General features: G+C 65.7%; 47 protein-coding genes and 1 pseudogene (2 of these 48 running past the window's edge). 31 read left to right on the top strand and 17 right to left on the bottom strand.

Annotated features, from left to right (window positions below):
* The 4 genes from DR039_RS05150 to DR039_RS05135 form a co-directional block, all read right to left on the bottom strand.
* On the bottom strand, positions 1 to 623 hold the 5' portion of the coding sequence (locus DR039_RS05150) for a glycerophosphodiester phosphodiesterase (protein ID WP_111836318.1). 166 nt of this gene lie to the left of the window's left edge; the window shows 623 of its 789 coding nt (coding positions 1-623); its start codon is at positions 621 to 623; its stop codon lies beyond the left edge, outside the window.
* A gap of 15 nt (positions 624 to 638) precedes the next feature.
* Complete coding sequence (locus tag DR039_RS05145; RefSeq protein WP_126622193.1) at positions 639 to 2435, bottom strand: M23 family metallopeptidase; 1797 nt, start codon at positions 2433 to 2435, stop codon at positions 639 to 641.
* Positions 2436 to 2592: 157 nt separating this feature from the next.
* Complete coding sequence (locus tag DR039_RS05140) at positions 2593 to 3654, bottom strand: hemolysin family protein (protein WP_111836316.1); 1062 nt, start codon at positions 3652 to 3654, stop codon at positions 2593 to 2595.
* The gene (locus DR039_RS05135) at positions 3651 to 5042 is read right to left on the bottom strand and encodes a hemolysin family protein (RefSeq protein ID WP_111836315.1); all 1392 of its coding nucleotides are present in this window, start codon (positions 5040 to 5042) and stop codon (positions 3651 to 3653) included. Before DR039_RS05135 ends, DR039_RS05140 begins: the two co-directional genes overlap by 4 nt.
* Before the next feature lie 492 nt (positions 5043 to 5534).
* Between DR039_RS05135 and DR039_RS05130 the strand changes: the two genes are divergently transcribed.
* The 3 genes from DR039_RS05130 to DR039_RS05120 all read left to right on the top strand — a co-directional run bounded on the left by DR039_RS05130 (position 5535) and on the right by DR039_RS05120 (position 11242).
* On the top strand, positions 5535 to 6590 hold the full coding sequence (locus DR039_RS05130; RefSeq protein WP_170166854.1) for an acyltransferase family protein: 1056 nt from the start codon (positions 5535 to 5537) through the stop codon (positions 6588 to 6590).
* Between the two features lie 151 nt (positions 6591 to 6741).
* Positions 6742 to 10530, top strand: a complete 3789-nt coding sequence (locus DR039_RS05125; protein WP_407641277.1) for a multifunctional oxoglutarate decarboxylase/oxoglutarate dehydrogenase thiamine pyrophosphate-binding subunit/dihydrolipoyllysine-residue succinyltransferase subunit — start codon at positions 6742 to 6744, stop codon at positions 10528 to 10530.
* Between the two features lie 112 nt (positions 10531 to 10642).
* A complete protein-coding gene (locus DR039_RS05120) occupies positions 10643 to 11242 on the top strand; it encodes a GDSL-type esterase/lipase family protein (protein WP_111836312.1) in 600 nt (199 codons plus the stop codon).
* 107 nt (positions 11243 to 11349) lie between these two features.
* Here the strand turns inward: DR039_RS05120 and DR039_RS05115 are convergent, their stop codons facing one another.
* On the bottom strand, positions 11350 to 12042 hold the full coding sequence (locus DR039_RS05115; protein ID WP_229116818.1) for a TetR/AcrR family transcriptional regulator: 693 nt from the start codon (positions 12040 to 12042) through the stop codon (positions 11350 to 11352).
* A gap of 68 nt (positions 12043 to 12110) precedes the next feature.
* On the opposite strand from DR039_RS05115, the gene DR039_RS05110 reads away from it, so the two are divergent.
* Both DR039_RS05110 and DR039_RS05105 read left to right on the top strand, forming a co-directional pair.
* A complete protein-coding gene (locus DR039_RS05110; protein WP_111836311.1) occupies positions 12111 to 13034 on the top strand; it encodes an ABC transporter ATP-binding protein in 924 nt (307 codons plus the stop codon).
* Positions 13034 to 14620 (top strand): ABC transporter permease, encoded by a 1587-nt coding sequence (locus DR039_RS05105; RefSeq protein ID WP_229116817.1) that lies wholly within the window; start codon positions 13034 to 13036, stop codon positions 14618 to 14620. The genes DR039_RS05110 and DR039_RS05105 overlap by 1 nt, the downstream gene beginning before the upstream one ends.
* 182 nt (positions 14621 to 14802) lie before the next feature.
* Here DR039_RS05105 and DR039_RS11765 read toward each other — a convergent pair whose 3' ends face one another.
* The 3 genes from DR039_RS11765 to DR039_RS05095 form a co-directional block, all read right to left on the bottom strand.
* Positions 14803 to 14877, bottom strand: coding sequence for a 50S ribosomal protein bL37 (locus tag DR039_RS11765; RefSeq protein WP_370427841.1), 75 nt, complete (start codon positions 14875 to 14877; stop codon positions 14803 to 14805).
* 155 nt (positions 14878 to 15032) lie between these two features.
* The gene (gene rsrA, locus DR039_RS05100) at positions 15033 to 15380 is read right to left on the bottom strand and encodes a mycothiol system anti-sigma-R factor (RefSeq protein ID WP_111836310.1); all 348 of its coding nucleotides are present in this window, start codon (positions 15378 to 15380) and stop codon (positions 15033 to 15035) included.
* Positions 15380 to 16153, bottom strand: coding sequence for a sigma-70 family RNA polymerase sigma factor (locus DR039_RS05095; RefSeq protein ID WP_111836309.1), 774 nt, complete (start codon positions 16151 to 16153; stop codon positions 15380 to 15382). Before DR039_RS05095 ends, rsrA begins: the two co-directional genes overlap by 1 nt.
* Positions 16154 to 16428: 275 nt before the next feature.
* On the opposite strand from DR039_RS05095, the gene DR039_RS05090 reads away from it, so the two are divergent.
* From DR039_RS05090 to DR039_RS05055, 8 genes are all read left to right on the top strand, one after another.
* The gene (locus DR039_RS05090; RefSeq protein WP_111836308.1) at positions 16429 to 16953 is read left to right on the top strand and encodes a DoxX family protein; all 525 of its coding nucleotides are present in this window, start codon (positions 16429 to 16431) and stop codon (positions 16951 to 16953) included.
* A 114-nt stretch (positions 16954 to 17067) separates the two neighbouring features.
* Positions 17068 to 19287, top strand: a complete 2220-nt coding sequence (locus DR039_RS05085) for an NADP-dependent isocitrate dehydrogenase (RefSeq protein ID WP_111836307.1) — start codon at positions 17068 to 17070, stop codon at positions 19285 to 19287.
* 227 nt (positions 19288 to 19514) lie between these two features.
* Positions 19515 to 20966, top strand: coding sequence for a 3-phosphoshikimate 1-carboxyvinyltransferase (gene aroA / locus DR039_RS05080; RefSeq protein ID WP_229116816.1), 1452 nt, complete (start codon positions 19515 to 19517; stop codon positions 20964 to 20966).
* Positions 20966 to 22114, top strand: coding sequence for a ribosome small subunit-dependent GTPase A (gene rsgA, locus DR039_RS05075; RefSeq protein WP_111836306.1), 1149 nt, complete (start codon positions 20966 to 20968; stop codon positions 22112 to 22114). The genes aroA and rsgA overlap by 1 nt, the downstream gene beginning before the upstream one ends.
* Positions 22115 to 22164: 50 nt before the next feature.
* Positions 22165 to 22821: a GNAT family N-acetyltransferase gene (locus DR039_RS05070; RefSeq protein WP_229116815.1), complete on the top strand. Its 657-nt coding sequence runs from the start codon at positions 22165 to 22167 to the stop codon at positions 22819 to 22821.
* Between the two features lie 8 nt (positions 22822 to 22829).
* Positions 22830 to 23486 (top strand): hypothetical protein, encoded by a 657-nt coding sequence (locus DR039_RS05065; protein ID WP_111836305.1) that lies wholly within the window; start codon positions 22830 to 22832, stop codon positions 23484 to 23486.
* A 139-nt stretch (positions 23487 to 23625) separates the two neighbouring features.
* A complete protein-coding gene (gene moaA / locus DR039_RS05060) occupies positions 23626 to 24708 on the top strand; it encodes a GTP 3',8-cyclase MoaA (RefSeq protein WP_111836304.1) in 1083 nt (360 codons plus the stop codon).
* Between the two features lie 100 nt (positions 24709 to 24808).
* The gene (locus DR039_RS05055) at positions 24809 to 25132 is read left to right on the top strand and encodes a MoaD/ThiS family protein (protein ID WP_111836303.1); all 324 of its coding nucleotides are present in this window, start codon (positions 24809 to 24811) and stop codon (positions 25130 to 25132) included.
* A gap of 35 nt (positions 25133 to 25167) precedes the next feature.
* Here the strand turns inward: DR039_RS05055 and DR039_RS05050 are convergent, their stop codons facing one another.
* A complete protein-coding gene (locus DR039_RS05050) occupies positions 25168 to 25662 on the bottom strand; it encodes a molybdenum cofactor biosynthesis protein MoaE (RefSeq protein WP_111836302.1) in 495 nt (164 codons plus the stop codon).
* A 118-nt stretch (positions 25663 to 25780) separates the two neighbouring features.
* On the opposite strand from DR039_RS05050, the gene DR039_RS05045 reads away from it, so the two are divergent.
* From DR039_RS05045 to mobA, 3 genes are read left to right on the top strand one after another with little or no spacing between them, the layout of a single operon-like run.
* Positions 25781 to 27115 carry a molybdopterin molybdotransferase MoeA gene (locus tag DR039_RS05045; protein WP_318268908.1) on the top strand — a complete coding sequence of 445 codons (1335 nt, stop codon included), beginning with the start codon at positions 25781 to 25783 and terminating at the stop codon, positions 27113 to 27115.
* A 55-nt stretch (positions 27116 to 27170) separates the two neighbouring features.
* A complete protein-coding gene (gene moaC, locus DR039_RS05040) occupies positions 27171 to 27662 on the top strand; it encodes a cyclic pyranopterin monophosphate synthase MoaC (protein ID WP_111836301.1) in 492 nt (163 codons plus the stop codon).
* Entirely contained in the window at positions 27655 to 28311 is a 657-nt protein-coding gene (gene mobA, locus DR039_RS05035) for a molybdenum cofactor guanylyltransferase (RefSeq protein WP_229116814.1), read from the top strand. Before moaC ends, mobA begins: the two co-directional genes overlap by 8 nt.
* Before the next feature lie 80 nt (positions 28312 to 28391).
* On the opposite strand, the gene DR039_RS05030 is transcribed toward mobA, so the two are convergent.
* Complete coding sequence (locus DR039_RS05030) at positions 28392 to 28931, bottom strand: MogA/MoaB family molybdenum cofactor biosynthesis protein (protein WP_111836299.1); 540 nt, start codon at positions 28929 to 28931, stop codon at positions 28392 to 28394.
* 174 nt (positions 28932 to 29105) lie between these two features.
* On the opposite strand from DR039_RS05030, the gene modA reads away from it, so the two are divergent.
* The 10 genes and pseudogenes from modA (at position 29106) to DR039_RS04980 (ending at position 41401) form a co-directional block, all read left to right on the top strand.
* Positions 29106 to 29966 (top strand): molybdate ABC transporter substrate-binding protein, encoded by an 861-nt coding sequence (gene modA, locus DR039_RS05025; RefSeq protein WP_111836298.1) that lies wholly within the window; start codon positions 29106 to 29108, stop codon positions 29964 to 29966.
* A gap of 44 nt (positions 29967 to 30010) precedes the next feature.
* The gene (gene modB, locus DR039_RS05020) at positions 30011 to 32056 is read left to right on the top strand and encodes a molybdate ABC transporter permease subunit (protein WP_111836416.1); all 2046 of its coding nucleotides are present in this window, start codon (positions 30011 to 30013) and stop codon (positions 32054 to 32056) included.
* Entirely contained in the window at positions 32053 to 32907 is an 855-nt protein-coding gene (locus DR039_RS05015; RefSeq protein ID WP_111836297.1) for a HesA/MoeB/ThiF family protein, read from the top strand. The genes modB and DR039_RS05015 overlap by 4 nt, the downstream gene beginning before the upstream one ends.
* Before the next feature lie 60 nt (positions 32908 to 32967).
* Positions 32968 to 34545: a proteasome ATPase gene (arc, locus tag DR039_RS05010; RefSeq protein WP_229116813.1), complete on the top strand. Its 1578-nt coding sequence runs from the start codon at positions 32968 to 32970 to the stop codon at positions 34543 to 34545.
* Positions 34542 to 36302 carry a proteasome accessory factor PafA2 family protein gene (locus tag DR039_RS05005; RefSeq protein WP_111836295.1) on the top strand — a complete coding sequence of 587 codons (1761 nt, stop codon included), beginning with the start codon at positions 34542 to 34544 and terminating at the stop codon, positions 36300 to 36302. The genes arc and DR039_RS05005 overlap by 4 nt, the downstream gene beginning before the upstream one ends.
* A gap of 46 nt (positions 36303 to 36348) precedes the next feature.
* A complete protein-coding gene (locus DR039_RS05000) occupies positions 36349 to 36534 on the top strand; it encodes a ubiquitin-like protein Pup (RefSeq protein WP_111836294.1) in 186 nt (61 codons plus the stop codon).
* On the top strand, positions 36531 to 38006 hold the full coding sequence (locus DR039_RS04995) for a proteasome accessory factor PafA2 family protein (RefSeq protein ID WP_111836293.1): 1476 nt from the start codon (positions 36531 to 36533) through the stop codon (positions 38004 to 38006). Before DR039_RS05000 ends, DR039_RS04995 begins: the two co-directional genes overlap by 4 nt.
* Before the next feature lie 192 nt (positions 38007 to 38198).
* Positions 38199 to 39500, top strand: a pseudogene (locus DR039_RS04990) (cytochrome c biogenesis protein/redoxin); the annotation flags it as partial.
* 153 nt (positions 39501 to 39653) lie between these two features.
* Positions 39654 to 40472 (top strand): histidinol-phosphatase, encoded by an 819-nt coding sequence (gene hisN / locus DR039_RS04985; RefSeq protein WP_111836291.1) that lies wholly within the window; start codon positions 39654 to 39656, stop codon positions 40470 to 40472.
* Positions 40473 to 40561: 89 nt separating this feature from the next.
* Positions 40562 to 41401 carry an undecaprenyl-diphosphate phosphatase gene (locus DR039_RS04980; RefSeq protein ID WP_111836290.1) on the top strand — a complete coding sequence of 280 codons (840 nt, stop codon included), beginning with the start codon at positions 40562 to 40564 and terminating at the stop codon, positions 41399 to 41401.
* 96 nt (positions 41402 to 41497) lie between these two features.
* Here DR039_RS04980 and DR039_RS04975 read toward each other — a convergent pair whose 3' ends face one another.
* Positions 41498 to 43135 (bottom strand): OmpA family protein, encoded by a 1638-nt coding sequence (locus DR039_RS04975; RefSeq protein ID WP_111836289.1) that lies wholly within the window; start codon positions 43133 to 43135, stop codon positions 41498 to 41500.
* A gap of 219 nt (positions 43136 to 43354) precedes the next feature.
* Positions 43355 to 44986, bottom strand: a complete 1632-nt coding sequence (locus tag DR039_RS04970; RefSeq protein ID WP_170166853.1) for an OmpA family protein — start codon at positions 44984 to 44986, stop codon at positions 43355 to 43357.
* Between the two features lie 150 nt (positions 44987 to 45136).
* Here DR039_RS04970 and DR039_RS04965 point away from each other — a divergent pair, with 150 nt between their 5' ends.
* Together DR039_RS04965 and DR039_RS04960 are read left to right on the top strand one after the other, a co-directional pair.
* Complete coding sequence (locus DR039_RS04965; protein ID WP_111836287.1) at positions 45137 to 46489, top strand: exonuclease SbcCD subunit D; 1353 nt, start codon at positions 45137 to 45139, stop codon at positions 46487 to 46489.
* Positions 46489 to 49677: an AAA family ATPase gene (locus DR039_RS04960; protein ID WP_111836286.1), complete on the top strand. Its 3189-nt coding sequence runs from the start codon at positions 46489 to 46491 to the stop codon at positions 49675 to 49677. Before DR039_RS04965 ends, DR039_RS04960 begins: the two co-directional genes overlap by 1 nt.
* Before the next feature lie 47 nt (positions 49678 to 49724).
* On the opposite strand, the gene DR039_RS04955 is transcribed toward DR039_RS04960, so the two are convergent.
* From DR039_RS04955 to DR039_RS04945, 3 genes are read right to left on the bottom strand one after another with little or no spacing between them, the layout of a single operon-like run.
* Positions 49725 to 50195, bottom strand: a complete 471-nt coding sequence (locus tag DR039_RS04955) for a DUF6912 family protein (RefSeq protein WP_111836415.1) — start codon at positions 50193 to 50195, stop codon at positions 49725 to 49727.
* A gap of 16 nt (positions 50196 to 50211) precedes the next feature.
* Positions 50212 to 52248 (bottom strand): AAA family ATPase, encoded by a 2037-nt coding sequence (locus tag DR039_RS04950; RefSeq protein ID WP_229116812.1) that lies wholly within the window; start codon positions 52246 to 52248, stop codon positions 50212 to 50214.
* On the bottom strand, positions 52245 to 52811 hold the full coding sequence (locus DR039_RS04945) for a hypothetical protein (RefSeq protein ID WP_229116811.1): 567 nt from the start codon (positions 52809 to 52811) through the stop codon (positions 52245 to 52247). Before DR039_RS04945 ends, DR039_RS04950 begins: the two co-directional genes overlap by 4 nt.
* 245 nt (positions 52812 to 53056) lie before the next feature.
* On the opposite strand from DR039_RS04945, the gene DR039_RS04940 reads away from it, so the two are divergent.
* Positions 53057 to 53278, top strand: a complete 222-nt coding sequence (locus DR039_RS04940) for a helix-turn-helix domain-containing protein (protein ID WP_111836285.1) — start codon at positions 53057 to 53059, stop codon at positions 53276 to 53278.
* A gap of 22 nt (positions 53279 to 53300) precedes the next feature.
* On the opposite strand, the gene DR039_RS04935 is transcribed toward DR039_RS04940, so the two are convergent.
* On the bottom strand, positions 53301 to 53837 hold the full coding sequence (locus DR039_RS04935) for a Fis family transcriptional regulator (protein WP_111836284.1): 537 nt from the start codon (positions 53835 to 53837) through the stop codon (positions 53301 to 53303).
* A 118-nt stretch (positions 53838 to 53955) separates the two neighbouring features.
* On the opposite strand from DR039_RS04935, the gene DR039_RS04930 reads away from it, so the two are divergent.
* Together DR039_RS04930 and DR039_RS11505 are read left to right on the top strand one after the other, a co-directional pair.
* Positions 53956 to 54789, top strand: a complete 834-nt coding sequence (locus tag DR039_RS04930) for a LysM peptidoglycan-binding domain-containing protein (RefSeq protein WP_111836283.1) — start codon at positions 53956 to 53958, stop codon at positions 54787 to 54789.
* A gap of 37 nt (positions 54790 to 54826) precedes the next feature.
* Entirely contained in the window at positions 54827 to 55585 is a 759-nt protein-coding gene (locus DR039_RS11505) for an Rv3235 family protein (RefSeq protein ID WP_229116810.1), read from the top strand.
* A gap of 121 nt (positions 55586 to 55706) precedes the next feature.
* Here DR039_RS11505 and secA read toward each other — a convergent pair whose 3' ends face one another.
* Positions 55707 to 57415, bottom strand: the 3' portion of a protein-coding gene (secA, locus tag DR039_RS04920) for a preprotein translocase subunit SecA (protein WP_111836282.1). 1078 nt of this gene lie beyond the right edge of the window; only the last 1709 of its 2787 coding nucleotides appear in the window; its start codon lies beyond the right edge, outside the window — the gene reads right to left on this strand; the stop codon is at positions 55707 to 55709.

Here is a 57415-nt window from a genome sequence, read left to right as displayed (position 1 = left end):
GTCACCACCGGAATGCCCTTATGGGCGGTCGGCACCTGCACACAGTCCACCTTGGAGCGGCCCTGCACCCAACTCCAACGGGTCCGCGGCAACGGCAGCCCCGACTCAGCACGCAGCAGCAAACCTGCAACGTCACTAGTACCCACCGACGTCGTCGCCCGCGGCTCCTGACGCCGCAGCACCGCCAAGCGCCGCGCAGAGAAGGAAGCAAAACGCACCCGCTCCAGGGCATCTGCCGCCCGCGCCACCTGCAGAGCTGGCTGCACCACCTCGGGGACTTTCAGGTCCATATTCAGGTGCAGTTCCGGGAAGGCGTGCAGCACATCGTCCAGACGCACGGGCGGTCGCCCATCACCCACGTCCTGACCAGAAATCTCCTGCCAAGTCTGCTGACTGATCGGCACGGTCTGGTTGGCCACACGCTGGAAGCTCGGGTCATGCCACAGGATCACGACGCCGTCGCCGGTGACATGCAGATCCGTCTCCATCCACCGCAGCCCCAAACCAACGGTGTGCTCCACGGCTGCCCAAGTGTTCTCAGGCACCTCCCTGCCGCCACCCCGGTGGGCAACAACCTCAGGCACTCTGAACTCGCGCCCCCGTGGGCGCTCCTGCTGCAGCATCTCTGGCTCCTGGCGTCACTTACAGTCAGAAGACAACTCTACGGCGCTGTGGTCCTTAAGCCACTGCGCGGGCTCAACCGCAGAAGAGTCTTCCCAGTTGTCCGCCGTGCGCACCTCAAAGTGCAGGTGTGGTCCGGTGGACTGCCCCGTAGAGCCCACACCCGCGATCAGCTGACCCGCCTGCACCTGGTCACCCGTCTTGACGTAAATGCCGTCCTGGTACATGTGCAAGTAGCGGGTGAACCACACCTGACCGCCCAACTCATGGCGGATAGTCACCACACCCAGGCCCCCATCCATGCCAGCCATCGTCACGGTGCCAGCGGCGGCCGCATAAATCGGGGTACCAACACCAGCCGACCAGTCCTGCCCAGCGTGCAGGCGGACATAACCAAGCGTGGGGTGCAGGCGATACCCGAAGGGCGAAGACACCACGTAGCTGCCCGCAATCATCGGCATGTACAGCTCAGGGGGCTTAATGAAAGCCGCCGCCTCACCGGAAGCCCCCAGTTTGACCGCACAGCTCTGTGAGGCATTGGCGTAAGCCTGCTTAATGCGGGCCAGGGTGGCGGCGTCGGGCACATTGTTTAAAGCACCGTTAGTGCTGGTGTCAACATCCGCATCAGAGCCAACGATCGGGGCGGCCAGAGACGAACCCGTCGCCTGCTGGGAAGCTTGCAACGCCGCTGAATTAGCTGGGTGTGGGGCCGCAAAGCTAGTGAGTTGCGGCACCTTGCCGGTCAGCGGAATCACAATGGTCAGCACAGCCAGAACGGCCAACACGGAAGCTCTCCCCAGCGTGCCGATACTGGTGCGGTGAGAGCCATTAGCGGCGGTGTTGCGGCGAGCGGCCTGGTCAGCGCCACGGCGCGGACGGTAGCTGCGTGGCAGCGAGTCCTCGTCTTCGCTGGTGGCCTCCTGCATGGCACCAGAGAGGTCGATCTCCTCAGTGCTGGCCTCACTACGGGCCCAATCCGCGCCTGCCCCAGGCTTCGCAGCGGCGCGAGCGGGCGATGCCGCCACCAGATCGCGCGAGTTAATGATGGTGATGGTGGAGTCCGTGTTGCCATCCTCGGGCAGCCTGGCGGCGATCCTGGAAGCAATTTCGGGGCTGAGCGCATTGGGTTTGCGCACGGAGCGGCGTACAGCGGCCAAACGCCTCCCGGACCATTGCCGTTCAGGGGCGGGCTTAGTGGAGGGCTCGGTTTTAGCTTTCTGGGCGGCGTCAGCCGGTGCTTTTGGCTTGGCCGGAGCGGCTTTGGTTACAGGAGCAGCCTGCGCGGGCGCGGACTGCGTGGGAGCTACCGGGTCCACGGGAGCAGCCTTGGAAGCCGACCCCGCTGCCATCCCTGGGCTCGCAGGCCTCAGTTTGGCGGCTCGCCGCGTCGATGCTGGCCTCGCAGGCTTGCGGGAACCGGCTGGCGTGGTGGCGGCCTCAGGCACCACAAAGCGGCTCGGCTCGGTGACTCGCGGGGTGGTGACGGTTTCTGCATTGGCGACGGCGTCGCGCCGCGTGGCCTCCTGCTCCAACTCCTTAGCGGCTGCGGCAGCACCGGCACGCGCAATGGCGGCAGTAGAGCGGTTGGCGGTAGTGGCGTCGGCGGTTGAGTCCTCAGCGGTGGCATCCACGGTGGAGTCCCCCGGGCGTTGCTGAGCCTTGCGCTCCAAGTCAGCGCGCAAGTTACGGCGGTCCTGCCGACGCCGTGCAGCAGCCGCTAGCGCCTCGGCTTCCGCCTCCTGGCGGAGTGCAGCCTGGGCGGCGGCGCGCTCAGCTTCACGGCGCTGGCGCCGGGTCATTGGCTTGTCGGACACGCTGCGGGTTCTCCGGGTCAGGGTCACTGTAACGATGCGGCCATGGCGAGCCACTGGGGACTGAGATTAGTTAGCGCGGCTGGGACACGCCAGGACTTCGGTCACATTAACCCCACACGCACCGATCTTTCACATTCGCCACACATTTAGCTTCCAGTTAGAGCAAATCGCGACGCTGGTGCTCCTCGCGCTGCATCTCATCATGCACCTCCCCCACCAGCTCCTCAATGATGTCCTCCAGGAACACCACACCCAGCAACTGGCCGGCGTCGCCCTCTACCCACCCCAGGTGGGCGCCAGTGCGCTGCATAGCCAGGAGAGCATCCTCCACCTCGTCATCGGGGCGCACCCGCACCAACTGGCGTAACAGACCTGCGGGGACGGGCTCATTGCGCTGGGCGGCGTCGGCGTAGAGGACGTCCTTAAGGTGGAGGTAACCGATGACTTCACCGGCCTCGTCAACTGTGGGGAAACGGGAGAAACCGGTGGTGGCGACGGCGTGCTCGACGTCGGCGGGGGTAGCGGCAGCAGGGAGGGTGACCAACTCAGCCAAAGGCACCATGACACTGGCTGCGGTCGCTTCAGAGAACTCCAGCGCAGTGGACAGCAGGCCGGTCTCGTCCTCCAGCACGCCCTCAGCTGTGGAGCGTTCCACGATGGCAGCTACCTCGGCGGCGTTGAAGGCGGCGGGCAACTCCTCACGTGGCTCCAGGCCAAATCGGCGCAGGGTGCCGTTGGCCAGGCCGTTGAGTCCGGCAATGACCGGTCTGAGCAGATGCGAGAGAGCCACCAAAGGTGGGGCGAGCCAGCGCACCGCTGTCTCTGGGGAGGCAATAGAGATGTTCTTGGGCACCATCTCTCCGGCCACCACATGCATGAAAATCACTAGAACCAGCGCAAAGACCACGGCAACGCCGTGTGCGCTGGCCGCTCCCAGGCCCAGGACAGCGACGGCGGGCTGCAGCAGGTGGGCCACCGCAGGCTCAGCCACCACCCCCAGGCCGGTGGAACAGACGGTGACCCCCAGCTGGGCCGTGGCAAGCATGCTGGAAACGTGTTGGAGGGCCCACAGGGCAGTTTTGGCCCGCCGGTCGCCCGCTTCCGCAAGGGGCTCCAGCTGGGCCCGGCGGGCAGAAGTGACGGCGAACTCCGCCCCTACGAAGAAGGCGTTGCCAAGCAGCAGTACCAAAGCGGTGACCAGGGCTACGGGGGTGCTCATTGCGCGCCCTCCGCTGTATGCGCTGACTGGCCTGGCGCTCCTGCGTCGTCGGCGTCTTCTGCAATTCCCGACTCCCCCGGCTCAGGCAGGGCGCTGACGCGCAGGCTGACAACGCGCCGCCCCTCCATCGCCTCCACGCGCAGGCGCACATGGGCGACGTCGACCTGATCCCCCACCTGTGGGATGCGACCCAGCTCGTTCATCACCAAGCCAGCCAGGGTCTCGTAGGGGCCGTCGTCAGGGACGTGAAGGTGGGCGTTAGTGGCCAGCTCATCGGGGCGGGTCCAGCCGGGCAGGAGCCAATCACCGGAAGCCTCCGCATGGGCGGCGGCGCGGCGGCGGTCGTGCTCGTCGGAGACCTCGCCGACGATCTCCTCCACCGCGTCCTCCAGGGTGACCATCCCAGCGGTGCCGCCGTACTCGTCCACAACTACGGCCATCTGACTGCCGGTGCTGCGCAATTCGATCAACAAATTCGCCAGGGGCATGGTCTCGGGGACCCGCGGGGCAGGGGTCATTAGGGAGCTGGAGGCCACGGGGACCTCGGCGCGGCGCTCGTAGGGGACGGCGACGGCGCGGCGCAGGTGAACGATGCCCAGCACGTCGTCGGCGTCTTGGCCTACTACGGGGAAGCGCGAGTGGCCAGTGGTGCGGGCAGCTTCAACCACGTCAGCGGCAGTGGCGTCTTGCTCCAGGGTGTGCAGGCGGCCCCGGTCGGTCATAACGTCCACAGCGGTGAGTGCGCCCACGCCGATGGAGCGGGTGAGCAGGGCCGCGGTGGAGACGTCCAAGGTGCCTTCCTCGGCGCTGTGGCGTACCAGGGAGGCAAGCTCGGAGGCAGAGCGGGTGCCGGAGAGTTCCTCGGTGGGGGTGATGCCCAGGCGGCGCAGCACCAGATTAGCGACGCCGTTAAGAAGCCAGATGACGGGGCCGAGCAGGGTGGTGAAGCCGGTGAGGAGAGGGGCCACCAGTCCGGCAGCGCGCATGGGGTCAGCCAAGGTGGCGTTCTTGGGGATCAGTTCACCAACCACCATGGAGAAGGCATTGACCAAGACCAGCGCAATCGCGACGGCGGCGCCGGTGGCCACGGATTCGGCCAGCCAGCGGGACATGAGCTTGGTTAAGACCTTGGCCAGCGCGGACTGCATGGTGTAGCCCAGCAAGATGGTGGTCAAAGTGATGCCCACTTGGGCACCGGAAAGCAGGGTGGACAGGCGAGTTAGCGCCTGGCGGACGGCGGCGGCGCGTTTCTCCCCTTCGGCGGCGCGGGTCTCCACCGTGGCCGGGTCTAGGGCCACCAGGGAGAACTCCCCGGCCACAAAGATGGCAGTTCCAGCGGTCAGGAGGATGCCCAGGCCGATCATGAGCCAGTCGCTGAGGCTGCCCATCAGTTGTGGGCCTTTGTGCTTTGGGGCGCTTGCGCTGCCAAGGTGCTAGCGCAGGAGCGAACCGACGGCGTCGGCAAGTGACTTGGCACCAAGTGATGGTGCGGGGTCAGTTGCGTGGGCGCGGGAGGGCGGGGACTGTCTCCCTCCTGGCGGGAGGCGGCAGGTCGACGGCGGTTCCGGCGGGCATGTCGGCGCATAGTGCTCGCACGGTACCACCCGACGTCGCCCCGACGTCGCCCAGCATGCGGCAGTCGGCGCGCCCCCATTGTTGCCCAATTCGCCCATTCGTGACGTGTACGCCCACAGTGCAGGCGAACTCGTCACAAACTGGCGAACTCGTCAAAAAGCACTGAGGTGATTGTCAGGTAGCTCAGAACTGCACTCACCCTCCCCACAGCAGCAGCGCGGAAGAGTACATTTCTGCGCGCTACAGAAGCACCACTGTCCCCTGAGGCGCCCCCTGGCGCTCTTGACTCGCAAAGGCCCCTAACCTTGCCCGTCTCGCTTCTACAGAAGAACCCTGCTCTCGACCTAGCTAAATACGCCGCAGCGATCATCATCGTCAGCTTCCACGCCCTGCCACTGTTCGGCGTGGAAGCTCTGGACGTCTTCTACGGCCAGTGGTTTGCGCGCGCCTGCGTGCCTCTGTTCCTGATCTCAAGCGGCTACTTCTTTGCCCAGATGGACCAGGCGCAACGCCTGAGCTACCTGCGGCGCGTGACAGCTATCTACGCGGCCTCCACGCTCTTGTACCTGCCGATGATGCTGATCGAACTGCGGAATGCCAGTGGCGGCACCACCTGGCTGCTGCGGAACCTGATTCTGGGCTACTACCACCTGTGGTACCTCAGCGCTTTGACTGTGGGCCTGGCGGTCTGGCTCTTGTGTGCGGCCATGCCAACACTGCGCCAGCACCTGCGACGGCGCTACCCGGTTTACGCCATCCTGCTGCTGCTTAGTGGGGCACTGCTGGATGAGTACTACAAGCTGGTGGACGTGGCGGCGCTAAACCAGATCAGCCAGTTGGTTGGCTTCCTGGGCGGCTCCCGCCACGCCCTACTCTTTGGGATTCCCCTGCTGCTGGTGGGCCGCTTCATTGGGGAGCACCAGGAGGCGCTGCTGCGGTTGCCGCTAAGCACCCATCTGTTGCTAGGTGCACTGACGGCGGTCTTGGGCCTGGCAGAGTGCACGTTCCTGTACTGGGCGCTCGGGGCGGGGATCACAAATGACGTGACGCTGCTGAACTACGCACCGGCAGTCTTCGTGTTCATTGCAAGCTTTTATCTGCGCGCCGGAAAGGTTGAGCGCTTTTCGCGGAGGCTGCGCAAGAACGCTGACCTGATCTACATCATCCACCCCTGGGTGATCTTCTTGACCATCAGGCTGCTGGGGCTCCACGGCCTACCTCTAGGGGCGACGGCGATCGTATGCAGCGCTGCAGGCTCGGCGGTCAGCATCGCCTTGCTGAGCCGGCTACGGTCCCTGAGATCGCACCGCAGTGAGTTCTCGCCTTTATCGCCTACACCCACACCAGATCTGAGTCTTTAGTCCCGGATTTGGACACATAGCGGGCATTTCTTCCGTAAGATGACGCAGGACACAACTCGGGCACGGCGCCCGAGCCGGTTCGGGACTCTCTAGGAGAAAAACCGTGACGAGCCAGAGCAACTCCGCTGCGGACTTCGGAGCCAACGAGTGGATGGTTGAAGAGATGCGGGAGGCCTGGCGCTTAGACCCAAGCTCGGTGTCCACCGCCTGGCGTGAGTTCTTTGAACACGACGCCAGCGCGCACTCCGCCGCCTCCCCTGCCAGCACCGGCACTTCTGGCGCCTCCACCACAGGCCCCGTAAGCGCCACCGCCCCAGCTCCCAGCCCGGCAGAGCAAGCCGACCTCCCTGCCACGCCCGTGCCTGCCGCCCCGGAGCCCGAGGTCCACCCCGCCGTCGCGGTGCAAGACGTGACCCGCTCCGACCTGCCCCCGGCTCCGCCGTCAAACGTCACCCCACCCACCTCTCCATACGCCCAGCGCCGTGCCTCGCGCACCGCCCGTACCCAGGACACGGCCACAGATCTGGACACGCGCCTCAAAGGCGCCGCCGCCCGCACGGCCAAGAACATGGAGGACTCCCTGTCCATCCCCACAGCCACCTCCGCGCGCGCCATACCCGCCAAGGTCCTGATTGAAAACCGCGCCATCATCAACTCTCACCTGGCCCACACTCGCGGCGGCAAGGTCTCCTTCACCCACCTGATCGGCTGGGCGCTGGTGGAGGCCCTCACGGAGAAACCAGATATGAACTTCTCCTACACGCTGGACGCGCAAGGCAAACCGGCTCTACACCAGCCCGCCCATGTGGCCTTCGGCCTGGCCGTAGACGTACCCTCCGGCAAAGGCGAGCGTCGGCTCATGGTGCCCTCCATCAAAGGCGCCGACCTGCTGGACCTGGCCGGTTTTATAGCCGCCTACGAGGACGTGGTGGCCCGCTCCCGCACCGGGGCCCTGACCGTGGACGACTTCAAGGGCACCACCGTGACCCTCACCAACCCCGGCATGATCGGCACCCTGCATTCTGTGCCCCGCCTAATGCCGGGCCAAGGTTTGATCGTCGGCGTCGGCTCCATGGCTTACCCGGCCGCTTTCGCCGGTGCTAGTGAGGAGACCTTGGCCCGCTCTGGCGTCGGCAAAACCATCACTCTTACCTCCACCTACGATCACCGCGTCATACAAGGTGCCGCCTCCGGTGAGCTACTGCGCCTGATCGAGCGCAAACTCATGGGCTTGGACGGCTTCTGGGAGCGGTCCTTCGAGTCCCTGCGCATCCCCTTGGAGCCCATCCGCTGGGCCCAGGACACCACTTACGACGCCGAATTGGAAACCGGCAAACCCGCCCGCGTAGCCGAACTCATTCATGCCTTCCGCCAGCGCGGACACCTCGCCGCGGACACCGACCCCCTGACCTACCGCCTGCGCCGTCACCCCGACCTGGACCTGAGCAACTACGGTCTGAGCCTGTGGGACCTGGATCGGAAGTTCCCTACCGGCGGCATCGGCGGCACCGTGCGCGCTACCCTGCGCCAGATCCTGGACCGACTGCGCGACTCCTACTGCCGCACCGTCGGCATCGAGTACATGCATATCCAGGACCCGGCTCAGCGCCGCTGGTGGCAGGAGCGTCTGGAGTGCGAGTGGAGCCCGATTTCTTCCGCCAAACGCCGCCGCATCCTCACCAAACTGGAGCAGGCTGAGGCCTTTGAGACCTTCCTGCAAACCAAATACGTGGGCCAGAAACGCTTCAGTCTGGAGGGCGGTGAGTCCCTTATCGTCCTGTTAGACCGGCTACTCGACGCCGCCGCCCATGACGGCCTGGACGAGGTGGTCATTGGCATGGCTCACCGTGGACGCCTAAACGTGCTCACCAATATTGCCGGAAAGTCCTACGGGCAGGTCTTTGACGAGTTCGACGGCAACGCCATCACTGCTGGACAAGGCACCGGTGACGTCAAATACCACCTGGGTACTGAGGGCGTGTTCACCGGCACCGACGGCGTCAGCACCCGCGTCTCCCTGGCTGCTAACCCCTCCCATCTGGAGACGGTTGACGGCGTCGTGGAAGGCATTGTGCGCGCCAAGCAGGACCGCATTGGCCTGGGCGAGAAGGGCTACACCGTCATGCCCGTGCTCGTGCACGGAGATGCCGCCTTCGCGGGACAGGGCGTGGTCTACGAGACCCTCAATATGAGTCAGTTGCCCGCCTACCGCACCGGCGGCACCGTGCACGTCGTCGTCAACAACCAAATCGGTTTCACCACCGGCGCCGCCTCCGCCCGCTCCACTACCTACGCCACCGACCTAGCCAAGGGCCTGCAGGTGCCGATTTTCCACGTCAACGCTGACGACCCGGACACGGTGGCCCGCGTAGCTGAGCGCGCCTACGAGTACCGGGCAGCCTTCCACAAAGACGTCATCATTGACCTGATCTGCTACCGGCGCCGCGGCCACAACGAGGGCGATGACCCCTCAATGACCCAGCCCGTCATGTACCGGCTCATCGACTCCCTGCCCTCCACCCGCGAGGTCTACACCAAAGCCCTGGTTGGGCGCGGCGAAATCACGGAGGCAGACGCCAAGGAGATTGAGCGTTCCTTCCATGACGAGTTGGAACGGATCCTGGTGGACACCCGCGCCTCTCACGCCAATGAGTCCGCCCCCGCCCCCTCCCAGGTCATCGACGCCACCGACCCGACCCAGGTGGGCAAGCAGCTAACCACCCTGGACCTGCCTACCTCGCAGCTAGCCGGTGAGGGCATGATGCTCGGCTGGACCAGCGCCGTGAGCCGCAGCGTGGTGGAACGCATCGGGGACTCCCAGACCGCCTATCCGGAGGGCTTCACTATCCACCCCAAGTTGGCCGCCATGCTGGCCAAGCGGCAGGAAGCCACCCGCGCCGGTGGCATCGACTGGGGCTTGGGCGAATTGATTGCCTTTGGGTCCCTGCTAATGGAGGGCGTGCCCGTGCGCGTCGCGGGTGAGGATGCGCGCCGAGCTACTTTCGCGCAGCGGCACGCCGTCCTGCATGACCACGACACCGGCGCCGAGTGGACGCCGTTGGCATTCCTCACCCGCGACCAGGCGGCCTTTGAGATTTACGACTCGCTGCTCAGTGAGTACGCGGCCCTGGCATTTGAGTACGGCTATTCGGTGGAGCGGCCCGAGGCACTGACCTGCTGGGAAGCGCAGTTCGGCGACTTTGCTAACGGTGCGCAGTCGGTGATCGACGAGTACATCACGAGTGCCGGGCAGAAGTGGGGGCAACGTTCGGGCCTGGTCATGCTGCTGCCGCATGGGCAGGAGGGGCAGGGGCCGGACCACTCCTCAGCCCGTATTGAGCGCTACCTGCAGATGTGCGCGCAAAACAATATGCGCGTGGCTATGCCCTCCACGCCTGCCAACCACTTCCACCTGCTGCGCCAGCAGGCTTACTCTCGCCCGCGCCGCCCGCTGATCGTCTTTACTCCCAAACAGCTGCTGCGGTTGAAGGCGGCCTCCAGTCCGGTGGAGGACTTTACTTCCGGCACTTTCAAGCCGGTGCTGGGTGAAGCAGAGGCGCAGTTGGCTACCGGGCGCGGGGTGACGCGCGTGCTGCTGTGCTCAGGCCGCGTGTACTACGCACTAGCCGCCGAGCGGGAGAAACTAGGCGATCGCTCCACGGCAATTATCCGCCTGGAGCAGCTTTACCCGCTGGATGAGGAGGCTCTGGCGGCAGCCCTGGCTCCCTATGGCGAGGCTGAGCTGGTTTGGGTGCAGGATGAGGCCGCCAACCAAGGCATTTGGCCTTGGCTGGCATTGCATATGCCTGAGTCGCTCACCGGCAGGCGCCGTCTGCGGCTGGTCTCCCCGCCGGAGGCCGCCTCCCCCGCTCTGGGCACCGCCGGGGCCTACAAGCGGCAGCAGGCTGAGCTCATGGCGGCGGCCTTTGCGCGGGGCTGAGGTTTCCTGCCGTGGCGACGCCGTCGGTCCGTGAAGCTGGAGTTTTACGGAGCGGCGGTGGCTGCGGCTGCTTTGGGTCACCACATGGGTCACTGCGGTTGATAATGAGCCCATGCGGCCACTGAACCTGATCTTCGTCGGCGATGAGCTGACCTCTGCTTACGGAGATGCTCGTGCCTTGGGCTGGGTGGGACGGGTCATGGCCCACACCCGCCTGGACCCGGTATACCCGCCGATCATGTGGGCTAACCTCCCAGCTTTCGGGGAGACGACGGCGCAGCTGGCCGAGCGTTGGGCCTCCGAGGTGGGGCGCCGCCTGATCGCAGGCGTGGATAACCGTCTGGTGGTGGGGATCGGGGCAGCCGACCTGGAGGCCGGGACCTCCACCTCCCGCTCTCGCCTGAACCTGGCCAATGTGCTCGATGGAGCACGCACCGAACGCCTGGACTGTTTTGTGGTGGGCCCGCCGCCACTGCCCCGCTACGACCAAGCTGCGGTGGAGCGCCTATCTGAGGCGATGGCGGAGGTGTGCTCACGCCGAGCGGTGCCCTATGTGGACACTTTCCATCCGCTGTTGGGCCACGAGCAGTGGAACGCGGATCTGGCGGCCACCGGTGGAACGCGCCCCGGTCAGGCAGGTTATGGCCTACTGACGTGGTTGGTGCTGCACCGGGGCTGGTATGAGTGGTTGGGCATCCCGCAGCAGACCTGAGCCGGGAGCTCTTGCGGCACTGGGACTCGGTGCCTTCTGCTGCCAGGTGGGTGCAGCGCGATTTAGACGCTACCGGGCTGGGCAGAGGTCCCTGCAATCGGCGCGTTTTACTCGCCTGGCTCTAATTGTTCTAGCAGTGGCAACAGCGCCTGGCTCTCCTCAACCACCGACCGCAACTCCAGTCGGCAACCGTCGTCGTGCCAGTTGCGCAAGACGGCGACAATGGTCCACACCAGCGCGGAGGCCATAACCCGAGCCTGGGGGAAGTCCCAAGGGCTCGCCTCGGCCACCACCTGCGCGATCTCGTCAACCTGCCGGTTGACGCTCAGTGCCACTGCTCCCTCAATTGAGGGGACCGCGAAGCACAGGCGGATACGCGCCTTCGTCAAAGCGGCATCCCTGACAAAGTGTTCTTCGGAGATATCATGCATCGTCCGTTCAACGCTCTGCGCGAGGCCGAGTCCCTGAGACAAGTAGTGACGCAGGGACTCAAGCAGACGGTCGTCGTATTCGTCCCGCAGGACCAGCCCCTCCTTAGTCTTGAAGTAGCGGTAGATCGTGGAAGGCGATACCTCCGCCGCCTCCGCCACTTGCTCCACACTGACGACGTCGAAGCCCTGCTCCTGGAACAGCTCCATGGCGATGGTCTGCACCTTGTGCATAGTGGCGGCCTTTTTGCGCTCTCGCAGCCCGGGCTTGGGGACACTCAACTTAGCGGCGGCCGGACTGGCGGCAGACGAGTGCGAGACGGTACTGGCAGCGAGTGGCTTAGGGGCGGCGGCCTTGGTGCGTGCAGGCACTACTTGCTCCTGCTTTGGATGGGATTTCAACTCTTGACTGCACCACAATATCAAGTACTGTCACTCTCATGAGCAAGTCACTGTCAGATTGTGTGGTTGAGGCGCGCGGGCTCCAAAAGCACTTCGGCAAGGTCCATGCACTCAACGGACTGGACCTCACCGTCACCCAGGGGCAGGTCCACGGCTTCTTAGGCCCCAACGGTTCTGGCAAGTCCACCACCATCCGCGCCTTGCTCGGCCAGATTCGTCTGGACAGCGGCTTTATCAAAGTCTTTGGCCAGGACGCCTGGACCGACGCCGTCTCCATCCACAGACGCTTGGCTTACGTGCCCGGGGACACAATGCTGTGGCCAGGCCTGACCGGCGGGCAATGCATCGACCTGCTCGGCGGCTTCCACGGCAGCCTGAACCAGCGCCGCCGCGACCAGCTAGTGGAGCGCTTTGAACTGGACCCCAGCCGCCGCTTCCGCACCTACTCCAAAGGCAACCGGCAAAAGGTGGCGCTGGTGGCAGCCCTAGCTTGCGACGTCGAGTTGATGGTGCTCGATGAGCCCACCTCTGGCCTGGACCCGCTCATGGAGTCGGTGTTCCAGAAGGTGGTGGCCGAATTGGCGGAAGCAGGCACCTCGGTGCTGCTGTCCAGCCATATCCTGGCCGAAGTGGAGGCCTTGTGTGACGCAGTCACCGTGGTGCGAGAGGGGCAGCTCGCCCTCTCCGGCACCTTAGAAGAGCTGCGTTCCTCCGCCACCACCGCCGTCGACGTCGTCACCCCCGAAGCGGTTACAGCCCTAGCTGCTATGGCAGGAGTCAGCCGCCTTGAACTGCGTGAGGACCCACGCGGCATCCGCACCACTTTGCTCGTCACCTCCACCGCCCTGCCCACGGTGCTCAAGGCGGTCAGCGCAGCACAGCCCCTGGAGGTGGCAGTGCACCCACCGAGCCTGGAGCAGCTCTTCTTAGAACGGTATTCGCAGGACGGAGGCGAGGTCTGATGCATGCCCAGCAGCTGACCGGCACTTGGCGCATGGTGGGGCTGGAGTTGCGCACCGCCTGGCGCTCGCTGGCTCTGGTGGTGGCGGTTTATGTGGGCCTGGTTTTGGCGGTGGTCATCAGTGTTTCCGCCCTGTATCCCACCCTGGAGGAGCGGATTCAGTACTCCTTGACGGCGGGCACTATGACGGTGTCTGTCGCCTTCAACGGGCGCGGCTATGGCCTGACCAACCTGGGCGGAATCACCGGCGTGGAGGTGGGCTTCACCGGCCAAGTGCTCTTCCCAATACTGGCGGTGCTGGTGGCGGTGAGGCTAACTCGCCGAGAAGAGGAGGCGGGGCGCATTGAGCTGCTGACTGCTTCCCGGGTGGGGCGGCTCTCGCCCTTGGCGGCGGCAACGATCCTGATCGCAGCTGCCAGCCTGGTCACCGGCGTCGGGATGCTGGCGGGGATGGTGGCGGCAGACCTCCCTGTGGAGGGATCTGCCTGGTACTCCGCTGGGATGGCAGCTTGTTTGTTGTGCTTCGGCGCAGTTGGACTGCTGCTGGCGGAACTGTGCCAGCAGACCCGCACCGCCCAGCAGTTAGGGATCGCTGTGGTCACAGCGGCCTTCCTGGTGCGCTTCATGGTGGACGCGATGCAGTGGGAGCTGACTTGGTTGAGCCCGCTGGGTTGGTTGCCGGAGGTGCGCGCTTTTGCCGGGCCTCGGGCGTGGCCGCTGTGGGCCTTCGGTGGTGCCAGTGTGCTGCTGCTGGGGTTAAGTGCCTTAGCAGCGATGCACCGCGACGCCGGAGCCGGATTGATCGCCCCGCGCCCCGGCCCCGCACACGGCTCCGTCCGAGCAGCCCGGTCCTGGCGAATGGCCCTGCGGTTGGAGCGAACCGGGACCATTACCTGGCTCGTGCTGCTGTGCATCTGGGTGAGCTTCGTGGGGCTTTTCAGCAAAGAGATGACCAAGGTCGTGGACGCGAACCCAAGCATGCTGGAAGCCCTAGGCGTGACGCGGGGCAGCGACCTGCTGGTTTTGATGGCTGCAGTAGTAATGGTGGCCGGAGCCGGGGCAGTCGCCGTGCAGGGCGCCACTCATCTGGGTACGGAAGAGTCCAGTGGAAGACTGGGACTACTGGTGTCCACGCGCTGCTCTCGGGAGCGGTTCTGGCTGGGCTGGTGGGTGAGCACCCTAGGTTCCGCAGTGGTGGTGTTGGAGCTTTCGGCCTTGGTGCTGGGTCTTTCCACCTGGGCGGTCACAGGCGAACTGGAGACCCTGTGGGTCGCCCTCCGGGTAGGCCGGGACTATCTGCTGCCGACCTTGGTGATTGCGGGGGTTGCGGCCCTCCTGGCCTCACTGGGGCCCAGGTGGCCCGGCGCAGCATGGCTGCTGGTGGCATGGACAGCGGTGGTGGGGTTCCTAGCCGAGGTCCTGCGGTTACCCGAATGGGCCCGGGACCTATCCCCCGCATATATGGTGGGTGTGCTACCGGTGGACCATCCGCATGGGACTGTCCTGGTGGGGCAAGCAGTGGCCGCGGTGCTGTTGCTGACTGCCTCTTGGTGGCTGTTCCGCCGCCGGGAGCTCTGCGCTGGCTGAGCAATTCGCGAGGCGGGTCATATTTGAGGCAGGTCGTGTTCGGTGCCGCCCTGATCGCTTCGCCTGAGCGCCCGCTCTAAGCCCCGTCTAACAGGCCCTTGCAGTCGACGACGGCCGGTCACCGCGATGGTGACCGGCCGTCATGAGGCTTTGGGACTCCGCTGCTAGGCGGGCGCCCCGGCTCAGGCGTTGGGGCGCTTGCCGTGGTTGGCGCCGCCCTTCGCACGGGCCCGACGCTTGCGACCGCGCTTGCTCATCTTGATCTCCTCGTGTGTGGACTGGCCCCACGAGGGGGCACGGAACGCCGTCGATTCTCGCATACGCCCACAGCCAGGAGCTAACTCGCGTCCGTCACAGGCCGGTGAGTACCGCCACAAGGCTGCCTCTAGGGCCCGCCTCCACCGAGAAGGGCTCAGCGGCGTTCCAGGTGGGTGGTGCGGAGGGTGGTTGAAGTGACTGTGGCAGCACCGTCTTCAATCACCACGGTGCGCGTGACCGTGGTGTGGGTGACCCGCATCGCCGACAACCGCGATAACACGCGCGCCCGCAGCTCCATGGGGGCCTCCTCTACGCAGCTGGAGCGCAGGATGGCGCGCAGGTGACGCTCGGCGTCGGCTAGGCGGGAGCAGTGGTCACAGTGGGCGACATGCGCAGCCAGGCGGGCGGTGGTGTCACAGTCGCATTCGTCGTCCAGGAAAAGGTCCAGCATGGCGCGGGCCTCCGCACAGGAGGCCTCATCTGGGCACGGAGCACCACCCATCAGCGCTTCCCTCCTTCCGTCTTGTAACCCAGCTCGCGGGCGTGTTCGGCCAAGAGTTTGCGCAGTTGTGCCCGCCCCCGGTGTAGGCGAGACATAACGGTGCCAATCGGTGTGTCCATAATCTCGGCGATCTCCTTGTAGGAGAAACCCTCCACATCCGCCAGGTACACGGCTAGGCGCCGGTCTTCGCTAAGCGCCGCAAAGGCCGCCTTGATCTCTTCATTGGGGAGTTCGTCCAGGGCCAGGTTTTCCGCACTAGGCAGGCCGGTGGAGTCATGGGAGGCGGCCCGGTGCAGCTGCCAGTCCTCGACGGCGTCGGCATCCGACTGCTGCGGCTCGCGCTGTTTCTTGCGGTAGGAATTGATGAAGGTGTTGGTCAGGATGCGGTACAGCCAGGCCTTGAGATTCGTGCCCGGGCGGTACTGGTGGAAGGCGGAGAAGGCGCGCACGTAGACGTCCTGGATGAGGTCCTCGGCGTCGGCGCGGTTGCGGGTCATGCGCAAGGCGGCGCCGTATAGCTGGTCCAGGTAGGGCAGGGCCTCGGCCTCAAAGCGGGCAGCCCGTTGCTCTTCAGTCTCCTCGGAGGGGGCACGCTCCAGGTCGGTGCCGTACTCGCTGGAGTCTGTGGCGTCGGTGAACTCAGCCTCATCGTCTAGCTGCGCACTGAGGTCCAGGGCAGGGCTGTGCGTGAGAGTGTCCGTGAGGTCGACGGCGGTCTGGGCGTCGTCCTCCGCCAGCACACTGGTGGGGCCGGGGTGTTTGGTATCCGTCATCACCCCTGAGCCTAGCGCCGGGCGCCGGTGCGCGGGACCACTGGGGTGCAGGGCGTGGCGGGTCCGGGGGCGATTACGCAGGAGGGCGGTGGTCACGCCCCTTTAACGGCAGGCGCCGGTGGGGTATTCCCTGAGGATCAGCTGCTGGGCACTGTGGGTGACTTCAGTGGACCCGCGCCGGTATGGCCCCGGGGGCATCCAGATCAATCAATTAGGCCGAGCCACTCTGGCATTTCACCCTGGCAGTGATCGGTCGAATAGGTGACCATGGGGGCATGGACCTGCTGCGCCTTGTTGCCCGCCCCCTGCTCGCCGCCCCATTCATCCTTGATGGGATCGACGCCGTAACGCGTCCTGGACCTCATGTGGAAAAGTTCCAGGTGGTGGCTAATGGCCTGGAGAAGCTGGGGTTGCCGCCGGTTATGAACTCTGACGCCAAACTAATGACCCGAGTTAGCGGTGCCGCTAGCGTCCTGGCGGGCCTGGGCCTGGCGACCGGCATGGCTCCACGCAGCAGCGCGACTGTTCTGGCAGCACTGAATGTGCCCCTGACCCTGGTCAACAACCCGGCCTGGTTGCGTTCAAGCACCAAGACGCGTTCGCAGCAGCTCTCGGGGCTGGCACGCGGCGCTGCAGTTGGGGCAGGACTGGTGATGGCAGCGCTAGACCGCGGCGGAAAGCCCTCCCTGTCTTGGTGGTTGGCTAACCAGCGAGAGCACAAGGCCGAGCTAGCTGCGGTGCGTGAGGCCACTGCAGCCGCAGTCGAACAGGCGGTGGCCTCGCGGTACGTTGAGGTTTGAGCCTGCCTTTCAGACTCTTACCTAAGACTGCCAAGGTATGCGACCAAGGTCACGCTATGGTGGGTTCATCCACGCCACCCGGAACACCGGGGCCCACCACACGAGGAGCCGAGCATGGCAGAACGCAGTGACGTCATCTACACCTGGACCGATGAGGCGCCCATGCTGGCGACCCACTCCTTCCTCCCCATCGTCCAGTCCTTCACCAGCGCCGCAGGCGTGGACGTCACCACCGCTGATATCTCCCTGACTGCCCGCATCCTGGCCGCTTTCAACCTGGGTCCTGACGAGCTCAGCCTTCTAGGTGCGCTGACCAAGGAGCCGGACGCCACCATTATCAAGCTCCCCAATATCTCCGCCTCCCTGCCCCAGCTCAAAGCCGCAATCGCTGAACTCCAAGCCGCCGGCTATGACCTGCCGCCCTACCCTGACTCCCCCAGCACTGCCGAGGAACGCACTGCCCGAGCCCGCTACGACGCCGTTAAGGGCAGCGCGGTGAACCCTGTGCTGCGGGAAGGCAACTCCGACCGGCGAGCCCCGGCCGCCGTCAAGGCCTATGCCCGCTCTCACCCGCACTCCATGGGTGAGTGGAGCCCCACCTCCAAGACGCGCGTAGCCACCATGACCGCCGGGGATTTCCGCCACAACGAGCGCTCTGTGGTCGTCCCAGCCGCCGGCACCCTGCAGATTCGCCTGCGTCCGGCTGACGGCGGCGACGTCGTCGTACTGCGCCAGGAATTGGCGGTTACTGCCGGCGAAGTGGTGGATGCGACCTTTATGAGCGCCGCCGCCCTGGACACCTTCCTGGCGGAGCAGGTCGCTGCGGCCAAGGCGGAAGACGTGCTGCTATCCGTGCATCTAAAGGCCACCATGATGAAGGTCTCCGACCCGCTCATCTTTGGGCACGCGGTGCGCGCCGCCCTGCCAGGCACTTTCGAGCGCTACGGCCAGGTGCTCGCAGAGGCGGGCTTGCGTGCAGAGGACGGTTTGGCGGTGATCCTGGCAGGCCTGGACCAGTTGCCGCAGGGCGCTGAGGTCCGTGCCGCCATTGCGGCAGACCTGGCCGCTGGCCCGCGTATCTCCATGGTGGATTCGGATCGCGGCATCACCAATCTGCATGTGCCCAGCGACGTCATCATTGATGCTTCTATGCCCGCCATGATTCGTGGCGGCGGCAAGCTCTGGGACGCGCAGGGCGCTAAGGCAGACACTTTGGCGGTCATCCCGGACTCCTCCTATGCCGGCGTGTATGAAGCCGTGATTGAGGATTGCAAGATGCATGGCGCCCTGGATCCACGCACCATGGGCACAGTGCCTAATGTGGGCCTGATGGCGCGCAAGGCGGAGGAATACGGCAGTCATGACAAGACCTTCCTGATCCCGGTCGCGGGCACCGTGGAGGTGGTGGTTCTCGACGGCGCCGGTGCCGCTGCGCAAACCGTGCTGCTAAGCCACGAGGTAGCCGCCGGAGACATTTGGCGTGCCTGCCAGACGCAGGACGAGCCCATCCGCGACTGGGTGCATCTGGCTGTCACCCGCGCCCGAGCCACGGGTGCTCCGGCGGTGTTCTGGCTGGATCCGCAGCGTGGACACGACGTCGTCATCGCCAGCCTGGTGGAGAAGTACCTGGCGGAGGAAGACACGGCGGGCCTGGATATTCACCTCTTAGACCCGGTTGCGGCCACGCGCCTGTCCCTGGAGCGGGCGCGCCGCGGCGAGGACACGATCTCTGTGACCGGCAATGTGCTGCGTGACTACAACACAGATCTGTTCCCGATCCTGGAGGTGGGCACCAGCGCCAAGATGCTTTCCGTGGTACCGCTGATGAACGGTGGCGGCCTGTATGAGACTGGTGCGGGTGGATCGGCGCCCAAGCATGTGCGTCAGCTGCTGGAGGAGAACTACCTGCGCTGGGACTCTTTGGGTGAGTTCCTAGCCTTGGCGGAAGCCCTGCGGCATGCGGCTGAGGTGCATAACAAGCCGGCGGCAGCGGTGCTGGCGGATGCGCTGGACGCGGCGACGACGCAACTGCTGGAGGAGGACCGTTCCCCGGCGCGGCGCCTGGGTTCAGTAGATAACCGGGGCTCACATGCCTGGCTGGCCCTGTACTGGGCGCAGGCTTTGGCTGGGCAGGTGGTTGACGGCGCCTTGGCGGAGCGTTTCAAGCCGGTGGCGCTGGCACTGGAAGCTGCAAATGAGCAGATTCAGGCTGAGTTGGTGGAAGCCCAGGGCCAGGCGGTGGAGATCGGCGGGTACTACCGGCCAGACTTTGCACTCACCGCGCAGGTGATGCGTCCAAGTGCCACCTTGAATCAGATCATCGACACGATCTGAGGCACTTGGAGGCAGGGCTGTTTTAGACCCATTGTTGCGGGTCTCGAATACATCCTCACCCTCCGGCTGGATGCTGCGACTAGTTGCCGCGCTATGCGCACAAAAGCCAAGGGGCTATGTAATCGCTCTGGCACCATTCGCACCGCAATGCGCCAGTGAGCACAGGTGTCCTGAGATTCATCTATCCGTGCGCAGGCACAACCGCTCTCACCTGAGACAATGCGCAGGTGACTGACGCGACCATCCTCACCGCCTGGGCTGCCCCGGCCGCTTCTGGGCCGCTGGATGCCGTTGTCACTCTGCCCGGCTCCAAGTCGCTGACCGCCCGGGCCCTAGTGCTTGCTGCCTTGGCGGACGCCCCGTCCACACTGCTGGGCGCCCTGCGCTCACGGGACACTGACCTGATGCTGGATGCCCTGCATGTGCTCGGCGTCGGCTCTGAGGTCTTGGATGATTCCGGCAGCAAACTGCGGATCTTCCCCGCTACCGAGCCGCTACCGGTCACCGCCCAGGGTGGGGAGCCGCCTCAGGTTGACTGTGGCTTAGCGGGCACCGTTATGCGCTTCGTGCCCCCTCTGGCTGCTTTAGCCCAGCGCCCCGTGGTGTTCGACGGCGACGAAGCCGCTCGCCTACGCCCCCTGGGCCCAGTCCTGGATGCCTTGGCGGCCCTAGGGGCCGCCGTCAGTGAATTGGGTGCGCCCGGTCACCTGCCGGTGCGCGTAGGCCCGGGCAGCGGTGCGCTCCTGCGTCCAGCCGACCCCGCCAACCCCACCGCCCCGCATCGGGTCAGCATCGATGCTTCCCAGTCCTCCCAATTTCTTTCTGCCCTCCTGCTCGTTGGGGCCTTGCTGCCTGGTGGTCTAGAGATCACCTCCACCGGGCCCGTCCCTTCCCTCCCCCATATACATATGACGGTGGAGAGCCTGCGTGAACGCGGGATCGTCGTCGATGAACCGGACCCACAGGCCCCTGAGGCTGCCCGCAGCTGGCGGGTTCACCCGGGGCGCCCCCACGGCGGCGAAGTCCTAATCGAACCAGACCTGTCCAATGCCGGGCCTTTCTTGGCCGCAGCCCTCATCTGCGGCGGCAGCGTGACCGTGCCACATTGGCCTGCACACACCACGCAAGCCGGGGCTGCCTGGCGTAAACTCCTGCCTCAGCTCGGCGGCACCGTCACCACCACCGCCCAGCCTGACGGCACCCTGCGATTCACCGCCCACGGCACGGGCCAGCTCACCGGAATCGACGCGGACCTCTCCGCCGTCGGCGAGCTGGCTCCCACAGTCGCCGCTCTATGCGTTCTAGCCGCTGCGCAGGGACATGCCTCCCGCCTGACTGGCATTGCCCATCTGCGTGGCCACGAGACCAACCGCCTGGCCGCCTTAGTGGCTGAGATCAACCGCTTGGGCGCCAGTGCGCGGGAAACCACCGACGGTCTAGATATCGAGGCGCTGCCTGCTGGGGCGCAGCTACACCCGACTCGCCTGCACACCTACGCCGACCACCGCCTGGCCACCTTCGCGGCGCTCATCGCCCTGGCCGTCCCCGGCACCACTTTGGACGACGTCGCCTGTACCTCCAAGACTCTCCCAGACTTCCCCACGATGTGGTCGGCAATGCTCGCCACCGGCGCTAGCACCCCCACAACAGCCAAGCCCACCACCGAGGACTGCTGCTGATGGGCCGCCGCGACACTGGCACCGACGATCCGCGCGTGCGCGTTCGCCCCGGGCGTGGCTCGCGCCCGCGCACCAAACAGCGCCCCAGTCACCAGGATGCGGTAACCGGCATGGTTACGCGCATCGATCGGGGCCACTACCGCATCCGCCTAGACGATCCCCAGCTCACCGCTAACGGCAGCGGGGACATAACCGCTATGAAAGCCCGTGAGCTGGGGCGAGGCAAGGTAGTGGTTGGGGACCGGGTAGGCGTCGTCGGCGATACCAGTGGCCGCAAGGACACCCTGGCGCGCCTGGTCCGCGTGCAAGAGCGCACCACCCTGCTGCGCCGCAGCGCCGAAGACGGCGACGCCGCTGGCACTGAGCGGCCGGTTGTTGCCAATGCTGAGCTGCTGGTAATCGTCACGGCCGTGGCGGACCCCGAGCCGCGCCCCCGCATGATCGACCGCTACTTGGTGGCCGCTTATGACGCAGGCATGGAGCCCCTGCTGGTCCTTAGCAAATCGGATTTGGCGGATGCCACCCCCTTGCTGGCGCTATATGAACCCCTGGGGGTGCGCTCCGTACCCACCCGCCTAGATGAGACGAGCCAGGCCCAATCCACCCGCGCTGGCGGAGGCGGCGTGGAGGCAGTGCGGGCGCTACTTGCCGGGCATACCTCCGTATTCGTGGGGCACTCTGGAGTCGGCAAGTCCACACTTATCAACGCGCTGGTGCCGGGCGCAGAGCGCGTCACCGGGCACGTAAATGAGGTCACTGGCCGGGGTCGCCACACCTCCACCAACCTACAGGCCCTAGAACTGCCCGGCGGCGGCTGGGTGATCGACACCCCCGGTGTGCGTTCCTTCGGCGTCTCGCATGTCTCCAGCACGGATGTGCTGCGCGGTTTCCCAGATCTAGCGGAGGTAGCTGAGGACTGCCCCCGCGGCTGTACGCACGAGACCGGGGTGCTCGACTGTGCTCTAGACGCATGGGCGGCCAGTGGTGCCGACGCCGACGGCGGTTCCAGCGCCAGCAAACCGGTAAACCGCCCTGCCAGCCCGCTGGCCCCGCGCCGGGCCCGCCTCGATTCTTTCCGCCGCCTGCTGGCACCATCCCTGGAGGCTGAAGACCCGGTGCCCAGCTCACACCGCCACCTAGGCACCTGAGCCCTCCGGCTCGGAGAGCGAGATCAACGCGCTTGACGTATGGTCTGCCCGTGACTGAGACGATCCGACTGGCTCGCTCTGCGGACCGGCTTCCCCTGACTGCCCTGCTGACAGAAGTTTTCAGCACAGACCCGCTTATGGAAGCCATCACCGCCCCGGCCCCGGACCCGCTGGCGGCCCTGCAGCACCTGCTCGACTTCGAGCTAACCGGCCACTACCTCTGCCCCAAGGCCCCCACCACCACGGACCTCGTCATTGACCACACGGGCCGGATCCTGGCTGCTGCCCTGTGGGATAACCCCATCCACGCTGGCGCTAAACCCACGGGTCCATTGGGAATCGGCGGCGAGCCGGGCAGCGTGCCAGAAGGCATTGACCACTCCATCATGGGCCCAGCCTGGGACCTGTGCCTGTTGGACGGACGGCTTTGTGAGACGGTCCGCCCACTCGCCCCGCACTGGCACCTGCAGATGCTCGCGGTCACCCCCGGCTTACAGGGCTTGGGTCTAGGTTCTCGACTCCTCAGGCACGGCCTAACTCGCGCAGCTGCAGACGCTTTGCCCGTGCACTTGGAGTCCACCACCCCCAGTTCCAAGCGCCTCTACGAGCGCCACGGCTTTCAGGAGGTGGCAGAGCTGGGACCGTGTGACCCCCTGCCGCGCTACTGGGCTTTAATCCGGCCTGCCAACGCTAAAGACCAGGCCTAGGGCCCGTTATGCAGCAGTCCAGCGTGCCCCCAGTGGCTACCCGTATCGAGTGGCGTCCCTGGCTAGCGATTGCCTTATTGAGCACGGGACTTGCCGTCGTCTCCTTGCTGAGTGATCTTCAGAGCGAGGCGTTGCTTTCCCGCAGCGTCCCTGACCAGCTTGCGGTAGCCCGCTGGGTGCTTTCCCAACTGCTCAACTCCGGAGTCTTGTGGGCGGGGGCCCAGTTGTTAGCAGGGGCCGTTATGGCTCGGCCCCTGCGTGGCGCTCTGGCAGCAGTACTAACTGGGGAGGCTTCCCTGGTGCTGCACTATGCCTTGGGGCGGCTGCTTGGGACTATGCCGGTGGGGGTATGGGAGGAGAACGCACACTGGTTTGTGATTGCTGTGATAGCAGGGGTTCCGCTGGGTGCCATGGGGGCTTTGTGGCGACGCCAGGGCCTGAGCGGACTAGTGGCGCGGCTGCTGGTGCCGGTTGGAGCGATCGTGGAGCCCTTTTTGCGGCACTGGCTGAGCAGCCGGCCAGAGGTAGTGGACCACAGCACTCCGAGCCTAGTTGCCGAACGTATCTCAGGCTGGACCCTGCTGGTGCTGGGCGCGATCGGAATTATTGTGGCGGTCGCCAGCTGGCGTCGGCGGGCCCGGAAGCAGCTTCCCTCTAATGCTTGACGCCGTCTCTCCCCGCTTGTCAAGCAGGCTGGTGGCGGCAGCTGCTTATAGGTACCCCCGGGCCAGCGCTTGCGCTGCCTAACCTGCAACAATTGCTGCGTATTAATTAGTACTCCGGGTTTGTCGTTACGATCAGCCCATGACAGCCGTAGCAAGCCTCCTACAGCCCCTAGCGGTTAACCAACTGGTTGACCGCTACGAGCGCACCGTACGCGACCTGCGCCTGTCCCTCACGGATCGCTGTAATCTGCGCTGCACCTACTGTATGCCCGCACAAGGTCTGGAGTGGTTGCCCGCAGCAGACCTGCTGACCACCGCTGAGACCGCAAGGCTGGCTCGGATCGCCGTGGAACGCCTGGGAGTGGAGCGCATCCGCCTCACCGGCGGGGAACCTCTGCTGCGTCGAGACCTGGAGGAGATCGTACAGGCGCTTTCCAAGCTGCGAACCCGCGCAGGCGTGAAACCGGACCTGGCCTTGACTACCAACGGTCTCGGCCTGGAACGGCGGGCTGCTGCGCTGCGAGCGGCGGGCCTGGACCGAGTGAATATCTCCATCGACTCGCTGGATGACGTGGAATACGCAAGCATCACGCGGCGCGACCGACTCGACGCCGTGCTGCGTGGCGTACGTGGCGCCCAAGAGGCTGGGCTCACACCGGTGAAGGTCAACGCCGTCGCCATGCCAGGGTCCCTCTCACGGCGAGCACCGCGTCTGCTGGCTGAATGCCTGCGGCATGGTTGGCAGCTGCGCTTCATCGAACATATGCCGTTGGGCCCACGCGGCTCGTGGCGTCCGGAGGAGGTCACTACTGCTGCCGAGGTGCTGGGAGTGCTGCGCAAATCTGGTTTCCAACTCCATGATGCGGGGCGCCCCGAGCGCCGTCCAGCTTCCCTGTGGAAGGTTGCGGCTGGAGTCGACGCCGAGGGCCTGCCTTACCCGGCTGGGACGGTGGGGGTGATTGCTTCTGTAAGCGATCCCTTCTGCTCAGACTGCGACCGCACGCGCTTAACGGCGGACGGGCGGGTCATGACCTGCTTGTTCTCCCCCACGGAAACAGACCTGCGCGGGCCGATGCGCGCGGGCGCCAGTGACGAAGAATTGATCGCACTCTGGGCGCAGGCCACCTGGGCTAAGCCCCTGGCCCACGGCACGAATGCGCCAGACCAGGAGCCTGTCGGTTTTGCGCAGCCAGGCCGGCTCATGTCCGCCATCGGCGGCTGAATAGTCCACCGCCTGCGTTCCCCAGCCCCCACGGGCATCCCAGAGCAGTCCTATCGACTTGCGCTAGAGTCCCGCAGGTCCCTAACCCAGGAGCTACTTTATGACCCCTAAGTCCCCAAACACTGAGTCCGCCCTTACCGAAGGTGCCCAGAGCCCAGCAGGTGGCGCACGAATTGTTGTGACTCTGCGCTACTTTGCAGCCGCCGCTGAAGCTGCCGGGCGCCCGGAGGAACTCGTGGAACTGCCAGCAGGTAGCACGCTGGCGGGGCTGCGCGCAGAGCTGGCCGGTCGGGGCACCCAGATGGCCAAGGTGGTGGGACTGTCCACTTTCCTGCTCAACGCCGTCGCCACGCCAGCAGATGCACTCGCGCCTTTATCTGATGGCGACCGCGTGGATCTGTTGCCGCCCTTTGCTGGCGGCTGAGCCAGCCCCTCCTCTCAGCCTGGTGTTAGGAGGGCTTAGCCCATATTGCTCCACTCGCTGGAACCGTCGGCGAATAGTTGCTGCTTCCACACCGGCAAGCGCAACTTGATCTCGTCCACCAGGTCAGAGGCCGCCCCAAAACCCTGTCCCCGATGCTCAGCAGCCACAGCGACCACAAGCGCCGTATCCCCCACTCGGAGGTCACCCACGCGGTGCACCGCGCCAACCGCCCGCACGCCTGGCCGCGCCGCCACCTCAGCTGCGATCTGGCCGATAATCTCCCCTGCGCTGGGGTGGCAGGAATAGCTGATGCCCTGCACGCCCCGCCCGCCGTCGTGGTTACGCACCACGCCCTCAAAGGTGACGACGGCGCCCGCGGCCTCGTCGCCCACCTGCCGGGACAGGGCCACTAGATCCAACACTGTCTCAGTCACGGTCGCACAGACCACCCGGCCCGGCACTGGACGGTCGGCAGCCTTAGGGCACTCAGGCTCGGGCGCACTGTGGGGGTGTGGGGTGGGCTCAGTCATTGCACTCTCCTAGGCGGGTTAGCTATTCCGGCCGCGAAGTTACCAGCCCCACCATGACACCAGGCATGATGGGGCTTACCCCACTTACCTCGCCGCCTCGCCGCCCAGCTTTGGAAGGATGACCGTGCTTGCATTGACCCCGCTGGAGGACTACCTGCGCCAGGTGCTCACCGCTCTCGCTCCCCTGCCACCCCGCCGGGTCCCGTTGTCACAAGCGCATGGTCTGGTCCTAGCTGAGCCAGTTACCGCTGAGTTACCGGTGCCGCCGTGGACCAATTCCGCCATGGATGGCTACGCCGTGCGGGCTGCCACAGTCCAGCCCACCAGCCCCGGTGCCGCCGTCGTCCTGCCGGTCTCCGGGGATATCCCGGCCGGCAGCGCCCCGACTGCGCTGCCTGAAGGCACCGCGATGCGCATCATGACCGGGGCCATGCTGCCGCCTGGGGCCGACGCCGTCGTGCGCGTGGAGGATACGGATCAGCAGCCCGGCAACCATCCCCTGCCCACCCAGGTGGAACTGCGGGCGCCGGTAAGCCCTGGCCAAAACGTGCGCATGGCTGGGGAGGATGTCTCCCCCGCAGACCCCGTGTTGCCCGCAGGCACAATCCTGTCAGCCACTGCCCTGTCCGCTTTAGCTTCGGTGGGGCGCGGGGAGGTCCTGGCTTACCCGCAGCCGCGCGTGGCGGTGGTTTCTACTGGCGCTGAGCTCACAGAGCCAGGCCAGCCCCTGAGTCCTGGCGCCATCCCTGACTCCAACTCACTGCTGCTCACCGGTCTGGCCCGAGAGGCCGGAGCCACAGTCACCGCCACTGTTCGCAGCGGTGACACCACCCAGGAGGTCGCGGCCTGTCTGCTGGAGGCGGCGGAGTCTGCGGATCTGCTCATAAGCTCTGGAGGGGTGTCTGCCGGGGCTTTTGACCCACTAACCATGCTGGCCGCAGTTCCCGAGCACCGCGAGCGCATCACCCTGAGCTTTATCAAGGTAGCGATGCAGCCAGGAAAACCCCAGGGCTGGGGGGTGGTGCGTGCCAGTGATGGCCGGGCCGTTCCGCTCCTTATGCTGCCGGGCAATCCGGTGAGCGTTTTAGTTTCCTTCCGCACCATCGTGGTGCCGGTGTTGGCACGCCTGACTGGGCTGGATCTTGACGGCGACGCCGCCGTGCCGAGTCTATTGCCGCGGCAGGCGCGGGCTGCAGTTGCCTGGAAAACTGCAGGTGCGCGCCGCCAGCATATTCCCGTGCGCATGGTTCCGGCCCCGGCGGGGGCTACAAGCGCTGCTGGCCTGTGGGTCTGTCCCACGCACCGCCTGGGTTCTGGCTCGCATCTGGTGGCTTCTTTGCCTGCGGCCCAGGCCTTGGCGGTGGTGGAGGCGGGTACGGCTACCGTAGAAGTGGGTGATGTGGTGTCTTTATTGCCACTGTCGGCCCCGTCGGCGCCTGGCCAGGCAGGCTGAGACCCCGCCTTCCTAACTAATTGCAGATCCGCGATGAGCCCCAGCAGGAGCAGTGATGACCGACCCTAACCAGATCCGCTTAACCCATTTGGACGCAGCTGGTGCTGCCTACATGGTGGATGTAACTGCCAAGACTCCCACTGTCCGCTCAGCCAGTGCTCGGGCCTTGGTGACCTGCTCCCCGCAGGTGGTGGCGGCGCTGCGGGACGGCACTGTGCCCAAAGGGGATGTGTTGGCGGTGGCCCGGGTGGCGGGGATCGCCGCTTCTAAGAAGGTGCCTGAATTGCTGCCTTTGGCGCATGTGATCGGAGTGCACGGCTGCAGCGTGGACCTGGCCATCACCGATGCGGGGGTGCGCATTGAGACCACCGTGCGCACTGCTGACCGCACTGGGGTGGAGATGGAGGCGCTGACGGCGGCAACTGTGGCTGCGTTGGCGGTGGTGGACATGGTCAAAGGAGTGGACCGTTCGGCGGCGATCCGTGAGGTGGTGGTGACCCGCAAGAGTGGGGGCCGTTCAGGGGATTGGGTGCGCCCCGTTGACTGACGGCTTAGCAGTTGACGTGGTGGTGCTGGGTGGGGGAACTGGCCGGCGCCTGGGTGGGGTGTCTAAGCCAGAGGTGGTGGCGCGAGGTGCCCGCCTGCTTGACCATTTGCTGATGGGCCTGGAGAGCCTGAAAACCCCGGGGTGGCTAGGCACTAACTTCCTGCTTGGGCGCATCTGTGTAGTGGCCCCGAAGTCAGTAGCCCTGCCTGACGGCGTGCTGCGTGCCTTGGAGGAGCCGCCGCTGGGCGGCCCGGTGGCCGGCCTTGCCGCCGGGTTACAGGCCCTGGGGAAGCAAGTGGGTGGTGCGGCGCCTTGGACGGCTCTGCTCACCTGTGACGCTCCCGGAGCCTGGCGACTCTTGCCTGGGCTGCTGCCAAGGCTGGCAGACTCGGTTGGCTCTGGTAGGCAGGCTGGGGACGGCGTCTGCCCGCTTGTTGCTGACCGCCCGCAATATCTCTTGGGCATCTACCGCACGGCGTCGCTGCAAGACACTGTGGCCCCAGGTGGGGTGCCGCTGCGGGATGTGCCAGTCAAAAGCACTTTTGCCAGCCTGCGGGTACATGAGATTGATCTTGATGAGGCGTCAGCTGCTGCGGCCGTGGACTTGGATACCTGGGCGGAGATCCACCAATGGGATCGCCACCCCTAGGCCACAGCGCCTTGAGCTCTCTCGGCCAGGCCTTGGCGCTACCGCTGCGGCGCCGGCAGCAGCTACGGCCTCCCCTTACCTCAGTGGTCGCCGCCAGCTAACTGTTCCAGAATATGCGCCACCAGCGGCCCCACGACTGCCACGGTGTCTTTAACGCCGCCACATGAGCCGGGGGCGTTGACTACCAGGGTGCCGTCAGCCTCCCGGTTAGTGACGCCCACCAGCCCTCTTGAGAGTGCGGCCCGAGGTGTTTGATTAAGGCCATAGGCGCGGATCTGTGCCTCAATACCTTCCAGACGCAGAGCCAGCAGCGGTGCCGTGCCTTCCGGGGTGAGGTCGCGGGGAGTGATACCCGTGCCGCCGGTGGTTAGCACCACGCGGGCGCCGTCGTCTACCGCAGCTTGGATGGCCTGGCGCACAGATTCAACGCCGTCAGGAACCACCGCCACCTGCGCGACGTTGATGCCGTGCACGCGCAGCAACTCAGCGGCCAGCGGGCCGGAGGCGTCCTCGCGGGCACCAGCAGCACAGCGGTCAGAAACGGTGATGACGGCGCCCCGAATCGGGGTGGGCAGCGGGTGTTGGTGATTCTCAGCTTCGTCAAAGTGGGTGGCAGACACGCTGGGACTTTACCGCCTTCCTGTTGCCAGCAGGCCCGGCCTTCTGGCCCGTCCATAGCATTTCTGGTAGAGCTGGGCATGGAAATGGCTCATGCCCGAGCTCAATCGCCCTGCAGCCGGGGCGGAAACTCGCAGAGCAGCCTTGTAGTCACGCTCGTTAGAAGGGAGCCCTCAATGGATGTCACCCGCCGCACCACCATTTCTGCCCTGTCGCTGTTTGCAGCCAGTGCGCTAGGTGCCTGCGGTGGCTCCTCTGGAGGTGCTTCTAACAGTGCGTCTGGGGCCAGCAGCAGCCCAGCTTCAGCAGGCAGTTCCTCCGGCTCTGCTACCGCGGGCACAGCCACCGCAGCACTGTCCGGCAAGGTAACGGTTTTCGCGGCCGCCTCCCTGCAAAAGGCTTTCGAACAGCTGGCCACCGACTTCAAGCAGGCTCACCCAGGGGTGGAGTACAGCTTCGACTTCCAGGGCTCCCAAGACCTGGTGACTGCCCTAGCCGAGGGTGCTGCCGCAGATATTTTGGCCACCGCCAACAACAAAACCATGCAGGACGCCACCGGCAAAGGTCTGGTCGCTAAGAGTCAAGAGTTCGCCACCAATGTCCTGACCCTAATTGTCCCCAAGGGCAACCCAGCGCACGTCACGGGCATCAACGATGGCTCCCTGGACCAGGCCAAGCTGGTGGTTTGTGCCCCGCAGGTGCCTTGTGGGGCCGCTACCCAGAAGCTCACTGCGGAGCTGGGCATAAGTTTAAACCCGGTCTCTGAAGAGCAAAAGGTCACTGATGTGCGCGGCAAAGTGGAGTCCGGTGAAGCCGACGCCGGCCTGGTGTACACCACAGATGCCAAATCCTCCGGAGAAAAAGTGGAGGCGGTTGCCCTGCCTGCCAACCAGGTCAAGAACCATTACCCGGTGGCAGTCACCAAGACAGCCACCAACCCGCAGGCCGCCCAGGCCTTCGTGGACCACCTGCTCTCCCCTGCCGGGCAGAAGGTATTGCAAGAGCAGTACGGCTTTGGTGCCCCTGAGGCCAAGTGAGCCACCAGTCTTCCCGGGCCCGGCGCTCACCTTTGCCTGTGGTGGTGAGCGCTTTGGCCCTGCTGGGGGCCTGCGCCCTGGTATTGCCGCTGGTGGGCTTGGGCACGCGCGTGCCCTGGGGGCGCTTGCCGGAGCTGCTCACCTCTGAGCACGCCCGGGTGGCTTTGAGCTTATCTCTGCGCACCAGCCTGCTGTCCACCGCCATCTGCGTGCTGTTGGGGATGCCCTTGGCGCTGTTGCTGGCTCGGCAATGGCCGGGGGTGCGGGTGGCGCGAGTGTTGGCGGTGCTGCCCATGACCATGCCGCCGGTGGTGGCAGGCATCGCCCTGCTGTCCACCCTGGGGCGGCGGGGCCTGCTGGGGGGCGTTCTGGAGGCCGCTGGCTTGCAGGTCTCATTCACGACGGCGGCCGTGGTGCTGGCGCAGGTCTTTGTGTCTATGCCCTTCCTGGTGGTCACTTTGGAGGCGGCGCTGCGCAGCCGGGATACGCAGGCGGAGCAGACTGCCCGAGTACTGGGGGCGGGCCCCTGGATGGTGCTTAGACGTGTGACTTTGCCGCTGGTGGCTCCGGCCCTGGGGCGCGGGGTGGCGCTGGCGCTGGGCCGCAGTCTGGGTGAGTTTGGGGCGACGATTGCCTTCGCTGGTTCCAAAGAGGGCGTCACCCGCACGATGCCGCTGGCGATCTACTTGGAGCGGGAAAACGACTCTGGTACTTCCTTAGCCTTGGCAGTGGTGCTGATCGCACTGTCTTTCTTGGTGGTTGGCGCCACCAGCGTCAACTGGGGCGAGCTGCGCCAGCATTTGGCTGGTGGCATCCGGCATGACAAGGGTGTAGTGGCCGAGCTTGCTGAAGTACCGCTTGCAGCCACCGCATTGCCTAAGCGGATCGGCAGTGCGGAGCCAACAGCGTCACCCATTGGGGTGGCGGGCAGCCAGCCTCGCGGCCAGGAGCTGCAGCTGAGCTGTGCTTTGCAAGAGCGCGACGTGGATGTGGAACTGCAGCTGCCTGCGGGGCATGTGCTGGCGCTGGTTGGCCCCAACGGCTCAGGCAAGTCCACTGTCTGCCAGGTGGCGGCTGGGCTGCTGGACGCCGCGGGCGGGCAGCTCAGTTTGGGCGGTCGTCTGCTGGACGGACCGGGGGTTTTTGTGCCGGCTGGGAAGCGTGGTGTGGCGCTGCTGCGCCAAGATCCGGGGGTATTCACGCATATGAGCGTGCTGGAGAATGTGGCTTTTGGGCCGCGTTGCCAGGGGTTCAGCCGTTCCCAGGCCCGCGAGCGCGCTCAGACCGAGCTAATGGCGGTTGGTGCCAGTCACCTGGCGGGACGCCGTGGTGGGGAGTTATCTGGCGGTCAGGCAGCGCGGGTGGCTCTGGCTCGTGCTCTAGCCACTTCCCCACGCCTGCTGGTGCTTGACGAGCCCATGGCCGCGCTAGACGTGGGGGCGCGAACGCAGTTGCGCAGCCTGTTGGCTCGTCGCGTGGCCCAGGCAGGGCTGACCGTGCTGCTGGTGACGCATGACGTGGTGGATGTGGCGGCCCTGGCGGATACGGTGATGGTCCTGGATGCGGGGCGGGTGGTGGAGTCCGGACCTGCTGCCCAGGTCTTGACAGCCCCCTCCAGCCATTTCAGCGCCAGTCTGACTGGCCTGTCGGTGCTTCCTGGCGTGGTGGAGGGGGATGCCACTGCGCCACGTCTGCGCCTGGAGACGGGGATGCTGTTGGCCTCCCGCCCGGGGCAGGCGGATTTGCCGGAGCCGGGCCCGGGTGCGGCATTGGTGCCGCCTGACGCCGTCGCCTTGTATCCGGACGGCGCCAGCGCCGGCAGCCCTCGCAACTGTCTGCCGGGGACCGTGTCTGCTTTGGAGCGCACAGGTGGGCTGGTGACAGTGTCTGTGGCCCTGGCTGGCACCGCGCTTCCTGGGCCTATGCTGCGGGCGGCGGTTACGGCTGGGGCGGTGGCTGAGCTGGGGCTCGTGCCCGGCAGCGAGGTGGTCTGTGTGGTTAAGGCGGTGCAGGTGCGTTTGGTGGGGCGGCGTCCCGGCACCCGCGGGGAGAATACCGGGGTGGGGCAGCCTCAGGAGCAGGAGATATGAGCATGACAGAGCCGACGGCGTCGGTGGTGGCTGACTCGCGGCTGCGGCCTCTGAGCGAGGCCGAACAGCGCCGCTACGCCCGCAACCTGCTGGTCCACCAGGTGGGGGTGCTCGGGCAGCAGCGGATTCGAGCTGCGCGGGTGCTGGTGGTAGGTCTGGGAGGTCTGGGCTCGCCTGCGGCTCTGTACCTGGCAGCGGCTGGGGTGGGCACTTTGGGCCTAGTGGACCCGGACCGGGTGGAGGTCTCCAACCTGCAGCGGCAGGTCCTCCATACGACCACTGAGATCGGCAGCCCCAAAACCGGCTCCGCCCGGGCATCCCTGGCAGCCCTCAACCCTGATATCGAACTGGTGGTTTTCCCGGAACGGCTTACTAGTGCCAATGTCGCAGACCTGCTGCCGGGTTGGGATGTAGTGGTAGATGGTACGGACAGCCTCCCTACCCGTTACTTGTTGGGGGAGGCTACTGCCCAGCTCGGGATTCCGCTGGTCCACGGGGCAGTGCTGGGCACGCATGGGCAGGTGGGGGTCTTTGACGCCCGGCAGGGCCCCTGTTTCCACTGCCTGCACCCGGTGGCGCCGGAACCGGAGATGGTTCCCTCTGCAGCGCAAGCGGGAGTGTTGGGGGCTTTGGCTGGGACGGTCGGCTCCCTGCAGGCTATGGAGGTTCTGAAGCTAGTGGTGGGTGGGGCTAGTCCCCTCATTGGCCGGATGCTGGTGTTGGATCTGTGGGGCGCGCGGGTAAATGAGCTGGCAGTGGCCAAAAGCCCCGCCTGCCCGGTATGCGGTGCCGGCGGTGTCCTGAACGAATCGGGCCTTCGCGCCAGGGAATCCGCGTCTTACCATGGTTGAAGATACGTAATCTTTAGGCTCTCCAGCCTGAGAGCGCCCTACCCTGCAAAGGAGCCGCTCGTGGTAGACAACGGCGTTGAAGCCCAGTCCCCGGAAGACGCTGGGCTGACTGAGGCGGAGCAGTTGGCTGCGCGCAAGAACCGGGCCCTAGCTCAGGCGCTGCGCCGGGCTCGCGCGGAGCTGGAGGCCGCTCACCGGGAGATCACTCGGCTCACCTCCCCGGCGCTAAGTCACGCCACGCTTATTGAGGTGGTGGACCCTTTGGAGCGTCTCCTGGACGTCGCCCAGGGAGGTCGGAGATTGCGGGTGCGGGCCTGCGAGCACTTGCCTTTGGGGGGCCTGGTGGCTGGCACTCCCCTGCTGCTTAACGCAGACCTGCATGCGGTGGAGCTGGGCAGCCTGGCGGATACTGGCGAGTTGGTGTCCTTAGAGCAACGCCTAGACGCGCATCACGTGCTGGTAGCTGTTCGCAGTGAGGACTCCCGGGTACTGCGCCTAGCCCCCGCGCTGGTGGAAACCCGCCTGCGCCCTGGCGACAGTCTCCTAGCAGATGTGCGCGAAGGGACGGTTATCTCAGTGGTGCCCCGCCAGGAGGTTGAGGATCTGCTCTTAGAGGCCGCCCCGGACACGCCTTGGGAGGCTATCGGTGGCTTAGACGCCACCTTGGAGAAGATCCGCGACGCCGTCGAGCTGCCCATGACACATCCCGAACTTTTTGCTGAGCATCATCTGCGTCCACCGCGCGGTCTGCTCCTGTATGGTCCGCCCGGCGTCGGCAAAACCCTGGTCGCCCGGGCTGTGGCCACCTCCCTGACCCAAGCCACTGGCCGGCGCACCCACTTCCTGAGCATTAAAGGCCCCCAGCTGCTGGACAAATACGTTGGCGAGACCGAGCGCCGTATCCGCCTGATTTTCACGCGCGCCCGCGATAAGGCTGCCGACGGCGTCCCGGTGGTTATCTTTTTCGATGAGATGGAGTCCCTGTTCCGCACCCGCGGCACCGGGGTGTCTTCGGATGTGGAAACCACGGTGGTGCCCCAGCTGCTAGCGGAAATCGACGGCGTGGAAGAAATGCGCAATGTGGTGGTCATCGGCGCCTCCAACCGGGAGGACATGATCGACCCGGCGATCCTGCGGCCCGGGCGCCTGGATGTGCGCGTACGCATTGACCGCCCCGATCGGGAGGCCTCCGGCCAAATCCTGGCCCGCTACCTGACCACCGACCTGCCCCTAGCCGCCAGTGAAATTGCGGCCCGAGGCTCAGCGCAGGCGGCAGTACAGGCCATGAGCGAGGCCGTCTTAAAGGCCCTATTCACCCGCGATGCCTCCACCGAGGTGCTGCACGTTTACCGCCGCTCTGGTGCCTGCGAAACCTGGCACCTGGCCGATCTGGTCTCTGGCGCGATGATCGCCTCCGTGGTCGAGCGCGCCAAGGGGGCAGCGCTCAAGGATGCTTTGGCGGGCCGTCGCGGCCTTACCACCGCCCACCTGCTGGCTGCGGTCGCCGCTGAGGTTGCCGACGCCGCCGAGCAGCCGGGCACCTCAGACCCGGAGGAATGGGCGCGCGTCATCGGTCGGAGTCGGCGCACCGACCCGGTTACTGCGCTGATTCCAGCCGGAGAGGAGAACCGTCCATGATTACTGTTCGCCGCGTCATGGGCATTGAGACGGAGTACGCCCTCATTGACCGCGATTGCCCGCAGGCCGATCCCCAGGAGTTGGCCACCGATCTGCTCTACGCCTATGCCACCCACGCGGCCGCGCAGGGGTCCCCCTCCACCAGGCATGTGCCGTCCAAAACGGACCGCAGCTTGGCGCGCGGGGCAGGAACCCGTTTTGACTACTCCGGCGAGCTACCTCAACGCGATGCCCGCGATGGGCAAGAGCATGACCTGCTCCCAGAGGCCCGCACCGATTTGGAGGCCGGGGCGGTCCTTACCGGCTCCCCGGCGCGGTGGATACACCGGGTGGATGCCTTCGGCCAGCACTACTACCGGGGCACCTCCACCCAGGCCGCCAACGGGGCTCGCCTATACGTGGACCACACCCACCCTGAATACGCCTCGCCTGAGGTTCTGGGGCCGGTGGCTGCCGCCACCTACGACCGGGCCGGGGACCGACTCATGCACGAAGCGGAGCAGGCACTAAGTGCTGAGCGCGGCACTCGGGTCCAGGTCATCAAGAACAACACCGACGGCCGTGGCTCCGCCTGGGGTGCCCACGAGTCCTACGCCGTGGCACGGGAAAGCTCCTGGGAGTTGCTCACGGATATCCTGCTGCCGCTGTTGGTTAGCCGCCTGGTGGTATGCGGTTCGGGCCGAGTGGGTGTGGGAGCAGCCGGTGAGGAGCCTGGCTTCCAGATCCTGGCCCGAGCTGACTACGTCGAGCAGCCGGTGTCCCTGTACACCACGCGCAACCGCCCCATAGTCAACACGCGCGACGAGCCCCACGCCGATGCCCGCCAGTGGCGGCGCCTCCACGTCATCACGGCTGATTCCTCCACTTTAGAAGTGAGTGCCGTGCTGCGCCTGGGCCTGACTGCTTGCGTACTCAGCCTAGTTGAGCAGGCCCCGCAGCGGGCGCGGGCACTGGCCGACCGCCTGGCCCTGGCGGACCCGGTGGAGGCTATCAAGGTCTTCTCATATGACACTTCCCTGCGCGCCCGCTGCCCGTTGGTCTGCGGCGGAAAGGCCAGCGCTCTGGAAATCCAATGGGATTTTCTGGAGGAGGTGGAGTCCTGTCTTGGCGAGGGCACAGTTGACGAGGAGACGGCCCTGGTGCTGGCTTTGTGGCGCGAGGCTTTGGAGGCTCTGGACCGGGGCCCGGGGCAGGCGGCCCAGCTGGTGGAGTGGTGTGCCAAGCTCACGCTGCTGGAGCGGTTGCGGGAGCGGGCAGGCTGCGGTTGGGACGATCCTCGTATGCGTGCAGCGGATTTGCAGTTCGCCGTTGTGGACCCGGCAAGTTCTCTGGCTGCCCGCCTAGAGCGGGCGGGCCAGGTGCGGCGTCTGTTGGAGGACGACGCCGTGGCCGCAGCGGTTACCCAGGCGCCAGACAACACACGGGCCGGGGGCCGGGCAGCCTTCCTACGGCTTTTCCCTGAGCAAGTGTGGGCGGCTAGCTGGACCTCCCTGGTGTTGGACACCGGTGAGACGCGACTGCTGCGAGTCACCCTGCCTGACCCGCTGCATCCCACTGGCCAGGAAGTTGAGCAGGCCTATGCCGGTACTGCCCCTGACGCTCCCCCAGTCACCCGGCTGCTCGCCACGCTGGAGGCCCTGGGCCTGGACGTGCCCGCCCAACCGGAGACTTTCGGCTGGGACGAGGGCTTCTACGCCACGGCCCCGGCCTCCAGCGCAGCCACAGATGCGGGCACTGACACCAACCCAAGTGCTTGAGACCACCAGCCCCATCAGTTCCAATTCAACCCACAGGAGACAGAGCATGACCGACCGCATTCACGCCCAGGCCACCCACACAGACACGCCAGAGCCCGAACCTGCTGCCCCGCCTGCCGCCCCCACCGCCCAGGTGCAGGGCTTGGATGAGGTCCTGGATGGAATCGACGACGTCTTAGAGATCAACGCCTTGACCTTTGTGCAGAGCTTCCGACAGCAGGGTGGGCAGTGACCGCGGCCTGCGCGGGCCGATTGCACCGCGTCGTCGGGATCGAGACTGAATACGGGGTTACCAGTGCTTATTTGGAGGCTCAGGCAGTCCCAGAAGAGCACGGGGCAGCGGAGGCTCAGGAGGTGGTGGAAGCACCACTGAGCGTCAAGGAGGCTGTAGACGAGCTGTTTCGGGGTGTGCCCGCCGCCAGCGGCACCCACCGCTTCACCCAAACGGGGGCGCGCCTGTACGTGGATATCGGGCTGCACCCTGAGTACGCCGGGCCGGAGTGCCTGTGGACCAGCGACGTCGTCGCCCAAGACCTGGCTGGAGATCTGCTGCTGTCCCGCATGGCGCAAGCGGCCAATGCGCGCCTGGCATCCCGTGGCGCCCGCATTCACGTTCTGAAGTCGAATACGGATGCCTGGGGAGCTACCTTCGGCTGCCACGAGAATTATCAAGTTGAACGCCAGGTGGAGCTGCCGCTCGGTGGGCTCATCGGCCTGCTAGCTGCCCGCCAGATCCTCACCGGGGCGGGGTCGCTGCCCCTGGCGCAGGCAGCTGGTGGTCCCGCAGCCACCGGGAAAGCGCCACTTGGGCCACTGCGTTATTCGGCGCGAGCTGAGCACATTGTGGGGGCCGCCTCAGCAGATCCCACGCATGAGCGGGCCTTTATTAATACGCGCGATGAGCCCCACGCCGATGCGCAGCGCTGGCGGCGCCTGCACGTTATTGCTGGAGACTCCGCCATCAGCCCCTGGACGACGGCGCTGAAGGTGGTGCTGGTGGACGCAGCCCTAACGCTGGTGGAGCGGGGCGCATGGAACCTAGCTGAGTGCGAGCTGGTGGACCCGGCAGGAGCGGCGCAATTGTGGAACCGGGACCCATTGCGGCGCTGTGAGCGGGCCGGTGGCCTGGGGGCAGTCAACTGCCCAGAGTTGCTGGACCTAGCCTTGGACCACCTGGAGACCCTGGCGGAGCTGCCCGATGAGCAGCCGGATGCACTCACCGGGCAGGTGCTCGCTCTGGCCCGTCGCGGCTGCCAGGCCCTGCACACCGGGGATTACTCTCCGGTGGTCACAGAGCTCGATTGGGCTATCAAACATCGGGTCCTGGCTCGGGTGGCGCAGCGCAGTCAGCTGGGCTGGCAGGACCCGCGGGTGCGACGGGCTGAACTGGCCTACCACGACCTGTCTGCGAGTACGGGACTGCGTCAAGCCCTCACCCAGGCGGGGCTAATGGCGCCGCTGGTGAGCCCGGAGCAGGTGGAGCGGGCCGTACAAGAGCCCCCTTCCGACACCCGAGCCAGTCTGCGGGGGCGCGTTGTAGCGGCCTGCGAAAGCACCGGCAGGTTCCTATCAGTCAGCTGGGCGCATGTGCGCTTGGACACTCCTCCCCACTCGCAGATCGACCTGCTGGATCCCCGCTGCAGCCAGGACGACGCCGTAGAGGTACTGCTTCAGGAGATCGCGGCACTGGGGCCGGTGGCCTGAGTTTTTCCTTACTCAAGGCCTAGGTCTGGTGACCGGCCCGCAGCTGTGCTTTAGGCCTGGCTGGCTGTGACTTTCAGAGTGGGCAGCAGCCAGCTCAGGCTCATTTGCGGCTACCCCTGCAGCAAATTGCTCCAATCCGCTTGCCTTCTGGCTCCGAACTATTAGTGCACAGCCAGAAGAACAGGAGCACTTATGACAAGTTTGGCGCTTATCGGTTTACTCGGGGGCTTAATTACCGGAATCTCCCCCTGCATCTTGCCGGTCCTACCAGTGATACTCCTGTCAGGCGGCGCCCAGGGAGCTCGCCAGCAAGGGGCTCAATCGGATGCCCCTGCTGTTTCCCGCTGGCGGCCTTACCTGGTGGTAGCAGGTCTGGTGACCAGCTTCACTGCTATCACTTTGCTGGGCTCCACTCTGCTTAGCCTCCTGAACCTGCCCCAGGACGTGATCCGTTGGACCGGCGTGGTGCTCTTGGCTCTAGTTGGCATCGGACTGGTCTCCTCCAAGGTGATGGGGCTGTTGGAGCGTCCCTTCTCCCGCATACGTTCCCCCAAAGCGCAGCCCTCAAATGGCTTCGCGCTTGGCCTGGTTTTGGGCACTGCTTTTGTCCCCTGCGCTGGCCCGGTACTGGCAGCTGTAGCCGTAGCCGGGTCAACCGGAAAGATCGGCCCGGACACGCTGGTGCTGGCGATCTCCTTCGCCTTGGGCACGGCCATCCCTCTGCTGGCTTTCTCCTTGGCTGGCCGTGGCCTGGTGGAGCGTCTCAACGCTCTCCGCTCCCGTCAACGGGGCATCCGGGTGGCAGCTGGCGTCTCAATGCTCGCTCTGTCCCTGGGACTGGTTCTGGACCTGCCCACCGTGCTGCAGCGCGCCGTGCCTGACTACACGGCCTCTTTCCAGGCACAGTCAGACCGTGCTCTCCAGCAGGCCCGCAAGGACAGCTCTAAGCCAGCAAGCCAGACCCAGAGTCGGGATCAGTGCGTGGATGGGGCCGAGAACCTAGCGCAGTGCGGTCCGCTGCCAGAAATCAAAGAGGCGGTTGCCTGGCTGAATACCTCTGGGGAGCAGCCTCTGAGCAGCGCCGACCGGGCGGGCAAGGTGACGCTCGTCGACTTCTGGACCTATGGCTGCCTCAACTGCCAGCGCTCCATCCCCGGCATCCAGAAGCTCCACGAGACTTACAAGGAGGCTGGCCTGCAGGTGATCGGCGTTCACTCCCCCGAGTTCGCTTATGAGAAGGAGCTAGACGGCGTCCGTGGCGGCGCCAAGAGACTAGGCATTACTTTCCCGGTTGCGGTGGACTCTGAGCTCGCCACCTGGCAGAACTTTGACAACCACTACTGGCCCGCGCACTACCTGGCCGACAACCATGGACAGCTGCGCCATGTCAGCTACGGAGAAGGTGGCAAGCAGACCCTTGAGCGCCTAGTGCGTGAGCTGCTTAAGGAAGCTAACCCCTCCGTCACCCTGCCCGCCCCCGTCTTTGCGGAGGCCTAGGCCCAGGCTCTCAGCACCTAAACTCACGCGGGCACCCGACTCCAAGCCGGGTGCCCGCGTGACTTGGCTTAGCGTCAAAACTCTTGCTTGAGGACGCGGCCCACGGCCTGCCTGGGCCGCAAAGGACCAGCAGCCGCTTACTGTGGAGGCATGACTTCCCCGGTCTCAACCTCACCCGAGCGCCGCTGGCGCGATGACCTGCACCTAGCACATCTCATCGCAGACCATGCAGACAAACTCACAGCCTCCCGCTTTGAAGCCCAAGACTTTGAGGTGGAAACCAAACCTGACCTCACCCCCGTCACCGACGCCGACCGTGCCACTGAAACCCTGGTGCGTGAACACCTGGCCCGGGCTCGCGGTCGGGACGCAATTGTGGGTGAGGAGTTCGGTGAGACCGGCTATTCCTCCCGCAAATGGGTGGTGGACCCAATCGATGGCACCAAGAACTATGTGCGGGGTGTGCCCGTATGGGCCACCCTCATCGGCCTGGTGGAGGATGAGGAGGTCGTCGTCGGCCTCGTATCCGCACCTGCGCTAGGAAAGCGCTGGTGGGCTGTGAAGGGCGGTGGCGCCTGGACCGGGCGCAGCCTCTCCGCCGCCAAACAGATCCGCACCTCCGGGGTGGCGCTGCTGGCGGATGCTTCCCTGTCTTACTCCTCCCTGTCCGGCTGGGCTGAGCGACGACGCCTGCGCGCGATGCTGAACCTAATGCAGCAGTGCTGGCGTACCCGCGCCTACGGCGACTTCTGGTCCTACATGCTGCTGGCTGAGGGGGCCGTGGACCTGGCGGCTGAACCCGAACTGGGCCTGCACGATATGGCCGCACTGGTGCCGATTGTCACCGAGGCCGGGGGCTGCTTCACCTCCCTGGCAGGCGAGCCGGGCCCCTGGGGTGGAGACGCCCTGGCCACTAACCGCCACCTGCACGACGTCGCCTTAGAGATCCTGGGCCAAGACAGCGACTGAGGCCGTTGCCACAGCCGCCAGTGTGAGCCTGACGGCCTAGCGCGAGTAGCCTGCATGGCGTCCATCTAAACCCGCTATCTGGGAGCCTCATGAACTGGCTGCACGCCGTCATCCTCGGCATCGTCGAAGGCATCACCGAGTTCCTACCGGTGTCATCCACCGGCCACCTCAATATCGTCGAGAAACTCCTCGGCTACAACATTGACTCGGTGGGGATGACAGCCTTCACCGCCGTCATCCAGGTAGGCGCCATCCTGGCAGCCGTAGTCTACTTCTGGGGCGATATTGTGCGGATCGCTACCGCCTGGCTCAAAGGCTTGGCCAACAAGGAGGCCCGGCAGGACCCCGACTACACCCTCGGCTGGGGCATCATTCTGGGCTCGGTGCCGGTTGCGGTGGTGGGCCTGCTGTTCAAAGACTTCATTGAGGTGACCTCTCGCTCCCTGTGGGTGATCGCTGGGGCCTTGGTGGTGTGGTCTGCCGTCATGTGGCTGGCGGACCAGCGCACCGACCTGCGCAAGGGAATGCGCGAGGTCTCCATTGTGGACGCCTTGATTATTGGTGGTTTCCAGGCTCTGGCCCCCGTGCTGCCGGGCATTTCCCGTTCCGGGGCCACTATTTCCGCTGGACTGTTCCGGGGTTTTGACCGCGTGACGGCCACCCGTCTGTCTTTCTTCATGGGTATTCCGGCGCTGGTGGCTGCCGGCGCCCTAGAGGCCGTAACCGCCTTTGATGAGATCAGCTCTCCCGAGATCGGCTGGACCGCCACCGGCATTGCCACGCTGGTTTCCGGCCTGGTGGCCTACGCGACCATTGCTTGGCTGCTGCGCTTTGTGTCCTCCAATAAGTTCACGGGCTTCCTGGTCTACCGGGTGCTCTTGGGCTTGGTGATTTTTGGCCTCGTGGCCACCAATGTCGTCGCCGCCTGAGGGGGCAGCAAAGTCCGCTGACTAGCGGCACACTGTGGCCCGGCTCCGGAGAGTATCCAGCGCCGGGCCACAGTGTGTTCATAGGCTCGAGGACCCTCAGCCCTCGACGACTGGGATATCCGTCAGGCGCCAGTCCACGGAAATCTGCTCGTATGTGTCATGGCGGTCGATCGTGATGGTGCTGTCACCAGTGTCCGGCCAGACCATCAGAACCCGCATGGTCTCCCCCTGTCCCAGCATCTCGCTAAGGTCCAAGTCCGTAAGCGGCAGGTGTGCGGAGGCACCAACCGGCAGATAGTCCACCGGGTACACGTACCTGCCGCCGGACAAGATGGTGACGCCGTTAGCGGTAGAGAAGTTGCTAACGCCAGCTTCCTCCCCACGCACGCTCTTGACACCACCGTTCTGGTCACGGAGCCATCTGGTCAAGGCAGGAGATCCTATAGAGCCGGTGGCCTCGACGGTCAGCAGCAACTCCCCGAAGAGCAACTGGCCCCGCCTGGTCACCTGATCGAGCGTGAGCTTCAACTTCGCTTGGTCCATCGGGCTTTCACTGACCACCCCGACGGCTCCGCTACCAACCACGCCCTTGGCTGCGGGCAAAGCCGCGTTTGGGTCAGAGGGCTTGACCGCAGTGTGAGTACCGCCGGTGGGAGTGATCACCAAGTCCACGCGACGGTTGATGGCCCGCGCGGCATCCGTGGTGTCCTTAATACGCGGCTCAGTCTCGCCCTTGCCGGTGGTGGTGACCGACCACTTGGATAGGTCTGCCAGCTCGCTCAGGCGCTTTTGCACGCTCTGGGCGCGCTTCTCTGAAAGGGTCTGGTTGTAGGCCTCGTCAGCGACGTCGTCGGTGTGACCGGTGATGGTAATAGAACCACCATTGGCGTAGGACTTGATGGTGTCTGCGGCATTGCGCAGGGCACCGTCAGCAGTGGAACTCAGTTCGGAGGAATCGGTGGCGAAGGTGACGTCACTGGAGACGGTCACCTGAATGTCCTTTTCCGTAGTGAGGCCACCAGAGGAACCGTCGTAGGCCTTGGAGAAGAACTCCAACGGCAGGGACGGGCCGCGGTTGGCATCGGGCTTGCACGCTGCCAACAGGGCTGGAGCGTCAATGCCAGTAATCGTGGAAGCCTCTACCACGTCGACCTCAAAGAAACCGGTCTCCACGAGCATCGCGATGAGCTTGGTGATCCCGGCGTCGATGCCGCCAAAGGAGAAGTACATCTCCTCCGTTTTGCCCTTGGCCAGGTACACAGGTTTCAGGTCTGTGTGGGTGGTGACCCAGACGCGTCGGTTGGCGGTGTCAATCAGACGGAGGGGACGGGTGCCCCTATTTTCATCTGAACCATTGCCCACCCAGGTCTCGGAGATCGGCGGGTAAATCTGCTCCTTCTTGCCCGGGTCGTCGGCGGGGCGGGAAGCCTTGATTTTGAGCAGGGAGGAGTTGGCGTCTACGCGGATGACCGGGCCGACCTCCACATCGATGGTGTGACCGCCGCTGAGGTTCTCAATGCGGGTCACGCCACCGGCGGGCCTCGCTTTGGAGCCGCCAGGGGTGGTGCCCGGGCCGCCGGTGCCAGGGGCTGCAGGGTTGCTGGGGGCGGGCTGGCTGGGGGTGGGGTTGACGTAGTCGTCGCCGCAGGCAGCCAGAGTGCCAGCGAGGACTGCGAGCAGGGGCACGCTCAGGGCGCGCCTGCGAGAGAGCATGGGGTTCAAGGAAGCGCGCATTGGAGTGCCTTTCTGGGAGCGTTTCGCGTTGCCTCAACGATAAGTACCGGGTGTTCACGGAAACCATGGGCAAGAATTACGCTCTACCCAGGCACTACCCGTGTAGTTGGGGAGAGCTAATCCCCGCCTGCCGCCAGTGCCCAAAACTGCGAAACTGCGCGGGACCACGGTGACACCGCAGATCCCGCGCAGTGCGGAACAGGTAAAGGCGCAGGGCACTTAGCCCTCAACGACGGGCACATCCGTCAAACGCCAAACCGGTCGGCTGCCCTTCTGTTTAGCGTCATCAGGGCGCTCCACCGTGACCGTGGACTCGCCTGTATCCGGCCAGACCACGCATACCCGCGTGGCCTGTTTGCCCTTCCACTCCTCCACCAGGTCCAGGTCCGCCAAAGGCCGGTGCGCCCTAGCGCCCTGCGGCAGGTAGTCAACGGGGAACACGTAGCCGCCGCCAGCCAACAGGGTGGGGCCCGAGGCCGCCACTATAGAAGTCAGACCGCCCAACTCACCGCGGGCATTGGCCAGGCCCCAGCCGCGCGAATCCGTGAACCAGTGATCCAGGGCGGCATTGGCGCTGCCGGAGACAATAAACTCCCCAAACAGCAGCGAGCCGCGCCGCACCACCTTTTCCAGCTTGATGTGCAGGAATTCCCCCGCCTTGCCCGGGTCTGGCACCTCCAATCCCTGCGGTCCGGGCGCAGAAGGTCCGGTTGGGGCAGGCATAGGCGCGCCAGGGTTGACGGGCCGGGTGCCGCCCTTGGTGCCACCGGTAGGTTTGATGGAGATCTCTACGCGCCGGTTGGCGGCGCGAGCTTCATCAGTGGTGTCTTTGACTTTCGGCTCAGTCTCGCCTTTGCCGACGGCGCTGACCTGCCATTTAGACAGGTCGGCGAACTCGCCCAGGCGCTTATGCACGCTCTGGGCGCGCTTCTCGGAAAGGGTCTGGTTGTAGGCCTCGTCGGCGACGTCGTCGGTATGACCGGTGATGGTCATGGTGCCGCCGTCGGGGTAGGTCTTGATGGTTTGGGAGGCGTTGCTTAAGACGGCCTCGGCGGCCGAGGATAGGTCGGCGGAGTCGGTGGCAAAGGTGAGGTCGTTGGCGGCGGTCAGGACGATCTCGTCTTCCGTGCGGCGGTCTGAGATATTGCCGTCGTAGGACTCGGTGTAGCACTCCAGGTTGATGGCTTGAGCGTGCTCGGTGTCCGCCTTGGCCTGCTGGCGTATCTGCTCCACCTGGATATTGGGGGCAGCTGCCTGGTCCACGACCTCGACTTCCAAGCAGCCGCTGCGCGAAAGCATGACGGTGGCTTTAGTAGTTTCCGGGGCAATGACGCCGAAGGTGGCGAAGAAGTCCGCAGAGGCCCCGGCTTCCAGCTTGGTAGTGCTGGAATTGCCGCGGAAAGTAGTGATCCAGACGCTGCGGGAAGTGGAGTCCACCAGACGCATCGGGCGGATGCCCAGGAGGTCGTCCGTGAGGCCGCCCAGCCAGCGCGGCTCCACGGCCAGGGCTTGGGTGGAGGGATCGTTGGCGGGTCGGTCCACATGGATAGGCAGGATGGAGAACTTGTCATCCACCCGTACCAGTGGGCCGAGCTGCACGTCCAGGGTGTGGCCGTCTAGGACGCCTTCCAGGTGGTAGCTGCGGCTGCCTGTAGTGGCGGCGGCCCCGGTGGTGGGCGGGACACCGGCGGTGGCCGAGCCTGCCGGCTTAGGTGCGGAGGTGGGTGAGGCTGACGGAGCCGGCACCCTAGCTTCGTCCCCGCAGGCAGCCAAGGTCCCAGCCACCGCTGTCAGAAGGGGTAGAGACAGGGCGCGGCGGCGAGTCAGGAGCATCTGAGTGGGGTTGCGCATGGATCGCCTTTCCACAAAGTATTTGCAGGACACTTCCACGGTACCGGTGCAGTGACCTGCCGCCGATGGGCAGGAGAGCACCCCGGCCGCACCTAGACCGCATACCGGGGTGCAGGAGTTCATGTCAGTGCTCCGTGAGAGGCTGCATCCATGCGGATTTTGCACACCTCCGACTGGCACCTGGGCCGCACCTTTCATGGCCGCGTCCTAGATGACGCCCATGCGGCCTTTACTGAGCATCTGCTGGAGCTGGTGCGGAGCGAACAAGTGGACGCCGTGCTGCTGTCCGGGGATGTGTACGACCGTGCCGTTCCGCCCGCCCAATCCGTGCAGCTCCTAGACGAGACGCTGCGCCGCCTGACTGAGCACACCCGCGTGATCCTGACTCCCGGCAACCACGACTCCGCCCGCCGCCTCGGCTTTGCCGCAGGACTCCTGCGTGAAGGGCTGGTGATTCAAACCAGCACTGAGGGCGTGGATCGGGCCATCACCCTGCCTGACGCTCATGGTCATCCCGCCGCCCTGGTCTATGCCCTGCCCTACCTGGACCCTGAGGCTGCCCGTTGGAGTCTGCCCCCGCTGCTCGCCGCCCGCCTTGGTGAGCAGGCACCTGAACCCCACAACCAGGACGATGCAGCCTGCACCGACGCGCCGGGCCCGGCCAGCCGCCTGCCGCGCTCTCATGAGGCTGTTATCAGTGGCGCTCTGCGGCTGGTAGCTGCCGACCTGGCGCAGCAGCGGAAAGGTGCCAGCACCCGCCTGCCCGCCGTCGTTATGGCCCATGCCTTCGTTTCCCCCACCGGCGCCAGGAACAATGAGGGGGAGGCTGCCCAAGCCAGTGAATCCGAGCGGGATATCAAGGTTGGTGGGGTGGATTTGGTGCCTTCTCAGGTCTTCGCCACCCTGGGCGGCTCACCCTATGCGGCGGAGTGTGGCGGTTTGGATTACGTGGCCCTGGGCCATTTGCACCGTCCCCAAGAGATCCGTCTCCCCAGCGCCCTGCGTGAGCAGGCCGAAGCTGCGGGCTCGGCGCTACCACTGCTGCGCTACTCCGGCTCCCCCCTGCCCTTCTCCTTCTCCGAAGCTCCCTTCCCCAAGTCCTCGGTCCTCCTGGAACTGGGCGCGCTCGGAGTCAGCCACAGTGAGTTGATTCCTACACCGCAGAGCCACCGGGTGGAGACACTGCGCGGCAGCCTGGAGGAGTTGCTGTCCAGCCGTTACAACGGTTTGGAGGAGGCTTGGGTGCGGGTGGAGCTCACCGGAGAGCGCGTGCATGACGCCACTGCCCGCCTACGGCGTCGCTTCCCAAACCTGCTGGCGTTAAGCCGCCTGGCCCCTCAGCAGGCTCAGCGGCAGGCAATCACCATCACCCGGCAGGCCGACCCCGGCCAGGTGGGTGACGAGTTTTTGGCTGCGACCGGTGGCAGAGCTCCTACTGCTGCCGAAAGCAACATCTTGCGTGAGGCTTATGAGGCTGTGCGTGCCACCGAGGGGGTCCACTGATGCGTATTCACCGGCTCACCCTGACCGCCGTTGGCCCTTATGCGGGCACCGAGGTGGTGGACTTTGACCGTTTCACCACCTCCGGGCGCTTTCTGCTCACCGGCCCCACCGGCGCCGGCAAAACCACCATCATCGACGCCATTGTCTTTGCTCTCTACGGGCAGGTGGCCGACGGCGAAGACTCCTCCAAGGAACGCATCCGCTCCACCCATGCGGAGCCCCACACCCACACCGTCGTAGAACTGGTGTTCTCCACTAGTGCAGGCACCTATCGGCTGCGACGCAGCCCCGAGTACCAGCGGCCCAAGAAGCGTGGCGGCGGCACCACCAAGGAAAGCGCCACCGCGCACCTGTGGCCTCTGGCCAGCCCAGAGGCCGAGCCCACCGAGGAGCCCCTCACTGGTCCCCGCGAGGTCGGCGCTGAGGTAGAGCGGCTGCTGGGCCTAAGCCGCAGCCAATTCACGCAGACCGTGGTGCTGCCCCAAGGCAAATTCGCGCGGTTCCTGCGCGCCACCTCCGCAGAAAGGCATGAACTGCTGCGCGATGTGTTTGGCACCGGCATCTACGACAGCATTCAGAAGGAGGTGGCCGAACGTTCCCGCGCCGCGAATCGCCGCAGCCAAGAAGGGCGCGCCAGCCTCGACGCCGCTGTCAGGGCTTTAGAGCCGCTGCTTCGCGCGGAGGCGCCTGGCGCCGGGGCTGAGGAGCCGGAGGCGGCAGGCCCGGACGGCAGCGCTTACCCCAGTGTTTCGCTCGCTCCCGAGGCACCGCTCACCACCAGCGCCCCGCTTGAACCCTGGCAGTGCCTCCAGGCGGCGACAGCGGAGCAGGTGCCGGACCCCAGCCAGGTGGAAGCCGTGCTGGCAGAAGCACTAAGTGCCGGGGTCACGCAGTTGCAAGAGTGGGAAGAAGGCACCAACCGCGCCCGCGAGGCCCGCACCCAGGCGGCCAGGGCCCTGGAGGCGGCCCGGACTCTCAGCGCAAACCTGGCCCGACGCAGTCGACTGCTGGAAGAGCAGAAGCAGTTGGAGGCACAGGAGCCTGCTAACCAGGCCGCCGCCCAGGACTTGGAGCGGGCGGAAGCCGCCGCACGCATCACCGCTCCGGCGCAGGTGCTCAAGCGCGCCGAAGCTACCCAGGCCCAGGCGGTCAGTCAGGCCCGTAGCCTGCTAAGCGACGCACAGCAAGTGCCGGCTGAGGGTGCAGCTGCCCTGCCCCTGCTCGATTCTCTGGGCGCATCACCGCAGCCTGCTGCCTCGGCGCTGCGCCCGCTGGAGGAGACGAGCCAGCGGCTTACTGAGGCCGCCCGGCAAAGTCGCCACCGAGCCGGAGAACTGGAAACCCTCGCCCGGACCGAAGCAGGTCTACAGCAACGGGAGGAAGACCTCGCTGCCAAACAGGGCGCGCTGGAGCAGGCCGAGACCAAAGTCCAAGCAGTCCAAGCGGAGTTAGCTGCGCGTCCCACCCAGTTGCAGGCCCTGCAGGCACGCATCGCAGCCGCCCGGCAGGCGCGGGATGCGCTACCCCAGCTCCAGCTCACCCGCGACCAAGCCCAGGCCCGCCGTGAGGCCGCCGCCGAGGCCCTCCGCCTAAATGCGCAGCTTGAGGCCGCCAAGAAGGCCGTGGCCGCCGCCCAGGCGGAAGCAGAGCAAGCGGAGGATCAAGTGCATGCCCGGCGTCGCGCCTGGATTGCCTCCACCGCTGGAGCTCTCGTATCCGAGCTGGAAGAGGGGCAGCCTTGCCCGCTATGCGGCTCAACCAGTCACCCCCAGCCAGCCCCAGTTGAAGCGGGCACGGTTACTCGCAAGGAGGTGGAGGCCGCTGAGGCCAGTGCCGCTGCCCTGCGCGCAGTGCTCCATGAGGCTGCTGCGCACCAACAGGCCCTGCGCACCAAGCAGGCCAACGCCGTCGAGCAATCTGGCGGGCAGGATCTGGAAACCAGCAAGGCGGCACTCACCGCCGCACAGGAAGCATTGGACGCCGCAAAGACCCAAGCCGCTCCCCTGGCTGAACTTGAGGCTGAGGTCCAAGCCTTCAGTCAGCAGACCACCGCGCTGACTGAAGGCGCTGCTGCCGCAGCAGCGCGTAACCAGGCCACTGCTGAAGCACTCCAGACTGAGCAGGAGGCGCTAGCCGCAGACGCCGAACAAGTCGCCGTAGCCAGGCAGGGTGCCAGCAGTGTGGCTGAGCTCGTTGATTCGCTCATCTCCCAGGCGACCGCTGCCGAAGCTAGCGCGCAGGCCATCCAAAACTGCCTGCACGCCGTCGCCGCCACCACCCAAGCACGAGCAGAGCTCCAGGCCGCGTTAGAAGCTGAGGGTTTGGAGAGCCTGGCGCAGGCTGAGGCTCTGCGCCTGCCCAGCCCAGAACTAAGCGCCCTGCGCCAGCGGGTAGAGACTGCCCGCGCAGAAAAGCACCGCCTTGCCACAGCCCTAGCCGAACCGGAAATCGCCGCCCTTACCGGTCAAGAGGAAGCAAACCTGCTCACGGCCAATGCCACCTATGAGCAAGCCGACGCCGCCCTCACCGAGGCGGTGCGCCTGCTAGAGCGCCACCGCGCAGAGCACCAGAACCTCAGTCAGGCCTGCGCCGCTGTCAGGGAGGCCGCCCAGGCCCTAGCTGAGGTAAATGCCAGCCAAGCGGCCTTACTGCGCGTAGCTGCTCTGGTTTCCGGTGACAACGATGCCAGCACTCCGCTGGCCACCTGGGTGCTCCTAGAACGTTTCCAAGAAGTGCTGGTTTTTGCCAACCAGAGGCTCGCTGAGATGTCCTCGGGCCGCTACGAACTCACGCGGGTGGACGATGAGTCTGGCTCCGCGCGCCGCAAGGACCGGGGCCTGGGCTTAGGCGTGATCGACCATCTGGTTGGGGAAGCGCCCCGGGACCCCAAAACTCTTTCTGGTGGAGAGACCTTCTACGTCTCCTTGTCCCTGGCCCTGGCGCTAGCGGATGTGGTCTCCACCGAGTCTGGCGGCATCACCATGGAGACCCTCTTCATTGACGAAGGCTTTGGCACGCTAGACCCCGAAACCCTGGAGAAGGTGCTCGCGGAGCTGGCCCGCTTGCAGGCCGGGGGACGCACTGTCGGCATCGTCTCTCACGTGGAGGAACTGCGTCGGCAAATCCCCGACCGGATCGAGGTCAAGCGCGCCGCCACCGGCTCAAGGCTCAGCGTCACCGGCAGCTAAATCCACGCCTACTTCCCACACCGGAAACACCGGCTACCTGGCCAGTCTCATGCACCCAGCTCGGCGGCCAGGTGCCCCCGCTCGCTGACGTCAAACCACAGCAGATCAGCCTCAGCGGCCCGCTCAAAAGCCTCCTCGTCGCCCAGGCGGGCAGCATTTACATCCGCCTCTGCCGCAGCCTCGTCAACCAGTAACGCCGCCACATCGGCCCAAGAAACCTCAGCCCTTAGGCGCACCGTGCCTGGCAGCACCTCGTCACTGGGCGCAAGCTCCTCGACCATGGCAGCATCCACATCGGCAGCTACCACCACGCGGCGCGGAGCCAATGCTTCAGTCCCCGGCTCCGCCAGCAGCAACAAAGAAGCATCGGCGGCACACAGGCTTGCGGAGACCTCCAGGCCTTCCTCGTCCTCCTCCGGTAGGGCGGCAGCGAGCGACGCCGTCGCAGCGTGGGCGGATCGGGGAGCAAGAGCAGCGGCACGCAGGTCGGCGGCGGTGGCAGGAAGATAGATGCGCATAGGGCAAGTGTGCCCGTCAGCGGCGGTGTCGTCCCCCGCGACGCCGAGGCGTGTCCCCACTAGGCGCCGTCCTTTCCGCCAAGCGGCCCTCGGGTGGGGCGCTAGGGGGCGCCACTGCGGGCATGATCCCGTAGCCTCCGGCCACAGTGCTCACGCCTGTCACGGCGGGCCCAGGCGCCCCCACTGCTGCCGGTCTGCCAGTGTCGGGCGCTGCCGCCGGAGCAGCAGTCCTGGCAGCTGCCGTGTTTACATCCGCCGTCTCAGGCCGATTGCTGCCAGCCTTAGCAGTAGGTTTAGCGACCCGAGCCCGACTGCCCTTGACCGGACGTGCCTTAGGGCTCCGCTTCGAGAAAGGTCCCGGGCGCCTGCCACGACGTCGAGCCTTCTCCTGAAGCTGCGATGCCACCGCTGGATCTACGGTTGCTGCTAGCTCCGCGAGCGCCCGGCCCAGCGCGGAAGCTGGCGCCAGTTCCAGCACTGCCTGTCCCTCCAACAGTGCCCGATCAGCCAAGGCTGGATCGTCAGGCAACAAGGTGGCTTTTTCAAGCCCACCGAAGCGCTCCAACGCCTCCCGCACCGCCCACTTTGGGGAGTGTCCAGCTGCGGAGGCCCGCACCCGATTGACCACCACCTCCAGGCGCCCCCGCCAGCCCTGGGTGTGCATATCGGCAAGCAGCTGCAACAGGCGCCGCACTCCAATGGGGTCGGCTCCACCAACTACCAGCACCACCTCGGCCTGGGCCAGTAACTCAGCCACCACGGCGCCCCGGCCTGGCTCCAGGGTCAACTCGTTGACCTCGTCCTCGGCCAGGCCACCGGGCAGGTCCACCACCGTCCAGGCCGCGGTTTCGCGGCAGCGGCTCCAGACCACGTCCATGGAGACTGGCGGCAGTTCACGCCAGCGGCCGGGACGTCCCAAACCTGAGAGCAGCCTTACTCCCGGGCTTACCTCCGTGAGTAAGCCCGCCAGGGCCGGTTGGTCCAAGCCACCATGTGTGGCCAGCCGGGCGGCGGTGGCCAAGGCGGAGGAGTCCTCGGGCATCCCCAAGAGCTGCACCAGGCTGGGGGCCTCCAGGTCCGCGTCCACCAGCAGTACCTCCCCCGCCCCGCGTAGTCCCAGCGCGAGGGAAGCGGCGATAGTTGAGCGACCGGGCGCGCCTGTGGGGCCCCAGACGGCCACGATCCGCCCTTGGGTGCCTGCGGGCCGCCAGGCGGGTGCAGCAGCGGCACCGGGTGCCGGTAGGTCACCGACTGCAGGCAGCTCACCAGACCTCAGCGGGACGCCGGGCACTGGTAGACCACTGGGCGTCAGCGGCCCGCCAGGCGTCAGCGGCCCGCCAGGAGCGGTCAAAGCAGCCGCCCCGGTCGCGCTGTCCGGCGCAGCTTGACTGCGCGGCGTATCCAAGCTGCCATGCCCCGCTCCGCTCCCGCTTTCAGCGGCGTCGCTTGCCCCAGCGGCAGCGCCCAGAGTCTCGGCACCGCTTGCTGCGCTCGGGCCCCAGCCCCACTCGCCGTAGATGGCAGGCATCCAAGGCAGGACCGCGGTATCTCTCACTTGGTCCAGCGCCACGGCTTCCGCAGGCGTGATGGCGGTGGGATCTGCCTGCAGTGCTGGTGGAGGCGGTGGCACCGGCACCGTCCCGGGTGCGGCGGTGGTCTCCAGGAAGGGCCAGATATCCTCACTGGGCTCGGGCTCCCCCGTCCGGTTATCCAGGCCTTTGAATGACTGCAGCACCTCAACTAGCCGCTGTGGTGTGGCGCTGCGTGATTCCACCGGCACCCCTAGCGCCGTCCACCGGGCCACATCCTGGCTGGGCGCTAGCAACAAACACTGCACGCTGGCACGCCGGAGGCGGTCCAAAACAGTCAGATCGACGCCGTCGAGCTCGGTGTCAATCACCGCCACCTCGCCCAGCCCGGCTGCTGCAGCTGCTAGCAGCTCAGCCACGTCTCCGCAGCGCCGCTCTACCTGGAGGCCAGAGCCGTGGGCCATCAGGAGCCGCAGTAGCTCTGAGTCGTCACCTGTCAGCGCCAGCAGCACTGCGGTCGTCATGCGCCAGCCCCCACCGGCACCAGCACCAGCTGGCCGCCTGCAGCCAAGGCGCCGAGCACATCTGGCAGGCTGGCAGCCGGAACCTGGACCTCCACATTGCGTTCCTGACTGGTGCCCACCAAGTTCTGTTCTTTCTGCCCCACGGTGGAGACGATCAGGCCGTTGACCACGGCTTTGGCCTGCAGCTTCTCCCCTGCCTTAGCGCCCGCTTGTTCCTTGGGCAGCAGCCAGAGGTCTGCGCGGCTGCCCACTCCTAGAGAGCTGGGCAGCCCGGTAGCTACGGGAATGACCACCGAGCGGAGATCTTCTGGGGTCTGTGCGCCCACCGAGGCGGTGGCAAGCAGCTCCCCTGCGCTTATGGAGCGGGTGGCGACGGCGTTAGCGGGCAGGGCTCCAGCGTGTACGTAGTTACCGGTTCCGGGGTGGGCGGAGACGATGGTGAGCACGCCGTCTTGGGTGAGGTCGGTTCCGGGTGCGATGTCTTGGGTGACGGCGTACAGTTCCTCGGTAGCAGCGGCGCTATCCACAGCCCAGGCCCCAAGCGCTGCTGACCCTGCCACCATCACTATTCCCAACGCGAACCTCGGGTCTCGCCAAGGCTTGCGAGGTCTCATCCGGTTGCTGCTGGCCGCACGGGTTCTGCTGCCTGCCTGCGTTGAGCGGGCCTCGGGCAGGGCTGAGGGTAGAGGCGTCACGAGTCTCTCCTTTGGTGTCTCGTGATCACTTTTGGCGCTCATTTCAGGGTTTTGAGTGCCGCCAGGGATTTTTAACGGTGGCGCGTAGCGCACGATGATGTAACAATCGTGCCATGAGTATCCGCTTCCTGACTATCTCTGACGTGGCTGAGCAGCTCCAGCTTTCCGCGCAGGCGGTTCGCGCCCTGATCCACAGTGGAGACCTGCCTGCCATTCAGGTAGGTGCACGCAAGCTGTGGCGGATTGAGGATGCCGCGCTGGAGGAGTACATCCAGCGCCAGTACGCCTCCACTCGCAAGCTAGTGGCTGCTGGCCACCCAGACGAGCAGGACTGAGGCAGACTCGAAGGCAGTCCGCTCAGCGCAGGCGCAAGACGTCGACGGCGTCGAGCGCCACACTTATGCGCCCGCTTACGCCACCACCTAGGGCAGCCCCACCTTCAACCATGAGGTCGACGTGGTCGGCTCCAACCCGCACAGGCCGCCCCGTCAGTTCCACCCCGTGCATTGCGATGCGAATAACTGCGCCACGGCGCACGAGTGCGCGCATAAGGGAACGCAGACTGCGCTCAGAGACGCTCCGCTGCGGAGCAACCGCTTTGAGTCCGAGCGGCCAAGCTGCAGTTACCGAAGTCAGCGGCACCAACGCCTGCGCCCCTGAATCCTCCCCTAGCAGCGCGAACTGACCTGGCACGGACAGTAGCTTCCCCGTCAGGACTATCCCGCCTCTGACAGCCAATTGCAGACGCCGCCCCTGGGTGCCGCGCAGGCGGTCAGCCAAGCGCACCTCCCCAGACTCAGCCTCGGCTAGCTCATGACTGGCAGCCAGGAGGTCCGCGCGCCGCTCGGCCTCAAAGGCGCTCTCTAGGTCCGCAAACAGGGAATCGAGGTCCACGGCGGCACTTCACCATATGTACCCACCACCTTCAAGACCTATGTGACCCTTGACAAAGCAACCGCGCCGTAGTTTGATTAAACATCATCAAACAACACCATCAGATACGGAAAGCACCATGCAGGCACGTATCACCCTGAAACTCCTCTGCTGTGCATCTGCAGGAGCAGCCCTGCTACTCGGAAGAATCTCCTACCTGCAGCAGCAGTCCCTGCGCGGCCTGAGCGCGTCTGCTTGGGGCAGCGCCCAACTATCCGACGCCGTACTGCTAGGCCTGTGCGGTTTAGGCGCCGTCGCCGCCACCTGGTACTGCCTGTCCACCGTCCTAGCCCTGGTGGCCACCGCCAGTCCGCGCCACCCGGCCCGGTCGCAAGCCGCCTGGGGCCGCCAATTCTGCGAAGGACTCCTGGAAACCTGGGGCGCACCTATGGTGCGACGTATTGCCGCCGGTGCACTAGTGGCGAGCCTCGGTACTGCCCCAGCGCTGGCAGCCGAGGTGCCGACGGCAGACGACTTCGGTTGGCAGCCCACGCCGACGATCAGCCAGACCTTAAGCCCGAGGCCAGCCGATGCAGCTGCGGCGGAGAAGGCCCCGGCCACCCCCGAACCGACCCCCAGCCCAGAACCCCAAGCAGCCGAACAGCCACCGGTCACCGATACTGCAGCAGCTCCTACGCCAGCACCAGCCGCTCCAGCCCCCACCCCCACTCTTCCATCCCAGCAGGCAGGCGGCGCTACTCCCGCTGGGCCCGGCCAGGGCAAGCAACACACGGTCAGGCCTGGAGAGAGCCTGTGGGAGATCACTGCCGCCCACCTAGGCCTAGCCAAGGACTCACCGGAGGTAGCCAAGTTCTGGCCCCAGCTCTACGAGACCAATCGGGCCACAATCGGCGCGGACCCCGAGCTAATCCATCCGGGAAACACCCTGAGCCTGCCCTGGGCCGGGAACTAACCGCACAACATCTTCAGCAACGAGCCAAGGACGACTCATGACCTCCCTGACCTCCGCCCGCCCTACAAAGCTGCTCCCCGCCTGCCCCGGAGCACCCCAGCAGCCCGGTCAGAAGCGACTTTCCGCCCAATCAGCCAAGCGGAACCCCACTCACAGGCAGCTCAGCGCAGCAGAGGTCCGCAAGCAGGCGGCTTACCGCACAGCTAGCCCCCAGGCGCCTGAGATTCGGGTCACCGTGGCACCGGCAGCTGGTGCCCGCCAAGCCCGCCGAGTGTCCCGCGCTCTGCCAGGCACCCCCACCATTCCCACGCCGGAGCAACGCGCCTCACTTACCGGCGGCCCCGTGCTGACGCCTGGCACTATGCCGCGTCAAGACTGGGACCGGGTGCGCTTTCGCGCCCGGGTGGATCTACCAGAAGCCATGAGCCTGGTAGAGCTAGCAGCCTGCCCTAGATCCGCAGCCCCCACTGAAGCTCCGGAGAAAGCCGCCGAGGTGCTGGTGCGCGCCAGCCTGGAAGTGCTCTCAGGCCGACGTTCGGCGCAAGCGCTGGTGCGGCACACCACTCCAGAGCTCTTTGAGGCCATCGCAAGGCGTTCCAGCCTGGCCCAGCGATTGCGGGGCCGGGTAGCACCCGCTACTGCCCCTGCCATACGCTCTAGCCGCGCTCAGCAACCAGTGCCAGGGCGGGCGGAGGCCGTGGTGCTGGTGGAGACGGCAGGCCGGGTCCGAGCGGCAGCCGCCCGTCTGTTACTACGGCGGGGCCGGTGGATTCTCGCGGGCCTAGAGATCGCCTGACACCAGAAAATGCCCTGAGGCGAAAGCGGCCCTGCCCCAAAAGACCATCTAAAACCCCACGGGGGCGCGCAACTAGCCAATGCAGCCAGTCACGCACCCCCGCGGGCAGCGTCCTTAGGACTTAGCGGCGTTTGCGGCGCTTGGCAGCCCGCCGCTCAGCGCGGTTACCGCCCTCGGCTTCACTTGCAGCTGCCGAACCGCTGGAGGAGGTGGCCTGCCCGTCCTCATCGGGAGCCGAGTAGGTCATTTTGGCTTTCATCTGCTCCTGACCGGTATCTCCCAGCACGGTGCCCGTGGGCCGGGAGGGGTCGATTCCGGCGGCGGCGCGCCCATCGGTCACCTCCGCCGTCTGCTCCTCATAGCGGGCCTGCGCCTCCTCAAAGCGGGCAGCGTTGGCGAAGATCTGCTCGATAGTCTCCTCACGGATGCCTTCCATCATGGCTTTGAACATGTGGGCGCCCTCGTTGGCGTACTCCACCAGTGGGTCTCTCTGAGCCATGGCACGCAGGCCGATACCCTCCTTGAGGTAGTCCATCTCGTAGAGGTGTTCACGCCAGTGCTTGTCCACCACGGCCAGCAGAATGCGCCGCTCCATAGTGCGCATGGGCTCCTCACCAAGCTGGGACCGGGCCAGCGGGTTGGCGTTCAAGCGCTCCTCAGCCTTCTCGTAGGCCAGTTCGGCGTCGCCGGTGAGTTCAGCCGTGAGGGCCTCAGGCGTGAGGCGGTCCAGGCCACCTACGGCGTCCACAATCTCCTCGCTGCTCAGGCTGGCGGGGTAAATGTGGGCGAGGTCGTTCCACAGGGCCTCCAGGTCCCACTCATCGGAGCGGCCTTCGGCGGTGCGGGAGGAAACCACCGTGTTGACCACGGAGGCGCGGAAGGCCTCGATCTGGGGTTCTAGGTCCTCCCCTTCCAACACGCGGCGGCGCTCGGAGTAGACCTTCTCGCGCTGCTCAGTCATAACGTCGTCGTATTTGAGGACGTTCTTGCGGATCTCGTAGTTGCGCGACTCCACCTGCCGCTGAGCGGAAGCGATGGCGCGGGTGACGATCTTGGACTCCAGCGGGACGTCGTCGGGGTAGGCATCGGAGGCCATGATGCGCTGGGCGGCGCCAGAGGCGAACATGCGCATCAAGTCGTCCTCCATAGACAGGTAGAAGCGGGACTCGCCCGGGTCTCCCTGACGGCCGGAGCGGCCGCGCAGCTGGTTGTCGATGCGACGTGACTCGTGGCGCTCAGTGCCCAGCACGTACAGGCCCCCGAGCTCCACCACCTCGTCGTGCTCAGCTTTGCAGGCCTCCTTGGCAGCCTTGAGGGCAGCAGGCCAGGCGGCGTCGTACTCTTCCGCGTTTTCTTCCGGGTCCAGCCCCTGCTCCTTGAGGGCGGTGACCGCAATATGCTCAGCGTTGCCTCCAAGCATGATGTCCGTACCACGGCCAGCCATATTGGTGGCTACAGTGACCGCACCCTTGCGTCCCGCCATGGCGACGACGGCGGCTTCGCGGGCGTGCTGCTTGGCGTTAAGGACCTCGTGGGGGATGTCGCGTTTGCGGAGCATCTCGGAGAGCTGTTCAGACTTTTCCACGCTGGTGGTGCCTACGAGCACCGGCTGGCCGGCCTCGTAGCGCTCTGCGATGTCATCAACCACCGCAGCCAGCTTGGATTTGGCGTTGGTGTAGACCAGGTCTGGCTGATCCACGCGGATCATGGGCCGGTTGGTGGGAATCGGGACCACGCCGATCTTGTAAGTGCCAGCGAACTCAGCGGCTTCGGTCTCCGCGGTGCCGGTCATGCCGGAGCGGGAGCCTTCTGGGTAGAGCCGGAAGTAGT

This window comes from Actinomyces bovis, from assembly GCF_900444995.1.
Classification (GTDB): domain Bacteria; phylum Actinomycetota; class Actinomycetes; order Actinomycetales; family Actinomycetaceae; genus Actinomyces; species Actinomyces bovis.
Note: the sequence above shows the minus strand (reverse complement) of the source record. Positions and strands in the feature narration are given on the sequence as shown.

What these genes read in the sequence shown, in the direction of transcription:
- DR039_RS05045 (WP_318268908.1), top strand. Translation starts at nt 25,781, where the DNA reads ATGACCGTGCTTGCATTGACCCCGCTGGAGGACTACCTGCGCCAGGTG.
- DR039_RS04960 (WP_111836286.1), top strand. Translation starts at nt 46,489, where the DNA reads ATGCGTATTCACCGGCTCACCCTGACCGCCGTTGGCCCTTATGCGGGC.
- DR039_RS04980 (WP_111836290.1), top strand. Translation starts at nt 40,562, where the DNA reads ATGAACTGGCTGCACGCCGTCATCCTCGGCATCGTCGAAGGCATCACC.
- rsgA (WP_111836306.1), top strand. Translation starts at nt 20,966, where the DNA reads ATGGGCCGCCGCGACACTGGCACCGACGATCCGCGCGTGCGCGTTCGC.
- DR039_RS04950 (WP_229116812.1), bottom strand. Translation starts at nt 52,248, where the DNA reads ATGACGACCGCAGTGCTGCTGGCGCTGACAGGTGACGACTCAGAGCTA.
- DR039_RS04930 (WP_111836283.1), top strand. Translation starts at nt 53,956, where the DNA reads ATGCAGGCACGTATCACCCTGAAACTCCTCTGCTGTGCATCTGCAGGA.
- DR039_RS04975 (WP_111836289.1), bottom strand. Translation starts at nt 43,135, where the DNA reads ATGCGCGCTTCCTTGAACCCCATGCTCTCTCGCAGGCGCGCCCTGAGC.
- hisN (WP_111836291.1), top strand. Translation starts at nt 39,654, where the DNA reads ATGACTTCCCCGGTCTCAACCTCACCCGAGCGCCGCTGGCGCGATGAC.
- DR039_RS05050 (WP_111836302.1), bottom strand. Translation starts at nt 25,662, where the DNA reads ATGACTGAGCCCACCCCACACCCCCACAGTGCGCCCGAGCCTGAGTGC.
- DR039_RS05000 (WP_111836294.1), top strand. Translation starts at nt 36,349, where the DNA reads ATGACCGACCGCATTCACGCCCAGGCCACCCACACAGACACGCCAGAG.
- rsrA (WP_111836310.1), bottom strand. Translation starts at nt 15,380, where the DNA reads ATGGGTGGTGCTCCGTGCCCAGATGAGGCCTCCTGTGCGGAGGCCCGC.
- DR039_RS04940 (WP_111836285.1), top strand. Translation starts at nt 53,057, where the DNA reads ATGAGTATCCGCTTCCTGACTATCTCTGACGTGGCTGAGCAGCTCCAG.
- moaC (WP_111836301.1), top strand. Translation starts at nt 27,171, where the DNA reads ATGACCGACCCTAACCAGATCCGCTTAACCCATTTGGACGCAGCTGGT.
- DR039_RS04965 (WP_111836287.1), top strand. Translation starts at nt 45,137, where the DNA reads ATGCGGATTTTGCACACCTCCGACTGGCACCTGGGCCGCACCTTTCAT.
- DR039_RS05095 (WP_111836309.1), bottom strand. Translation starts at nt 16,153, where the DNA reads ATGACGGATACCAAACACCCCGGCCCCACCAGTGTGCTGGCGGAGGAC.
- moaA (WP_111836304.1), top strand. Translation starts at nt 23,626, where the DNA reads ATGACAGCCGTAGCAAGCCTCCTACAGCCCCTAGCGGTTAACCAACTG.
- DR039_RS05110 (WP_111836311.1), top strand. Translation starts at nt 12,111, where the DNA reads ATGAGCAAGTCACTGTCAGATTGTGTGGTTGAGGCGCGCGGGCTCCAA.
- DR039_RS04945 (WP_229116811.1), bottom strand. Translation starts at nt 52,811, where the DNA reads ATGGTGGCAGGGTCAGCAGCGCTTGGGGCCTGGGCTGTGGATAGCGCC.
- DR039_RS05005 (WP_111836295.1), top strand. Translation starts at nt 34,542, where the DNA reads ATGATTACTGTTCGCCGCGTCATGGGCATTGAGACGGAGTACGCCCTC.
- DR039_RS05125 (WP_407641277.1), top strand. Translation starts at nt 6,742, where the DNA reads ATGGTTGAAGAGATGCGGGAGGCCTGGCGCTTAGACCCAAGCTCGGTG.
- DR039_RS04955 (WP_111836415.1), bottom strand. Translation starts at nt 50,195, where the DNA reads ATGCGCATCTATCTTCCTGCCACCGCCGCCGACCTGCGTGCCGCTGCT.
- modA (WP_111836298.1), top strand. Translation starts at nt 29,106, where the DNA reads ATGGATGTCACCCGCCGCACCACCATTTCTGCCCTGTCGCTGTTTGCA.
- DR039_RS04970 (WP_170166853.1), bottom strand. Translation starts at nt 44,986, where the DNA reads ATGCGCAACCCCACTCAGATGCTCCTGACTCGCCGCCGCGCCCTGTCT.
- DR039_RS05085 (WP_111836307.1), top strand. Translation starts at nt 17,068, where the DNA reads ATGGCAGAACGCAGTGACGTCATCTACACCTGGACCGATGAGGCGCCC.
- DR039_RS05140 (WP_111836316.1), bottom strand. Translation starts at nt 3,654, where the DNA reads ATGAGCACCCCCGTAGCCCTGGTCACCGCTTTGGTACTGCTGCTTGGC.
- DR039_RS05065 (WP_111836305.1), top strand. Translation starts at nt 22,830, where the DNA reads ATGCAGCAGTCCAGCGTGCCCCCAGTGGCTACCCGTATCGAGTGGCGT.
- DR039_RS05120 (WP_111836312.1), top strand. Translation starts at nt 10,643, where the DNA reads ATGCGGCCACTGAACCTGATCTTCGTCGGCGATGAGCTGACCTCTGCT.
- DR039_RS11505 (WP_229116810.1), top strand. Translation starts at nt 54,827, where the DNA reads ATGACCTCCCTGACCTCCGCCCGCCCTACAAAGCTGCTCCCCGCCTGC.
- DR039_RS05135 (WP_111836315.1), bottom strand. Translation starts at nt 5,042, where the DNA reads ATGGGCAGCCTCAGCGACTGGCTCATGATCGGCCTGGGCATCCTCCTG.
- DR039_RS05015 (WP_111836297.1), top strand. Translation starts at nt 32,053, where the DNA reads ATGAGCATGACAGAGCCGACGGCGTCGGTGGTGGCTGACTCGCGGCTG.
- DR039_RS05055 (WP_111836303.1), top strand. Translation starts at nt 24,809, where the DNA reads ATGACCCCTAAGTCCCCAAACACTGAGTCCGCCCTTACCGAAGGTGCC.
- DR039_RS05105 (WP_229116817.1), top strand. Translation starts at nt 13,034, where the DNA reads ATGCATGCCCAGCAGCTGACCGGCACTTGGCGCATGGTGGGGCTGGAG.
- DR039_RS05090 (WP_111836308.1), top strand. Translation starts at nt 16,429, where the DNA reads ATGGACCTGCTGCGCCTTGTTGCCCGCCCCCTGCTCGCCGCCCCATTC.